Genomic DNA, 56,833 nt, shown 5'->3' with positions numbered 1-56,833 from the left:
ACGCCAGAACTCTGCTTTTGATAGCCGACTGCTCCTCAGCGCCTTCGGTAATACATTCGGCCTCCGAGAATCCCGTAACCGTTTACGAAACTCCCGCTCCAGAATTCAGGGTAACCCGATATAACTGCCGGGAAGAATATACGGTGCACATAGCCCCCGGGACTCTACCGGTTATGATATTTATTCTGGAAGGGAAAGGCCTTATCAGATGGGGGCCCGGAAATTCTGAAAAGCTTACAACCGGGGAAGTTGCCTTCATTCCGGCAGCCCTTCAGTCATGCCAGCTCGGCTTCTATCCCGGCACCATAGCATTTTCCGTACACGTTCCCTGATCCCTTATCATCCCTGTTTTTCCGCCCGCTCATCCTTCATGGGCAGTATGAAATAGAAGGAATTACCGTACTTTTCCGGTTCACAGCCGACAACACCCCCGTGGATTTCTACAACGTTCTTTACGAAGCTGAGGCCGTGCCCGGTGCCGGAGGCGACCTCACCGTGCCGTTCCGCCCTATACCCTTCTTCAAAGACTTTCCTGGCTTCTTCTTCGCTAAGAGGTTCTCCGGTCGTGAAAACCGATATCTTCAGGCCGTGGATATTCTCGCCGAAGTAATCCTTCAGAACCTGCCAGTCGTAAGACACCAGCTTAACCTTATTCCCGGCAGCATCTTCGATATCTCCCGCATACTTCAATGCGTTGGAAAAGAGGTTATCGAAAACCTGCGAAATCAAACCCTTATCAACCAGCAGGACGACCTCTTTATCGGGAATGTTGTCCAGGGTCCTGTTTACGGTGATACCCTTTTTTGCGAAGAGAGGCTCGTACCGTTCCAGAAGGGGATCGATGATCTCCGATTTGAAGTTGCAGGGCTGTTTGCGCAAGACATAGGTGCCCTGCACGAAATGATCTCTTCTCAACAAGCTTTCCAGAAAAAGGCTGGTATGATTGTAATGTTTTTCCAGAGCCCTGTTTTCCTCCTCGAGTTTGTCGTTAAGAGTTGATAACTCATGATAGATTTCACAGAGCTGCTTCGTCAGGGCCAGTTTTTGAAGTTGTTCCTGAGAAAATATGATCAAATCGCGGATATCCTTCTGCAGCCCTCTGTATGAATTTATCAGCTTCTTCATACGCCTGAGATAGAGCCTGTAGTACATATTGGGAGAGATCACGTTATGCTCGATGTCCGCTACCAGTTGATTTATAAACTTAAGATGTTGCAGATTCTGCTGTATAAGGAGCTTTTGATGAAGGTTGTAACCTATCCGGTTGGCAAATTTCTGGAGGAAAAAAGTATCCGACTCGCCGCATTCCGCGCATTCCACTTCCAGCATCCCCAGGATTCCGTCTTTACCTGAAAAGGGAAACCACTTGGAAAGAGCCTGATTTCCCCTTATGGGAAAGGCCCATCCCCTATCGGTTCTGTACATGGAATCTCTTATATCGATAATCTCATTTCGCTCCGACCCTTCAAGAATGCCCTTCTCACTCGTGCACACCTTTTCCAACCGACCATTCTGATGCTGGACCACGTACAGGGAGCTCTCAAAACCGAAGAAAACCTTCGGAACCGTTACCGAAATCAGGTAAAGATGATTGAGATCTGTGGATTCCTGAGCAAGGTCAAAAAAGGTTGCAAAAGCCTCTTCCTGAAGTTTTTTGAAACCGTATCTTTGATAATCCTGTTTCTTTTGTTCAACCCGCCGCATCACTTCGTCCAGCGTTATGTATCCCATAACTCTCCTTTTACCTGTTCGTTGAGATATCGGGCCAGAAACGCTGCAACTCGTATTCCCATTCATGCTTCAGGGTTCTGGAAAGAAGAGCCTTAACGGCTTCTCGAGGATCCTCTCCTTCATACAGCACGGAATAGACCCTTTCGCAGATGGGCATGTCCACTTTCAAGCGTTTAGCCAGATTATAAACGGACCTGGCGGTTTTTACTCCCTCTGCAACCATCTTCATTCCCGAAAGAACCTCATCCAGCGACTTCCCGCGCCCCATCTCATAACCCACGGTTCTGTTTCTGCTGAGCTCACTCGTACAGGTCAGAAGAAGATCGCCGACCCCGGGCAGGCCCAAAAACGTAAGGGGGTGAGCCCCCATGGCAACACCAAGACGGGTCATTTCGGCCAATCCTCTGGTTATAAGAGCCGCTCTGGTGTTATGGCCGTAACCGAACCCGTCGCTTGCACCGGCTGCCAGGGCAAGCACATTTTTGACCGCACCCGCCACCTCCAGCCCTATAATGTCCGTACTGGTATAAACCCTGAAATACTCGGTTGCCATCACCTGCTGGATAAATCGGGCCGTATCAAGATCTTCCGCCGCAACGGTAACCGCCGTCGGAATTTTTCTTATCACCTCTCTGGCAAAGGATGGCCCTGCCAGACAGGCATATCTGATCTTTCGTCCTTCCGGTAATATATCCCGCCATACGCCGGACATGGTAAGCAGAGTCTCGTTTTCAATCCCCTTGGTAGCACTCACAACAACGGACCCATCCCTGAGATGGGGGATCATGTCAGTTGCAACCGATCTGTAAACGTGAGAGGGAACCACCATAACTATAAAGGAGCGATCCCCTAAGGCAGACTCAATATCGTTATGAGCCGTTATGAGCTCACTCAACCGAAATCCGGGAAGATAGATCGGATTTTCACGGGATCTGTTTATCGCATCACACACTTCCTGTTCGTAAACCCAGAGGTGAACCCGATACCCCTTTTCCGCCAGAAGATTTGCCAGTGTCGTTCCCCAGCTTCCGGCACCTATAACCGAAACTTCCGATACATTCATGAAATCTTCCTCCACAATTATCTTTCCAAATTCCCGGGAAATTACACGATCACCCCGGTTTTAATGCCACCAAAAGCATCCACGAAAATCGCCCCACACCCCCACGATCTCTTTTACCCGCGTCACCTCAGGAAATTGTTGCTTCACGGTTTCCGATGCTTCAGGATTCGTTGTCGTCATCCTTTTCCACTTCACCTACCACCGCCAGATCGACGATCTTCTCATCTTCTTCGAGTTCCATGAGCTTTACGCCCTGAGTTGCCCGTCCCTGAAGGCTTATGTCAGAGGCCTTGAGCCTTATAAGCTTGCCCAAATTGGTAATGAGCAGAATTTCGTCTTCGGGATCCACCAGACAAAAGCCGGTTGCGTAACCGTTTCGCTCCGTTACTTTTATACCCATAACCCCCATTCCGCCGCGCCCCTGCACGCGAAATTCGGAACACAGAGTCCGCTTTCCGTAGCCTCTGTCCGAAACCACCAGAATCGCTTCCTGCCCCTGATAAACCTCCATACCGATGACATAGCTATCCGACACATCCATTCCCTTGACGCCCTGAGCGGCCCTGCCAAGAGGCCGCAGGACGGACTCGTCGATGACTATCACCTTACCGTGACGGGACATAAGAAAAAGCTTATCACTTCCGGTGGTAAGCCTCGCCCGGATTAATTCGTCTCCATCCCTGAGAATGACGGCTCTGACGCCTGTGGACAGCGGTCTGGAAAAGTTATCCAGGCTCATCTTCTTTATAATGCCTTTCTTCGTGCACAGCACCACATAAGCATCTGGCCTGAATTCCTTAACGGGAAGAACCGTGGCAACCTTTTCGCCATCCTGCAAATTAAGAAGGTTCACAATTGCCCTGCCCTGAGACGAAGGCGACGCTTCCGGGACATCTCTTACATTCAGCCAGTAAACCCGGCCCAGGTTCGTAAAAACCAGAAGAACGTCGTGGGTCGAAGCCGTCAGGATAGCGTGAACGAAATCTTCTTCCCTGGTCGTAACCCCACGACGACCTCGGCCTCCCCGCCTTTGACTCCTGTAAACGTGGACAGGAGTCCTCTTTATATAACCCTCTCTACTCAGGACCACCACCACTTCCTGATCCGGTATCAGATCGTCCCAGTCGATCTCATCGGCCTGAGGCACGATGGTCGTTCTCCTTTCATCGGCGTACTGATTTACGAGCTCCTCCAGCTCCTCGTGAATGATCCTGTTAACCAGGGCAGGCGAACTCAGGACCTGCCGATAGTACTCTATATTTTTGAGCACTTCTCGATACTCATCCACTATTTTTTCTCTCTCCAGCCCCGTAAGCCTCTGGAGCCTCATATCCAGTATGGCCTGGGCCTGAGCGTCGGAAAAATCGAATCTTTCAATCAGAGCCCCTTTGGCCTCAGAAGGAGACCCGGAAGCCCGGATAATGGCAATGACTTCGTCAATAAAATCCAGTGCCTTCTTAAGCCCTTCCAGAATGTGGGCTCTTTGCTCGGCCTTTCTGAGATCGTACTCGGTGCGCCTGACTATTACGGTCCTTCGAAAGTCGAGAAAATGGGCAAAGACTTCTTTAAGAGAAAGCACTTCAGGGCGGTTATTAACAACGGCAAGCAAGATGACTCCAAAGGTTGTTTCAAGGGGGGTGAATTTATAAAGCCGATTTTCCACAACCTTGGGGCTTGCATCGGGCCTCAGGGTAATAACCACTCTCATGCCTTCCCTATCCGACTCGTCACGGATTTCCGTTATGCCGTCTATTTTCTTTTCTCTGACGAGTTCGGCGATTCTTTCGAGAATCTTGGCCTTGCTGACCATATAAGGAATTTCCGTTATGATGAGAGCCTTCTTTTTTCCCCTGAGCTCTTCAACGTGAACGCGACCTCTAATCCTTATGGTTCCGCGGCCCGTCTCATAAGCCTGCTTTATGCCTTCCAACCCGTAGATAATCCCTCCGGTCGGAAAATCCGGTCCCGGCATCAGCCGGTATAATTCCTCGTAAGGTACATCGGGGTTTTCAAGATAAAGCTGAATAGCCCGGCACAGCTCGGCAAGGTTATGGGGTGGAATGTTCGTGGCCATTCCCACGGCTATGCCCGAAGCTCCGTTCAGCAGAAGGTTAGGAACCCTGGTCGGCAGCACCAGAGGCTCCATCAGTGAATTGTCATAGTTGGGCTGAAACGGAACGGTTTCCTTATCTATGTCCTGCATGAACTCATGGGCAAGCCTTGCCATTCGGACTTCGGTGTACCGCATCGCCGCCGGCGGGTCCCCGTCCACGGATCCGAAGTTACCCTGCCCGTCCACAAGAGGATAGCGCATGGAAAAGTCCTGAGCCATCCTCACGAGGGCATCGTAAACGGCAGCATCACCATGAGGATGGTACTTACCTATAACGTCACCGACGATTCGGGCCGATTTCTTGTAAGGCCTGTTATAGGCATTGTTGAGCTCATGCATTGCAAAAAGAATTCGCCGATGTACCGGCTTAAGGCCGTCTCTTACATCGGGAATGGCCCGCCCGATTATGACGCTCATTGCATAGTCGAGGTAAGACAGACGAATCTCATCCTCTATGTTTATTATTCTGGTTTTCATCGCTTATTATCGTCCCCCGTCAGATATCCAATTCTCTGAATTCAAGAGCGTTCTGCCTTATGAATTCACGCCTCGGATCGACCTGATCGCCCATAAGTATTGTGAAGAGTTCTTCGGCGTGATACTGATCCTCAATCCTGACCTGAAGAAGGGTTCTTTTTTCGGGGTTCATCGTGGTTTCCCAGAGCTGCTCCGGGTTCATCTCACCCAGACCCTTGTACCTCTGTATGGTAAGCCCCTTGCGTGCGCTCTCAAGAAGGTAATCGTAAAGACCGTCCAGACCACTGCACTGACGGCTATTTTCTTTCCCCTGAGAAATCAGGAAACAGCTCTGAAGATAGGGTCTGATGAAGTGAGCGATCTCCGCAAGCTTCCTCAGTTCCACGGACTTCAGGAAATCGTATTTCAGCTTTAATCTCCTGGAGCCACCGTTTTCCGGGTCCTGCGACAGTACCACCACAAGGTCATATCCCCGACCTTCCTCTTCTCTCTCCAGCGAAACCACCTCATAGCCCATTTTTTCGAGAAGACCTTTAAGCTCCAGCACGACTTCTTCGTCAAGATCGACAAAAGGACCTTCCCTAGAGGCTATGACCTCTCCCAGCGAACAGGCCAGGTCTTTCACAAACCTGCGTGGAAATCCCTTCATGGCCAGTTTGTCAGCCCACTGTTTGAAATTCCTGTACAGTGAGAAAAGTTTCAAAAGCTCCTCGGCGGGAATCGGTTTATCTTGTCCTTCGGGAGTAACCGAGGTACCCTCAACGGCCCGTCTGACCAAAAACTCCATCATCTGTTCATCGTCAAGGAGATAGTACTCTTTCTTACCTTCCAGAACCCTGTAAAGCGGAGGCTGGGCAATGTAGAGATGGCCGTTTTCGATTAACTCGGGCATCATTCTGAAGAAAAAAGTTAAAAGCAGCGTTCTTATGTGGGCTCCGTCAACGTCTGCGTCGGTCATCAGGATAACTTTGTCGTAACGGAGTCTGGATATATCAAAGTCATCGGGGCCTATCCCCGTCCCGAGAGCGGTAATCAGAGTACGAATCTCCTGGTTTTGAAGCATTTTATCGAAGCGAGCCTTCTCCACGTTTAAAATCTTGCCACGAAGCGGAAGGATTGCCTGAAAACGCCGATCCCTACCCTGCTTGGCCGAACCCCCTGCCGAATCCCCTTCCACGATGAACAGTTCGGCTTTCCTGGGGTCTCGCTCCTGGCAGTCGGCAAGCTTCCCGGGAAGACCGTGATCGCTGAGAAGCCCTTTGCGCCGGGTTAACTCTCTGGCCCTTCGGGCTGCCTCCCTCGCTCTGGATGCCTCAAGAACCTTGTCAATAATGGCACGAAACACCCTGGGATGTTCTTCAAAGTAGGTACTCAACCTATCGCCGACGAGCTGTTCCACCAGGCCTCTAACTTCCTGATTCCCGAGCCTGGTTTTAGTCTGTCCTTCAAACTGAGGATTGGGTACCTTCACGCTTATAACGGCTACAAGACCTTCCCTTACATCGTCGCCCGTAAGCTTCTCAACCTCGTTCCTGGGTATCTTTTGCTCGAGAGCCGTGTGTTTTATGACCCTTGTCAGAGCCGTTTTAAAACCCACGAGATGGGTTCCACCTTCTCTGGTATTTATGTTGTTGGCAAAAGAAAAAATCTTCTCTTTGTAAGAAGAATTGTACTGGAAAGCCACTTCAATAATCACGTCGTCCTTTTCACCGGAAATATAAATTACCTCAGGATGCAGAACCTCTTTGTTTGCATTCAAATGTTCCACGAAGGCCACAATCCCGCCTTCGTAATGATACTTTTTTTCTTTTCCCGTCCTTTCGTCAATAAGCTCAATGGTTAGACCCGGGTTAAGGTAAGCAAGCTCTCTCAGTCTTTGCGAGAGAATATCAAAATGTATGCTGGTTTCGGGAAAGATCTGAGGGTCAGGTCGGAAGGTTACCTTTGTGCCACGACGTTTTGTTTCTCCTATGATCCGGAGTTCCGTAACCGGCTCACCACGTTCATACCTCTGATGGTAAACTTTCCCATCTCTCCTGATTTCAACTTCAAGATACTCACTTAAGGCATTTACCACCGATACCCCTACACCGTGAAGCCCGCCGGCCACCTTATAGATGCTGCTGTCAAACTTACCCCCGGCATGAAGCCTGGTCATAACAACCTGAACCGCCGGAATCCCCTCTTTTTCGTGAACATCGACGGGAATACCTCTCCCGTCGTCCTCCACGGTAATGCTCTCGTCAACGTGGACCGTTACCTTTATGTTCCTGCAGAAACCGGCAAGAGCCTCGTCAACACTGTTGTCCACCACTTCAAAGACCAGATGGTGAAGCCCTTCTGTGGACACGTTCCCTATGTACATGGAAGGACGCTTGCGCACCGCCGAAAGCCCTTCCAGAACCGTTATCTGGCGGGCCGTATATTCGTTACCGCCGTACTCCATGACAGTTTGATCCATCGGCCGCACTCTCCTTTCGATTTCCGAAAACTCGTCGCAAAAAGCCGAAAATACGCCGTAACTATACCACAGCCTCCGACTTTTTCCAAATTCGGTCGCCACCGCTCCGAAAAAATCGCCGAAATTACCCTCAACGGGATATAGGGTAATCAAATCGAAAAATTATCTTGACTATTTTCAAATTTATTCCCAATAATGAAACGTAACTCAAAGGAGGGGCGGTTCTTTTATTCCTGATTAATTACAGGAACTCAGAAGGGAGGGGATAGCCCGGAAAGACTTGGCTTATCTAACACCGGTTTTCCAGAACATCGGGACTTTGGGGCAAAAAACAGATTGCGAGGGAGGAAAGAGCAATGCTACGCAGGTTATTGGGATTGTCCTTTGCGTTCCTTCTTTTGGTATCAGGAGTTTCGTTAGCTCAGCAGGAAGAACCCAAAGATATTACAGAAGAAGTGATAGTCGGACCCGGTACCGTGAGCATAGCCACGAAGAAAGACATTATGATGAGCTTCGGCGCACTGATAAGGTTTATTCCCACGGCAGAATCTAATTGGGACTTCGGTATGAGCGACAACGTTCCCGGATATCTTATAAATCCCGTAACCATGCAGCCGACTCTGGATGCCAAGTTCTTTGAAGCTCACTTCAACGAGTCCGGTACTGTGCGAGACGGATACATCAGAAACGAAGATAAGCTCTATTTTAACGCCATGCCCAAAGACCGCAAGTGGTCCTTTTATGCGGCACTTGAATACGACCGTCCGATTGACACCGACACCGTGGATAACAGAGGCGGTAGAGGAGACAACAGCAACTTCGGGCTGGAACGACTCAACGTAAGCGTTGCGCTACCCTTCAACACCCGGCTGCATGCCGGCTGGGATGTATGGGGGTTTGATCACGGCGAAGCAGCTTCCATGGTTTACGGAGACGATAACCCGGGATTCTGGCTGGAAGGCACCGTCGGAAGGCTCTCTTACAACATAGGTTACTTCAAGCTTGAAGAAAATGACTTCCAGACCAGTCTTTCAACGGCGGTAGCAACCAGAGAATACTTCGATTCCGATGCAGACAGAGACCTTTTTGCCGGCTGGGCAGAGTACAAACTCAACGACAGTCATAAAATCAGGGCTTTTTACGGTTATGACCGGATCCGGAGCGTTCAGATAGGAGACATGCTGGGACTTCTAAGTGGTGGTCAGGCCGGCATTGTGGGCAACTACGATGCCGAGATCGACTCTCACCATCTCGGTGCCTATTATGTCGGTAACTTCGGCGGCCTGAAGCTCATGCTTGAAGGAGTATATCAGTTCGGAAGCGCGGACAACACGGGCCTCAGCCGATACGGAAAGCCCGACGATTACGACATATCGGCTTATGCTCTGGCCGCAGACATCTCCTACGACCTGAAGGACCTCGTCGGATTCTCTCTCAAGCCCCATGTAGGCGTAATGTACACCTCCGGCGACGATGATCCCAACGACGACGAATTGAACGGCTACGAAGGAATTGAAAATGCCCAAAGGTTTTCGGAAATCTGGGGCGGTGAAAATACCATCATAGGCGATACCAACTTCGTTCTGGGTACAATCCTTTACGGATACATACCGGAGCTTTACGGAAACGGCACCCCGGTATTTACCGGAGGGCTCCAGAATGCGGCCGGATCCATGGGCGGTGGTCGAGGAGACAATCCCGGCCTGACAATGCTCAGCGTCGGACTTACTGCAGCTCCCAGGATTTTCCTGATTTACCGGACCAACTTCAACTTCTTCTGGTGGAACGAAGACTTCGTCGTGACCAACTGGGTAAATCCCACAATCAGCACCCCTGTTGAATCGGGCTACGCCGGTTTTGAGTGGGACAACGAACTCACGCTTGCACTCAACAAAAACACCTTCATCAAAGGCCAGATGGCCTTCTTCTTCCCCGGCGACGTCATTAAAGACGTAACCCGTGCTATAAGCGGTACCGAAAGCGACGACGTGGCTTCCCGAATCGCTGCCGAACTCATCTGGAAATTCTGATATTAACACCTGAGGCTAACTCGTGTAATAAGGGGTCGGGTACTTTCCCGACCCCTTTTGCTTTTTACGGAGTAATCATCATGCCCAGGATTGCCGTCACGTACCACGAAAGCTTCAGCCGAAGAAGCTATCTGACACGGGGAACCCGGCTTTCGGATTTTCCCGAAGTACTGAAAGATCTGGTCTCCGAAGGCAGGGTCGAGATTGTAAATGTCGGCGCCGTACCCGACGAGATCATACGGCTGGTTCACACGGACGATCACATATACCGGGTAAAACAGGATCCTCTGTGCAGTACTGCATGGCACTCTGTGGGAAGTGTTCTCACAGCAACGGAACTCGTCGTAACAGGACGTTTCAGACGAGCCTTTGCCCTCATCGGCGCAGGCGGTCATCATGCCGGCAGAAACTACTTCTGGGGCTATTGCTGCTTCAACGATGTCGTGATCACCATAGAATACATCCGAAACAGGTACGGCCTTAAAAGATTTGCCATCATAGACACCGATGCTCATCACGGAGACGGAACACGAGAACTGGTGCAGAACGATCCCGACGTTTTACATTGTTGCGTATGCAGCATGAATTATCGTTCAGGGGATAATTCCAAGATAGACATTTCCGCTTTTGATGTACTTGCATCCTGTAGGAGCTTTCAGGAACGGGACGAAGCCTATGCCGAAGCGATCAGGAGCCGTTTTATCCCGGCCGTTGAGAGCTTTGCTCCCGAAGTGCTTTTCTGGTATTTTGGTTTTGACACACACAGAGGAGATTACGGCGATCTGGGGCTGACTTCCGAAGCCTACGTAAAGATTGCAGAAAGCGTAACGGTCACAGCCGAAAGACTCTGTGACGGAAAGCTCGTTGTGGTTCTCGGAGGAGGCTCCAGAAGAGATCTGGCATCTCACGTAATCCCTCGGGTAATTAGAACCATAGCGGAGTTAGAACCCGCATGAAAGAATACAACCGCTTGGCAAAGATAATCTGGCACATAGCTTACCACAATCCCGGCAGCTATGGACTTTTCTGGGACGATGACGGAACCATGCCGCTTAAAGAATTCCTCTGGGCCTGTAATGTCGAACCGGAACTGCGGGTTATTAACAGAGACTATCTTAACAGGCTCACACTTCTGGGGGTCGATCTGCCCTTTACCGTGGACGGTCCCAGGCTCAGGCTGATCCGGCCGAAACCCCTCTATGCCGAAGTCGATCCACCCGGAGCGCTTTATTACGGAGCATCGCTGCCTTCTGTGCCTCTGATTTCAAAAAAAGGTCTTATTCCGCCTTCGCACAGGTCCTACCTGGGGATGTGGGACAGTTCAGAAAACTCCCTCCTTTACGGAAAACCTCTTGAAAAGAAGGTCCCCGTCAGGATTAATACCGTCAAAGCGAAAGAGCTCGGCGTGACTTTCCTGAAAACCGACAACGAAGGCTTCTTCCTGACCTCTCAACCCATTCCCCCTGAGGCAATTGACATTCCTCTACTTGACGAAAGAACTCAAAGGAAGCTTGAAGAAAGAAGGAAAAGAAAAGAAGAAAAAGAACGTCGTAAAAGTGAAGAGGCCGGGAAAAGAGTTCCCGGCGTTCCTGTTCCGGACATTGCCTATCTTAAGTCTCTATACGGAGAGGACAGGGCGTCCGAAGAAGCAGAAACGAAAGGCCGGGAGAAAAAGGACAGGAAACGCCGGAAAGGACCGGACTGGAAAAGAGAAGCCAGGAAGATCCGTAAAACCAAGCGGAGCTTATAGCCGGAGCTGTGGTAAAGGTGAAAGGAGGGTCAATCTCATGAGGTCTCTGAGCCGGGCGGTCGCAGGATTTTTTTTACTCCTACTGTTTTCGAACACGGCCCACGGTAAAACCGTTTACGTAAACGATTACATCGAAATAACCCTCAGAAGTGGACCGGGCACCGACTACAAGGTAATCGGCATGCTCCCTTCGGGAACCGCCCTCGAACTCAGGGACAGCAATGAAGGGTGGAGCTTTGTGGTACCCCTCGAAGGGCCTTTCAAGGGCAAGGAGGGCTGGGTGCTTACCAGATACGTTACGACGTCAAAGCCGAGGTCTCTGCAAATTGACGAACTGGTAAAGGAAAACGAAGAGCTGAAAACTCAGATCGCAAATTACACAAGGCAGATTGACGACCTCACCCGAGAACTGTCGTCGGTCAGAGGAGAGCTGGAAACGACGAAGGTCGCCCTTAGAAAAATGGAAAACGATTACCACAGCCTGAGGGTTGAATCGGCAGATTTCCTGAAGCTGAAAAGCGAATACCGGCAACTCAAAGAAAGATTTTCTGCCATGAACGAAAACTACGAAAAAATCATCCGGGAAAATGAAAAACTCCGGCGCTCTCAAAACATTAAGTGGTTTCTCGCCGGATCCGGCGTTTTCTTTCTCGGCTGGCTTATCGGAGCCGTAACGGGAAGGAAGCGAACCCGCAGATCCTCTATCTATCTGAAGTAACGAATACCACCTTATCACGATGATTGTTGAGCAGGAAGGGCACTCGAATCACAGAGCCTGAAGAAGCTTCTGCCGCAGGCGCAGATCTTTCCCCCAAATCCTGCAAATGTATCCCCCGGAATTGAATTATTCCTCTTTGCCTTACCCCCGATTCCCTTCAGGTCCTGCTAAAGGATAACCGATCACAGACCCTTAAGCCCTCCCTTTTAACAAACCTCTGAGCCGGGAACTCCGTTTCTCCCTTCGTGAACCCGTCCCGGACAGAAATCTATTTCCACTCTGCCCCCGGCGAAAAATCTCCGCTTACAACTCAAAGTCGCCTACCGGCACGGCAGAAAGAATCACAGATTTCCCGAGGTTGACAGAAAGAGAAAAAGAAGCTTTCTTTTCGGTAAAGCAGAACAGCTTAAATCAAGAACAGGAGGTCTGAAGATGATCCTTTCAACGACGCCTAATATCGAGGGAAGACAGATTCGAAAGTATCACGGGATTGTGACCGGTGAATCTATTATGGGGGCAAACATTTTCAGAGATCTTTTTGCAGGGCTCAGGGACATAGTAGGGGGCAGATCGGCGGCTTATGAAAAGGAGCTGGCAAAAGCGAGAAAAATTGCAATGGAAGAAATGATAGAGGAAGCAAAGAATCTGGGCGCCAATGCAATTGTGGGTATTGACATAGATTACGAGATCCTGGGGGCTCAAAACAGTATGCTTATGGTATGTGTAAGCGGCACGGCCGTAACTGTCGATTAAAGAAGAAAACCCTCCAGAGGTGTTCTGGAGCCGTATTTGAGTGCCCTTAAGTCACCCCGAAGTGCTCCCTCAGGCGTCCGGAAAGCTCTTTAACCACCCCGAAAGCCTTTTCCACCGTGGCCGCTCCGTCGGGGTTCACAAGGCAGCAGGTTGCGGGCGAAAGGAGACTTCTCGAAATGAGCATCTCCCGGTCTATTCCCGGGCCCATGCTAACCATTACCCTGTCAAAAAGCTCCAGAAAACGCTCAAACAGAGAATTAAGGCTCTCCTTCTCGAAAGGCTCGAAGTTCGTCGGCACCATGCCCCATGAAAGAACGCCTCCACGCTCGAGAAACCTTCTTATAGACTTCCCGTAAGCAGAAAAGATCTCACCGTTGGTGTAAACGTCCAGAGATAGAATATCCAGATCGAGCCCCAGGAGAAACTCCCAATCCGGATTCCCGCAAAGGTGAATTCCTCTCGGTCTTTCTATAAGAGAAAAAAAATACTCCAGATCGAATCTGGCACGGACTGAATCATAGCCGCTCATACCACTGAAGACGAACTGCAATCCGGGCTCATCAATAAACATAAAAGCATTTTTGTTTTTCTCTTTAAGGCGCCTTAGCTGAACGTTAACCCTCCGGGCCATAAACTCCAGGAGAAAGCTTCTGACTTCATCGTTAAACAGTATCGGCCGCCCCTTTTCATCCTGAACGTTGAAACCAAAACTTATGGGCCCTTCAATCTGCCCTCTTATGGCGGGGCGATCGGCAAGATCCATCGCCAGGAACTTGTGATAGACCACGGAATATTCAGGACTTACATTAAAAAGCTCGGGATCCTCAAACCGATCCAGTATCCCGGGCAATTCGTCCATAAATTTTGACGTTGAAAAGCTCAGTTTACGATGCTCCAGGTCCAGAATTATGCCGGGAAAATGTTCCGATGCCTGAACGTACATATCTTCATAATAGCTGAACAGGGGAAGTTGAGGCCAGAAGGGTATATCGAGAGAAAGCGCCAGTTCCAGCGCTTTATCGGGATCCCTATGAGGCATAACCGCCATTGCGGTTGTTAAAAAATTACCCGGAATGGTCATATCCCCCAATCCCTTTCCAAAGGTTAGCCCTACGGTTTCGTCAAATATCACAATTTGCACGGATCATTCAAAATCAAAAAATCTGTCGGCAAAAACCGGATTTTAATGATATATTTTTCAGCACTTAAAGGATAAATAGTAAAGGCCTTTAACCTACAGGAGGTGGTCATGAAGAGGCTGATTACAGCGATTTTTGCAATCTTAGCGTTATTTTCTTTACCCTGCATGGCAGGACAGCCTGAGTATGAGGAGATTTGTAAATACCTGGTAGATCTTGACGGATGGAAGGGCAATCAGTGTGAAGGAATTAAGATGTCCGGATCTCCTATGGGAAGTATGGTGACCGCCCATAAAACCTATGTTCAGGGGGATAAGGAGTTGGAGGCCCATGTTTTTTACGGCGCAATGGCGGCAGATTACTGGTCCAACTACGACAGGAGAATCGAGATCGACAGCAGTGAAGGGCTCGTCAAAACTCTCGAAGTCAACGGATTTCATGTGGGCATAAGCTATGACAAAAAGGATCACGGCGGCGCCGTCGTGGTCTCTCTGGCAAACTCTCAGGATGCTCCCGCCGTATTCATGATAAGCTTTAAAAACATGTCCTGGGAAGACGCCCTGGAAATTGCCAGGCAATTTGATTGGCAGGCATTGAGGTCTCTAAACGAATAGCTTCAGCCACGTCTCGACATTCTTGTCGTTCCACCCTGCCCTTTTGTCGAAGCAGATCCCCTTTTTCCTTAAAGTAAAGCCCGGGAAAAAGGGGGTTTTTCTTTCCTGAGCTGATAACATATTAATATCACAGGCATTTATAATCCATGGCACGCCATATGCTTCAGGTCTTCGGTGCGTGGCGCCACGAAAAGTAAAGGCAAAAAAATCAGGAGGTAAAAAATGGAAAGAATCAAGGGTAGGTTAAAAAGGACTGCGTTAGGGTTTGCGGTGCTGAGCCTGTTGCTTGGAGTGTGGGTCTCTTTTTCCGAAGCCGGGAGATACGGCTCGATGAGCAGATCGCGGTCATATCAGGACTGCCCCTATTATAACGGGTCAACGGGAAGGCACATGAGATTCCAGTACGATGGAAATTATAAAAGAGATGTTACAGGAAACAGGCAAAACTTCCAGAGCGAATCCGGTAAGACTTCACAAGATTCCGATAATTACTAAACTTACAGAGGAGGTTAAATCATGAAAAAGAGGGTGTTGATCGGGTTGTTGCTTCTGTTGGCGCTGGTTCCGATGAGCGGAGCGATAACTTATGCGGAGCAGGAAGAAGGTCCTCCGCCTCCTCCCTGGCATGGATTTATGAGCAACGCCAGGGAAGTTACCTTCGAGGGTTCCATAGTGGCCCTTACGTTTCCGGTTGCAACCGTAAAAACCGATGAGGGTGAATATTACATCGTCAGGCTGGGGCCCTGGCATTACTGGCAGGAAAAGGGTTTTACCCTGAAGAAAGGGGAAAGGGTCAAAATCAGGGGTTTTCAGAACGACGACCTGGTCTTTCCCAAAACCATCGAGACCCAATCGGGAACAATTACCCTCAGAGATGACAAAGGATACCCCCTGTGGGGAGCAATGAGAGGCCCCGGATACCGGCACGGCCGCCATCACGGAGGCGGAAGATATTATTGTCCTCCCTGCTGGGAGCCCGATGATAGATAGTTGAAGCAGAGGTTTGGCCGAAATGCTGAAGATGTACCGCTACGCATTGATTGCAGGCGTAGCGGTACTCTTTTTTCTGGCCCTTATACAATTCATAATTTTAAAAAACGTATTCAATACTCACAGGGTTTCCGACCTCACCAGCATGGTCAATTGCATCGAGTCACGAATAACCGGCCACATGGAGCTACTGCGCCAGTTGCCCCATGCTCCTCATCACATGCGTTCCCTGACCTGGCTTCTTGACGAACTTCAGGGTTACCCATTCCTGAAAGGAATACTGTTAAGCGAAAGAGGACGAATACTGATTAACACAATGCCTTACGTCTCGCCTGATGAAGCAAAAAAAATTTTAAAGCACTGCCTTACAGGTTATCGAGCGGGGGACACATACTATTTTTGTACAGAATTTTATCCCCTGCCAGGGCGAAAACTTTTTATGATCCTCGCTTTAGACCGGACTCTTGAAGTGAGAACCCTGCGGAAAAGCCTTTGGTTTACGGGGATAAGCGTCCTTGCCGCGGTGATCCTTTTCGTTCTTTCCTGGTATCTCGTTGCCAGGATGGCATCACGACAACAGGAGCTGGAGCAAAGGCTTGAAGCCTCCGAACGGGTTGCCATGATGGGCAAGCTTGCGGCTATGGTCGCCCACGAAATCAGAAACCCTCTAAATACCCTGTCCATGGGGCTTCAGTACATGAAGGAACTGGGTGAGCTAAAACCCGAAATCATGGAAACTCTTATGCAGGAAATAGCCAGGATGTCTGAGTTGTCCCTGGACCTGTTGTCTCCCGACAGAGGGATCGAAATATCCACGGAGCCCCTTTCAGTCCAGGATATACTTTCTGAACTGGAGCACAAATTCGTTCCCAGGGCGAAGGCTTCGGGAATCTCTTTTATCGCTGACTATCCCCACGAGACGATTAAGTTTACGGCCGACAGAAAATGGCTTCTCAGGGCTCTGGAAAACCTGATCCGTAATGCTTTAGAAGCCACTCCTGAAGGTGGTTCGGTTTCGATCTCGGCCTCAGCAGGCCCGGATTACGTGGCCTTCAGAATAGAGGACAGCGGAACGGGCATACCTGTGGAAATCCGGTCAAAAATCTTTGAGCCCTTTATAACCACGAAAAAAGAAGGTTTCGGATTGGGCCTTTATCTGGTAAAAAAGGTCGTTGAAGCTCATGGGGGAACAGTAAAACTCGAACAATCATCGTTGGGCGGAACGGGAGCCGTCGTGATCATTCCAGGGGTAAGCCAAAAGTGAAATCATGGCAGATCCTGATCGTTGAAGACGACCCCAATCAGCTGAGGATTTTGAGCGAATTTTTAAAGCACAAAGGCTACAGGATTGAAACTTCTCTTTCGGGCCGTGAGGCACTGCAAAAGCTATCTGCGCCGGATCTAATACCCGTAGATGTGATCATTCTGGACTGGAAGCTTCCGGATGTCGATGGCCTGAGTCTCCTTAAGAAGATAAAAGAAGAGCATCCCCTGATTCAGGTAATAATGCTAACCGCCTTTGGATCCGTGGAACGCGCCGTCGAAGCAATGAGAAGAGGCGCCTATCACTACCTCACCAAGCCCGTAAACCTGCAAGAACTTCTCATCATAATAGAAAAGGCCATTCGGGAACTGAAACTCCAGAAGGAAGTGGAGGTTTTACGAAAAAAACTGGAGAGCCTTACCCCGCGGGATATACCCGACTTTATTGCCGAAAGCCCGAAAATGAAGGAGCTTCTGACCCTTGTTTCTAGAGTTGCAGAAACCGACGCCACCGTTCTGATACTGGGAGAGTCGGGTACGGGAAAAGAGGTAGTGGCCAGGCTGATTCACAGCCTGAGTTCTCGCAGGGATAGGGCTCTCATGACCGTAAATTGCGCCGCAATACCGGAAGGATTGCTGGAAAGTGAGCTTTTCGGTCATGAGAAAGGAGCCTTCACGGGGGCTCACCAGGCCAAGCCCGGCCTTTTTGAACTTGCCCACAGAGGAAGCCTTTTTCTGGACGAGATTGGAGACATGTCCGTAGGGCTACAGGCTAAGCTTCTTAGAGTGCTACAGAACGGGACATTCCACCGTGTGGGCGGTACCAGGGAGATGGCCGTTGACGTGAGAATAATTGCGGCCACAAACAGAGATCTGGAGTCAATGGTAAAGGAAGGCACTTTCCGGGAAGATTTATTCTGGCGGCTTAACGTTTTTTCTATCTATGTCCCACCGCTTCGGGCCCGCAAAGAGGACATTCCTCCCCTGGTGAACCATTTTTTGAGGCTTTTTTCCGGGAAACACGGGAAAGAGATCAAATCCGTAAGCCGTGAAGTAATGGAGCGACTGCTTCACCATGATTTTCCCGGTAATGTCAGGGAGCTGGAAAACATCGTGGAACGTGCCGTCATCATGGCGGAAGATGAAATAATTCGCCTGGAGGACCTACCGCCCTACTTACAGAGCACTCCCCCCGAAATCAGCGTTAACACTTACGACGACCTTCCTTTACCCGAAGCGGTTGCTCTCCTTGAGAGAACCCGCATCAGGAAGGCTTTAGAAAAGTCAGGCGGGGTCAAAACGAGGGCAGCAGAAATGCTGGGAATATCGGAGCGTGTTCTGAGATACAAGCTGGAAAAATACGGAATAGACTTTTAATCTTGCTAATTTCTATCCAGCCAGCGGATCCTTCCCGCATCTATGCTGATACAAACTTCCTGACCCGGAACCACTACGGTGTCTTCGGGATTTATCAGACTCAAGAATCTTTCTTCTCCCACCCACACGGTGGCGACTAGATGATTCTTTTTACCGTAAGCGGCAAGGTTCGCAACCCTGCCCTGAAGTTCTATTACCCGCGTACCGGAATTTGCATCGCCCTTTTTTCCGTTTTCAATCAATCCTATTCTGATGCCCTCCGGTTCAATCCATCCGATTGCGTTTTCGCCCGGAACGTTGGGGCATATGATAGCCTGGCCGTTGCTCAAAGTTCTTTTCCACAGATTATCCCCGATCTTCTTCCAGGGTCCAAAAATGAGATTCCCCACTCCAGAACCGAGGGCTTGACCTTCGAAGAGGTGTACAACTCTGTCGCACAGATTTAACAACCACCACCAATCATGACTGCTAACCACAATCGTCGTTCCCCATCTCTCCTGCGCCTTAATGGCTGCTTCCTGGATTCGGCGCGCGCTCTCCGCATCTACATTAGCCGTGGGTTCGTCGAGCAGAAGAACTCTGGGCCTGAGAACAAGCCTTGCCGCCAGAGCCACACGCTGAGCTTCACCACCCGAAAGCTCATACCATTTTCTTCGAATGAAAGCTGCGGGATCGAGACCGACCCATTCGAGGGCTTCTTCGACACGCCGTTGCAGGTTTGCCCGCTCTCCACGAACCCTCAAGCCGTAACCCACATTGCCGAAGACATCTCTCTTGAGAAGATAAGGCTCCTGGGTCAACAAGGTCACTTCAAAATGAGGCTTCCTGCCTTCGGAAAAGTAAAGCAACCTTCCCGCAGAAGGGTTCTCAATGAAGGCGAGAAGTCGAAGCAACGTGCTCTTACCGCTGCCGTTGGGACCCACCAGCCCGATGATCTCACCTTTATGTATTTCCAGGACGTCAATCCTGAGAACCGTTCTATTTCCGTAACGATGCCGGATGCCTTCCAGTCGATAAATCGGCTTTTCCATAGTTCACTGGGTTCTTTTCTTGAGGAATGAAAGAGCCACGTTAACCGCAAAGGCAATGAACATGAGAACCAGTCCCAGTGCAATACCCTGCGAGAAGTTTCCTTTTCCCGTTTCAAGAGCGATAGCCGTGGTTATCGTGCGTGTGTGCCATTTGATGTTGCCTCCTACCATCATTGAGATTCCAACTTCCGTAAGGACTCTGCCGTAGGCGGTCAGAGCCGCTGCAAGTATGGCATGCCTGGCTTCCCAGATAGTCGTTAACAGAACCTGTTTGCCTCTAGCCCCAAGAGTGAGGACAGTTATGCGAAGCTGTCTATCAAGGCTTTCTACGGCAGTAGCGGTAAGAGCCATAATTATCGGCAATGCCAGAATGGCCTGACCTATGGCAATTGCCTTCAGGGTAAAAAGAAGTCCCAGTTCCCCCAGAGGGCCTCGCCTTGATATGAGGGCATAAACAACCAGGCCTATGAGAACCGTCGGCAGGGCGAGGCACGTGTCAACGATTGTCCGCACCAACCGCTTTCCCCTGAATTCAAAATACCCCAGGACAAACCCCAGCGGAACTCCTATAAGCAGGCTCGCCGCCATGGAATAACTCGTCACAACCACAGTGGCGTAAATCGCCGAAAAGGTTTCGGCATCCCTGGACATAAGAAGAGCAACCGCCCCTACCAGCCCGCTAAAGATGTACTCCATCTCCCGCTTGCGACACCTCCGTTACCCCGTGAAATCGATCTGAGCGGTTTTTTACTTATCTGCAAATTTTTAATCCAACAACACTTTTGCTAATTTCTACCGGCATTGGGAACGAAAAGAGGCTTCCCGAGCATTCTGTAATCACCTATAGCCTTCTGAATTTCGGGAGATACTATCCATTCAATAAATCTCCGGGCTTTTTCGTAGTGAACCTTTGGGCAGTGATCGGGGTTCACGGCTATCACGCTGTACTGATTAAAGAGCCGTTTGTCCCCTTCAACGAGTATCACAAGTGAAGCCTTATCACCCAGGTTATGCTGATAGGTTATGTAGGTTCCTCGATCCGCCAGGGTATAACCCCCTCTTTCTGCCGCAACGTTGATCGTGGCAATCATCCCCTGCCCCGTCTGGACATACCAGGAGGCCCTATCAATTCCTTCAATACCGGCCTCCTTCCAGAGGCTCATTTCCTTTTTATGAGTACCCGAGTTATCGCCTCTGCTCACGAAAATCGCCTTCTTCGCCGCAATTCTTTTCAGCGCCTCCACCGGATTCATCCCGGCAATGCCCGCCGGATCGTCGGAAGGGCCTATGATGACGAAGTCATTGTACATCACCTCCCTGCGATCCACTCCGTAGCCTTCTGAGACGAACTTTTTCTCCGCCTCAGGGGCATGAACGAGAAGGACGTCCACATCGCAGTTCTTTCCGAGCTCCAGCGCTTTTCCCGTCCCTACGGCAACCCACTGAAGCTCAATACCGGTAGCTTCTTTGAACCTGGGCGCAAGATAGTCAAGAAGGCCGGTATTGTCCGTGCTGGTAGTCGTTGCCATTCTCAAAATCCCCTCTTCTGCCATGACGATATCGGTCGTAACGGCAACGAACAGAAAGACAATTCCCATCACAAAGGACTTTAGACCCAATCTCGACATACCGATACCCTCCCTTTAAGGTTTTTCAAACCTTCTGGCGTATTCCGCATCCCTATACAAAGGCTCTCCAAAAGTATTACCGCCGTATTCTCGTATTATCTTTTGCCCCGGTTCAGAGGAAATAAACTGCACGAACTCTGCGGCAATGTCGGCCTGAGGCGTGGTTCCGGCCGGAACAAAGAGAGCGTGATAGAGGTTGATCAAAAGCGGATCCCCTCTGTATAGCAGTTCGAGATTAACGAGGTTCTTGCGGGCCATAATCCACGTACTGCTGTCGGTCATGAAGTACCCCTTCCGCCTGTCCGCTTCTTTCAAGGTAGCCATCATGAAATCACGGGTTACGATGTACCAGGGTTGCCCTGAAGGGTTTAAACCCGTAAGCCTCCAGATGGTCATTTCTCTTTTGTGAGTCCCGGAGTTATCTCCTCTTGATAGGAACAGAGCGCCCTTTTGTGCGATTCTGCGATAGGCATCTACAACACCGGAAGAGTTCCTTACTCCCGCTGGGTCGTCTCGAGGGCCGACCAGATAAAATTCGTTAGCACCGATAAGGGTTCGTCCGGTAGCCCATCCTTCCTGCAGGGCTTTCTTTTCGGCTTCAGGGGCGTGAACGAGAGCCAGGTCAACCCTGCGTTCTTTCAACAATTGCAGGGATTTTCCGGAACCGGCCTTTATCCAGCATATCTTTACGTCCTCATGTGTCCGACAGAACTCTTCGGCCAGTTCTCTGAGAAGTCCCAATTCTCCGGGGCTTCCGGTAGCAATTTTCAAAAGTCTTTTTCCTTCACAGTAATATTCGCTGCACTCAGAGGCATAGAGCTCACACCCGAAGGAAGCCAGCGTTAACAGAACAAAGAGCAACAGGTAGCGCCTTCTTTGCATGGTCAAATCCTCCTTCCGCGCTTTAAGGTTGCAGATTGGGGGGGATTATAGGAAAAAGGCCGATATTATGTCAAGCATGACATAACAGAACGGCCGCAAAGACCGAACCGGAGAATAAGCAAATCCGTAAAGTCTAACTATTCAAAGGGTTTAATATCCCAGGGAAAAAGCTCACGGGCCTTTTCCAGAGAAACCTTTTCCACGTACCTGAACCACTCCGTATAGCTTTCCAGAAGCCTCCTGCCAAAGGCCGTAAGGCTGTATCCATCCTTCCGCGTGCCCGACTGCTCGAGCAGGGGCTTCCCGATAAGCTCTTCGGTTTTCTTTATCTTGCCCCAGGCTGCCCTGTACGACATTCCCAGTTCTTCAGCGGCTTTCCTGAGCGATCCGCACTCCTGAACCTTTGCAAGCAGTTGAGCCCTCCCCGGGCCGAAGACCACCCCACCATCGCCTTCAAGCCACAGATGAAGGCGCATTGTAAACCTGTCCTTGCCCATTACGCCCTCCGCTTTCATCCTGCCCTGAACAGGCCGGTCAGATATTGCCGGCTTTTTTCACCACAGAGAATCAGGATTACCTCTTCGGCTTCCGCATTTTCTTGACACCTTCCAACCAACTCTCTACGATGCCATAGGTTTCTCAAAACACAAGCAGGGAATTCCGGCAAATGTCGATGTTTGAAGGCGTCAGATGGAAATTTTTAATAATACGATTGTTGCTCAGCGCCCTGTTTTCTTTTTTCCTTCTGATCTTTTTCATGCCCCGGGCGGGCTTATGGGGCTGGATCGTTATGACGGGACTCCTTCTTTTCTTTGCCTACGTTTTTGAAGCTGCTCATCAGAAAAAAGAGACATCTCAGAAAGGAAAGAGAGGGTAGTTTATGGTCTGGGATCCACATCAACCGGACAGACGAAGCGGTCAGGTAACTCTACAGGAATTGTTAAGGCAACTGAGGGAGCAATTTCGAGGACGTGCACCAAAAGGACCCTTCTGGCTTCTTCCGGTTATAGCGATTGCCGTACTGGTAGCCATGAATTCTTATTTTACCGTAAACCCACAGGAAACCGCAGTAGTGCTTCGATTTGGGAAATTCTCAAGAACGGCCGACGCAGGCCTCCACTTCAAACTGCCCTTTGGAATTGAGCGTGTCTATAAGGTACCCACGGGCCGCGTGCTTCAGAGGGAGTACGGGTATCGCACAATTGAAGCCGGAATAAGAAGCAAGTTTGCGGAAAGGGGCTATGAGCAGGAAGCCAGGATGCTCAGCGGAGACCTGAACGTGGTCGACGTGCAGTGGACCGTTCAATACAAAATCGCCGATCCCGTTAAATATCTTTTCAGGCTTGTGGATGTTGAAAGCACCCTTGACGACATTTCCGAGTCCGTAATGCGTCGCATGGTGGGAAATCGCTATGCCGACGAAGTACTCACGGTGGGAAGAGCCGAAATTGCAGAAATGGTTAGAAAGGAAATCCAGGCGATTATGGACCACTACGAAACGGGGCTACGGATCATTACGGTAAAACTTCAAAACGTTAACCCCCCCGATCCCGTCAAGGCTGCATTCAACGAAGTCAACGAAGCCCGCCAGGAAAAAGAACGCATGATTAACGAAGCTCAGCAAATTTACAACGAGCAGATACCCAGGGCTCGCGGACAGGCTCAGCAGATGATCACCGAAGCAGAAGGTTACGCTCTGGAAAGGGTCAACAGGGCAAGAGGGGAAACAGAAAGGTTCCTCGAGATTCTGGCGGAGTACCAGAAGGCACCGGAGGTAACCAGAAAACGCATGTATCTTGAAGCTTTTGAAGGCTTCATAAACAAAGTGAAAGGAGTCGTGGTTTTCGACGAAAATCAGAAGAATACATTGAATCTTCTCGACATTGGACGAACACTTATGGGACTGCCGGAGTCAATCGAACCGTCTGAAAACAAGGCACAGTGAGAGGGTTGGCCAATGGAACGACTGAAATGGATAATACCGGCGATTGTAGCTCTTTTGATACTGGGGGCAGACGCTTTCTTCGTAGTAGATGAAACGAAACAGGTGGTAATAACCCAGTTCGGTAAACCCGTAGGGGAACCCATAAGAGAAGCAGGACTTTACTTCAAAGTCCCTCTTATTCAAAAAGCAAACTTCTTTGAAAAACGAATACTTAAGTGGGATGGAAATCCAACCCAGATCCCCACGAAAGACAAGAAGTACATCTGGGTCGATGCTACGGCCCGATGGCGCATTAAAGACCCTCTTCTTTTCCTGAAGAGGGTCGGGAATATCACAACGGCGATGAGCCGTCTTGACGGTATAATTGACTCCGTTGTCAGAGATCACGTTGCCAACAGCCTTCTGGTTGAGCTCGTGAGAAGTGAGGGCTGGGAGAATGCAGGAAAATCCCTGCTGGAAAGCGGTCTCGAAGATTACAGAATTCTGGAATTGATCAACACCCGTGCTTCCGACGAACCCACGATCATAAAGAAAGGTCGGGAAAAGATCACCCGGGAGATGCTTGCCGATGCGGCAAAGCTGGTTCCTGAAATGGGAATAGAGCTTCTGGACATACGCATTAAAAGGATAAACTACGTTGAGAGCGTGCAGAAGAAGGTTTTCGAGAGGATGATCTCCGAGCGAAAACGAATAGCAGCTCAGTACAGATCCGAGGGAGAGGGTGAAAAGGCGATAATATTGGGCAGAATGGAAAAGGAACTGGCCAGGATTCGATCCGAGGCTTTTCGTAAGTCTCAGAAAATAAGAGGCGAGGCCGATGCCGAGGCAACCAGGATTTATGCCGAGGCCTATTCAAGAGACCCCGAGTTTTATGATTTTTACAGATCCCTGCAGGTTTACAGCAACTTTGAAAACCCCAATGGTATATTTGTGTTCTCGACGGAAACGGAGGCTTTTCGTTATTTGCAGGGCGGGAATCTAACTCCTTAAATTTGTGTGAGGGCTGCTATGGCTTACATTGAAGAGAACCCGCGGGGAGTTGACAAAGCCGAAATTGTAGTTGCAATACCCACCTTTAACGAGGCTTCAAACATCAGAAACCTCGTTGTTGCCGTAGACCGCGGTCTAAAGCAGTTTTACGGCGATCGGGAGTCGGTTATAATTAACTGCGACAATCATTCTCTGGACGGTACCCGGGAAACCTTCCTGGGCACGGAAACGGAAACTCCCAAAATCTACATATCCACAGCCCCGGGCGAAAAAGGTAAAGGACGCAACATAAGAAATCTCTTTGATAAGGCCCGGCTGCTCGATCCTCAGGTGATAGTAATTCTGGAGGCCGATATAAGAAACATTGCACCACGATGGATCTATTGCTTTGTGGAACCGGTTCTCAGAGGCGCAGGATTCGTCACCCCTCTGTACGCCAGCCATAAGTACGAAGACACGATGGAAGCACTCCTTCTTTATCCCCTTTTGAGGTCTCTATACGGACGTCGTCTGCGCCGCCCTATTGCCGGAGAATGCGCTTTCGGTAAGAACCTTCTCGACGTTTTTACGACATCTACGGATCAATGGACGGAACCCATGCTTGAGGACGGAATTGACATATGGATGGCCGTTACGGCAACGGCTACAAGAGTCCCCGTCTGCCAGACCGTCATGGGGAGCCGGAAGATACACCGCTTCAAGGACCCCTATTCTCAGATCAACCGGGCCTTCACAAACACCGTAGGCGTTTTTTTTGACCTGATGACCACTTTTCAGGATCGATGGACGAAGATAAAATGGAGTAAACCGACGATTCTTTTCAATGCAGATGCTCTGGAAATGGAGGGGCCGGTGCCTGTGGAGATAAATACTCCCAGGCTCTTTGAACTATTTGCCAGGGGGGTGGAAAGGTATCATCCTTTGCTGGAAGGCATCCTGAACAAACCGGAACTACACAAAATTGAAGAAATCAAAAGCATGGGTTTTGAAAACTTTTCGTTCCCGTCACATACATGGGCAAATACCCTGTTTGATGTGGCCGTTGCGTACAGAGATGCCGAAAAGGAGCAAAAACAGGACATTTTGAATGCCCTGCTTCTCCTGTATTACGGAAAGGTCGTGTCTTTCGTCAAAAAAACCGAGCGCATGTCGACGCAGCAGGCCGAAGAAATCATCGACCGGGAGTGTATGACCTTCGAGGAAAACAAACGTTATCTGGTCACGAAGTGGAAAAGTGTCTAAGCATGGAGGTACATCATGGCCAAGATTTTGGTGGTGGACGATGAAGAACACATCAGGATGCTCTATGCCGAAGAGCTTCAGGACGCAGGCTACGAGGTCATTACGGCCGAAGGCGGTCACGGGCTTATAGAATTGATCGAATCGGAAAAGCCGGATCTGATCATCCTCGACATTAAACTGGTCGACTACAACGGTCTGGACCTTCTGCAGGACATCCGTCAGAAGTTCTTCGATCTGCCGGTAATACTTTCAACCGCTTACGATACGTTCAAAGAAGACACGAAAAGCCTCGCGGCCGACTACTACGTGGTGAAAAGTTTCGATCTTACGGAGCTGAAAAAGAAGATCGCTATGGCCCTTGAAGCCCATCAGGAAGGTGAAGAATAGAGTAAATCATCAGACAATTGAACGGCTCCAGTGAAGGCTCAGGAAAAGCATCAGGATAAAGGGGCAAGGAATACCCAGATAAACGGGCAAAAGGTTGGCCGAAGTCATAGCCAGTCCGGCTTGATAAAGCCCAAAAAACCCGCCATAAGCTGAAAACCCACCGGCAAGGATCTTCACGGCGTGAGGTGCCAGTCGCCGGTGGTTACCTATTATTACTCCGAGAAAACAGGCCGTGAAAACCCATAGTGCATCGGCCAGCCTTGTAAAGAGCTCGACTTCGTAGGGTTCTGTTCCCAGACCTTCCGATCTCATAAGCCTTACGACCTTATACAATTTCCAGAAGGGTAAAACGTCAGGCAAAAAACGGAAGTTCATGAAATCGTCCGGTTCTTCTTTAAATCCGGCATCATAACCGGGCTTGCCCTGGATAAATACCCCGTCACTTCTAAATTCAAATATCGTAGCGTTTCTCAACACCCATTTCCCCCCGCTCCATCTCATAGACTCGGCATCCATACGGGTCTTAAGGGTAAAGCCCTCGCCCAGAGAAAAAACAGAAACCCGGTAAAAGGTTCGTGTAGAGGGATCGTAAAAGGCTGCCCGGATTATCATATCACCCGTTGCGTACCATACATTTTGACCAAAGCTACCGGAGGCTCCCGACTTATGCCGGTGTATACCCTTTGTCCAGACTTCCTGGCTTTTGACGAAAAGCGGTTTTTCCACTACTTCTCTAAAAGCAAAAAATGAGAGAGCGCTCAACAGGGCAAACCAGAAGACGGGAACGAAGTAAGCTCTCGAGCCGATACCAGCGGCCCTTATGGCAACAGTTTCTTTACGATGGTGAAAGACCACCATCGCTACAATCGTGCCTGTAAATACGGAGGGTGCCCATACATGGCTTACCATGAAAGGAAGACGATAAAGGAAGTATTGCGCCGAGATGACGGCATCGGCCTTCAGTTCAATTAAATCATCAACTTTTTCGAAAAAGTCCGCCGTAAGAAAAATCACGGCGCATACTATCAGCGCCAGAAAGGAATAATCCCAGGCACTTTTAAAGACATATCGGTATAATATCCTCACGGATCAGAACCTCTCGCATTGCACCAGAGCATTGCAAAAAATTGCGAACGGGATCATTCTGATACGGGTTCGCGGGTTTCATAGTAGCACATCCGGAAGGATTGCTGGAGGTTGAAAAATGGCCGTGATGATCAAAAACATCCACGCTGAACCCCACGAAGATGACGGAAAGCGCTTTCTCATTGAAACAGGTATTCCCCCGGGCTTAACCAGAGAACAATTGGTGATCTACGGGTGGTTCAAAGAGCTTGCACCACCGGAAGGAATGAAGGCGCTCCTGGACGGCAGAGAAGAAACATGGCGCACTTTCAGGCGGGAATATTACCAATTCCTGCTGGAGCCTGCGAGGGAACCTCTACTGCGGGAACTGACAGAAAAGGCCAGGTTTGAACAGATAACCCTTGTGTACGATGCCGTAGATGATTACCGTAACCATGCCACAGTTCTCAAAACCCTGATCGAATTACGCATGAGGATGGACGACGAGTACTGAACAACGATGGAACAGATAATACTCAACGCTATTATTCCCGTATTTTCGGTAATAAGTCTTGGCTACGCTCTCCGCAGGTTCGGCATCGTAACGGAGCAATGGATAGAGCCGGCGAACACGGTAACATATTACGTGGCAATTCCTGCGGTTATGTTTAGAGCACTGGCAAAACAGGATCTTTCCGGCAGGTTTGCGTTAAACACGGTTCTGGTCATCCTTGGATCGCTTTTGACCGCCCTTTTAATCGGGCTGCTCTTTGCGAAGCTTTTCAGGCTTGACAGGGGGCTTAAGGCAACCTACCTGCACGCCTCGGTGCACGGCAACATTGGTTATATGGCCTATGCGGTGGCTTACTATGCCCTTGGTAGAGAAGCCTTCCAGGATGCCGTTTTTTACAGCTCAATCCTGATTCTTGCTCAAAACATTCTGGCAGTGCTCATTTTTACGCTGAACCGGAAAGAGTCTATTCAGAAGCATCAGGTTGTGAGCACTCTCCTTCACGGTATCTGTCTGAATCCCATCATCTGGGGAGTATGCGTGGGCACAGGCTGGTCCCTGCTCCGACTACCGGTGCCTTCACCTATGGGACGCTTCATCGACATACTGGCATCCATGGGACTACCAATGGCCCTTCTTCTGATCGGAGCCGGGCTGACCTTTTCTCGCACGGCCGGTTACATACCCCTGCTGGCAACGATCGGCATAACGAAACTCATTCTTATGCCCCTTGTCGGAATGACCATAGGGCACTGGGTACAATTCCCCTCCAGCGCTATGAAACCAATGGTTGTTCTTCTGGGAGCTCCCACCGCAACGGTAACCTACGTTATGGCCAGAGAGTTCAAGGGTGACGCATCTTTTGCCTCGGTGGCAATATCTGCTCATACCGTCCTTTGTGCTTTGACCTATTCTCTGTGGTTTGCCATAGTACCCTGAAAAAGCCTTTCAGGAGCTGGCGAAAGAATGACCTACGTGGAAAGAGAAATCAGGCACCTCTTCGGAAAAGCCGTCCACAGCTACGGTCTTATAGACGATGGAGATCGAATTGCCGTCGCCGTATCGGGCGGAAAAGACAGCGTGGCCCTGCTGTATCTTTTAAAAGAGCGATTAAAGTATATCCCCATAAGCTACGAACTCAGGGCAATTTACATTGATCTGGGCTTCGACCCGCTGATGCCTGAAAAAATAAAAGACCTGCTGGAAAGGCTGGAAGTTCCCCACGACATTATCCTGACCGACTACGGGATAAGAGCCCACAGTCCCGAAAACCGCGAACATCCCTGTTTCCTCTGCGCAAGGCTTCGCCGGATGACGCTTTTTAAAAGGGCATGGGAAACGGGCTTTCCCAAAATAGCTTTCGGTCACAACCAGGACGATTTTATCGAAACTTTTTTTATGAACATATGCTACTCCGGTCAGACCTCGGCAATAGTTCCAAAGCAGGAATTCTTCAAAGGCAAAATTACTGTCATAAGACCCATGGCTCTTATACCTTCGAAAAGGATTTCACGGTTCGTGGAAACCTTAGGTTTACCCCACCTGGAAAACCCCTGCCCTTCGGCAGGAAAAAGCAGTAGAATTCACATACGCCGGCTACTTCAAGAGCTTTACAAGGTCAACGATAAAATAAGGGGAAACGTGTACAGGGCAATGAGTCACGTTAACCTTGAATACCTGCCTCCGCCCCTGGAAGACGGAAAAGGAGATCGGAAGAAATGAACAAAGGCAAGACGATCTACCTGATTGACGGGAGCTCCTATCTTTACCGTGCCTTCTTCGCCATCCCAACAAGGCTAACCAGTCCGAACGGTATGCCCACGACGGCAATCTACGGCTTTGCCCAGATGCTTCAGAAGGTCTTGAACGAAAAAAATCCAGAATTCCTTTGTATTTTATTCGATGCACCGGGCCCCAAGTTCCGACACTCCATCTACGAGGATTACAAAAAAACCCGTGAGGCCATGCCGGAAGATCTGGCCCTTCAGGTAGGTGCCATAAAGGAAATGATAGACGCTTACGGGATTCCCAGGTTGGAGAAGGAAGGATATGAAGCCGACGATCTAATAGCAAGCATCTGCAGATGGGCAAAAGACAGAGGCTTCAGAGTGGTTATCGTGTCCGGGGATAAGGACCTCCATCAATTGATAGAAAAGGACCAGGTTCTGCAATGGGATCCCCAGAGGAACATCTGGTACGATGAGAAAAAAGTAGAGGAAAAGTTCGGCGTACCCCCTTCGAAAATGAGAGATTTTCTTGCTCTGGTGGGAGATACTTCGGACAACATTCCCGGCGTTCCCGGTATAGGACCCAAAAGAGCAGCGGAGTTACTCACAATAGCGGATTCCGTTGAGGATCTTCTGAAGCGCCCTGAATTGATCCCGCCGAAATTAAAAGAAAAAATTCTGGAAAACCTCGATAATCTCAAACTATCGCAACAGCTCGTTACACTGAAGTACGATGCCATCGAGCAACCGACCCTTGAAATGCTGAAACCCGGAAATCCGGACTTTCAAAAACTTTATGAGCTTTTCAAAACCTGGGGCTTTCAGAGCCTTCTTCCCGAATTGGAGAAAAAACTCGAAATTTCGGGCAAAACCCGCACTTCTCCTGCAAAGGAGCAAATGTCTGTAAGGGAAATTCCGGACCGAAGAGTTACCGTAATTAAAACCGAAGCAGAGCTCAGATCCGTTATCGAAAGGATACACTCCTTCGGTCACGTATCTATTGATCTTGAAACCACCTCCGAAGATCCCATGCGGGCCGAAATAGTCGGAGTGGCACTGGCCGTAGAACCTCTTAAAGCCTGGTATCTTCCGATTACGCACCGATCTTCCGGGGTATCTCTGGAAGAGTTCCTGTCAATTTTCGGCCCTGTTGTCGAAAGCCAGAAGATTGAAAAATGGGGACAAAACCTGAAATATGAATACGTTGTTTTCAAGCGACATGGGCTTGAGCTCCGGGGCATTTCCTTTGACTCAATGATAGCCAGTTACCTTCTCGAGCCCGGCCAGCATTCTCACAGGCTCGAATGGATAGTTGAACGTTACCTCGGCGAAAAGATGACTTCCTTCAGGGAAGTCACATCGGCCAATCGGAAAGGAAAATCTGCTTCCTTTGCGAACGTACCACTTGATGCCGCAGCGGAGTACGCCGGTGCCGATGCCGAAGTGGTGATAAGGCTGGAGCCCCTGCTCAGGGAAAGGCTCACGAAGGAAGATCTTATGGATCTTTTTACTTCGATAGAGCTACCGCTCATAGAAATCCTGGGCACAATGGAACACCACGGAGTATTGATCGACGAGAACCGACTTCATGACCTTTCCAAAGAACTGGAGGTCAAACTCCAGCGGTGTGAAGAAGAAATTTACAGACTGGCCGGCCAGGAGTTCAATATCCAGTCTCCAAAACAGCTTGCAGAGATTCTCTTTAACAGGCTTGGTTTACCGGTTATCAAGAAAACCAAAACGGGGCCGTCGACGGACATGAGCGTCCTCGAAGAGCTTGCATTGCATCACCCGATTGCTCAGGAAATCCTCGCCTACAGGAGCCTTGCAAAACTCAAGAACACCTACGTGGATTCCCTACCTCAGATGATCAATCCCGAAACAGGGCGCATTCATACGTCTTATAATCAGACCGTCACGGCGACGGGACGCCTTAGCAGTTCAAACCCAAACCTGCAAAACATCCCCATACGCACGGACGAAGGAAGGCGTATCCGTGAAGCCTTCATCGCTCCGGAAGGATGCACCCTTGTTGCGGCAGACTATTCTCAGATAGAGCTCAGGGTTCTGGCTCACTACAGTGGAGATCCCAAATTGCTGGAAGCCTTTGCCCGAGGAGACGACATACACGCGAGCACCGCCGCCGAAGTTTTCCAGGTAAAAAGAGAAGAGGTAACCCCGGAAATGCGCCGCCAGGCCAAGGCCATAAACTTCGGTATTATCTACGGCATGGGACCTTTCGGCCTATCAAAAGCTCTGGGAATATCAAAAACCGAAGCCAAAAGAATAATTGAAGAATACTTCGAAAGGTATTCCGGCGTTAAACGATTTATCGATGAAACGGTTCAGAAAGCCACGGAAAGGGGCTTCGTGAGAACGCTAATGGGCAGAAAACGATCAATCCCCGAACTTCAAAGTAAATCCAAAACGGTGCGCCAGCAGGGCGAACGGCTTGCCGTAAACACCACGATTCAAGGAACGGCGGCAGATCTTATAAAGAAAGCCATGATAGACATATATTCGGCTTTAAAATCGGAGGGTTTTCAGGCCGTACCGATCCTTCAGGTACACGACGAACTCGTATTTGAGGCTCCGAAGGGCGAAGAGAACAAGCTGTGTAGTCTAATCAGGGAAAAGATGGCCGGCGTCTATAATCTGAAAGTCCCTCTGGTTGTGGACATTGGGCAGGGCTCTAACTGGGCAGAGGCCCACTAAAAAACTCCCTGCCCACAGGATTTTTCGGGCAGGGAGCTAAAAAGCCGTTGCGGAATATTACTGTTCCTCTGAGGAAGATTTCTTTTCCAGTTCTGCTTTTAATTTTTCAACTTCTGCTTTGTACTTTTCAAGCTCTTCTTTGTACTTGCTCACATCCTCATCAGAGGCTTCCTGTGCAGGTTGCTCTCCTTTTTTCAGAAAAGGCAACTTGACCTGATCTTTAACTTCATCATATCCAAGATATGCGGCCATTGCACCACCGACCAGAAGCATCAGGGGAACAGCACCCGCAAGCAGGTGGAGAAAATCACCGAAAAAGGTGAAAATACCGATAATCCCCAGAAATACGGCAACAAGCCCACCAACGAACACCTTCATACTTTTTCCTCCTCTCTCCTACCGTCGGTCATGAGGCACGAACCCACCAAGAAAAGCACCTTCCATCTAACACGGGAGAACTTATATTGCAAGACCAAATGTGATAATAAGCACATTAGCTCTTATGACCCATTTCCCCGGCAAGACCGCATGCCCCTGGCTTTAGCCATAGAGAGGTATTCTGCACTCGTGATGACTTACATCCAACTGTTTTTACGGTGAGGGGAACACCTTAAGCACAGAGCGTAAAGAGGCTTTCGGGATAAGCTTTGGCCTCTCTTCTCAATCCCGCGGATTTATTTTTCAAAATCGGCTCGTTCTGGTAAATCCCAAAGGTAGTATTACGAGGTCTCGCTAACAGGACAACTTCGAAAGACCTTTATAATAATTCCAACGATGGTGCCGAAGCGGGGACTCGAACCCCGACGGGCCTGCGCCCACTAGATCCTGAATCTAGCGCGTCTACCAATTCCGCCACTTCGGCATTCATAAACAGATCGATTTTTTGATTTTTACTACTCTATAACGGCAAAGCTGTCAAGAACCTTTACCTGCAGAACTTCTCGAGGTTTGTGCTCGCCATTAAATAGGCAATTTCCGCCGGACCTGCACTCTTACCGGAAAATAAATTGACGGACGATGGGCTTTATCCTAAAGATCGAGTTCGTAGAAAAATTTACTGCACCTGGGGGACTGGCTATGAACGAAAAGATTCGGATCCTTCTGGTAGAAGACTCTGCAATAACAAGAAAGATGGAAACCAAGGTCCTCAAAGAGCTCGGTTTCGATAACGTAATCGAGGCCGAGGACGGTCAGCAGGCCGTAGAAATTCTGCAGAAAGACCCTACCATCTCTCTGATTATAAGCGATTGGAATATGCCCAACATGGGGGGAATTGAACTTTTAAGATGGGTAAGGTCCCGGGAGCAATTTAAAGATCTTCCCTTTATCCTTGCAACCGGAAGGGCTCAGAAAAAGGAAGCCGCCGAGGCCGCCGAAGCCGGAGCCAGTAACATTATCACGAAGCCTTTTGCACCCGTAGAACTTAAGAAGGTCATTCAGGATACGCTGGCGGGACTGACCCTGCAGGCCAAATCCAGAGAGGAGCTGAAAAGGCGGGTTCCCCAAAGAGACGATTCAGGGAGAGTCGTTCTTTCTATTGCTCACATCCAGATCACCGACCATCTGACTCTGGGGGTTGCCAAGAATTTCATAGAAACCGGCAAGGTGACCCCAAAAAACTTTACGCTCCAGACCAGATGTATGACCAGTTGGAACCCCGTGCAGGAAGCCCTGGAACGTGCGGAAGTCGATGGCGCTTTTATCCTCGCCCCTATCGCAATGGACCTGTTCGCCTTCGGAGTTCCGCTTAAGATGATCTCCCTTGCCCACAAGAACGGCAGCATATGTGTCAGAAAAAAGACCTCCGTCACGGACCTGGGAAGCTTCTTCAGGGGAAAAACTTTTGTCATCCCCCACGAACTGTCGATCCACCACATGCTTTCTCACATGTTCATAACCGCCATGGGTCTGAAGCCCGGAATAGCCGGTGTCAGGGAAGGAGACTTTTACTACGAAGTCGTCCCTCCGATTCGCATGCCCGATTTTCTTAAAACCAACCCCATGGCAAGTGGTTTCATGGTGGCGGAACCTATAGGAACCAAGGCCATTGCTGAAGGTATAGCAGAACAACTTTTTCTTTCCGCAGAGCTCTGGCAAAACCACCCATGTTGCATAGTGGTCATGAGAGAAGAAGTAATCGAAGAACACGGGGAAGCCGTCGAAGAGTTCGTAAAGCTCCTGGTTCAGGCCGGCGAATTTATTTCGAAAAAGCCGGAGACGGCCGCAGAAATAGGGGTTGCCTTTCTGGACCCCAATCGGAACCTTGGTCTCAGGGTTCCCATTCTGAAAAACGTTTTAACAGAACCGCAGGGCATAAAAACCGACGACCTCATGCCCGATCATCAGTCACTCACCACAATGCAAAGATACATGCACGATAACATGGGCATCGGAACCCCGGTGGACCTGAATGCCTTCGTCATGGAAGAATTTATCGAAAGGGCCTGCAGAGAGCACACCGGGTATGTGCCCCGCTACCCTCAACTGCTCGATCCCCTCTCACTGATAGAAAAAATCAATCGCTCAATCCGTGAAGGAAGGGAATCCTCTAAAAGCAAGCTGGGACACGAAGGGAAATATCTCATATTCCTGATGAACGGGCAGTACTACGGCGTGGATGTCATGAATGTGAAAGAAATCGTCGGCATAATGCCTATAAGGAGTCTCATTCAGGCTCCTGATTACGTAAAAGGCATAATAAACCTCAGAGGAGCAATCATCCCTGTTGTGGACCTCAGAAGAAAACTCGGCCTGCCCGAAACCGAATATACGGAACGGACATGTATTATCATTCTTGAGGTTCCTCATGAAGGAAAAATACTGAAAGTCGGCGTCATCGTGGACACCGTTTCCCACGTGGAATCGATCAAGGCTCAGGACATCGAAGAAACCCCCGGAATAGGACTTTACGGCAACACAGGCTATCTCAGCGCCGTTGCAAAAACGGGAGAAAGCCTCAAACTTCTCCTAAGTGTCTCCGATCTTTTCGGAGAAGGAGAAATAGAAACTCTTTCCCGTGCTGCATAGACAAATGGGTTTTCTGCTGTTATTAATTCCAGGGCCCTTTACAGAAAAAGCCGGTACTTCATAGAATGAATCGGGAGCCATTTGCTTATGGAAATTGTGGAGGGTTTTGTCAGGGCCAGAAGGAAATTCAGAAATCCTGCCGTAACGATAGGAAACTTCGATGGAGTTCATAAAGGACACCAGGCTCTTATAGAACACGCCAGAAATTACGCCCGGGAAAAGGAAGGCGAAACCGTCGTAATCACCTTCAACCCTCATCCGGTAAAGGTTCTATGCCCCGACTGTAACCTGAAGTTTATCACTCCTCATCGCACAAAACTGGAGCTCCTTGAGCAATACGGCGTGGATGTAGTCTGGATTATCCCCTTCACCCGTGAATTCGCATCCCTTTCCGCCAGAGAGTTCGTCGAGCAGTGTTTGGTCGACTTCGTCGGCGTAAAGCATCTTGTAGTGGGTTACGATTATCACTTTGGTAAAGGCCGTGAAGGTAACATAATTCTTCTGGAAGAAATGGGGAAAACTCACGGTTTCACCGTTGAGGTTGTGCCGGAAGTTATAGTTTCGGGAATAGTTGTCAGTAGCACATCGATACGTAAGCTTATCCAGGAAGGACAGATGAAAACCGTTACAACCCTACTGGGGAGGCCTTATGAGATAAGAGGGCCCGTTGTCCACGGACGTGGACGGGGAGCACGTATGCTGGGTTTTCCCACCGCAAACGTTCGTATCGGAGACTACGTTCCTCCCAGAACGGGAGTTTACGCAACCCGTGTGACCGTGGACGGAATAAAGTACATGGGCGCCACGAACCTTGGCTACAATCCCACCTTTGGAGATACCGATTTATCCCTGGAAGTTCACATTCTGGATTTCGATCGGCATATCTACAACAAGGTAATAAAAGTCGAATTTATCGAATACATTCGAGGAGAAAAAAAGTTTTCGGGCATTGACGAACTGGCCGACCAGATCAGCAGAGACGTTGAATGCGTCAGGCAGTTGCTAAGCTGAAATCCGATTTTCACCGAAACAAACCATTTCAACTCTTTCTTCAAGAGCCGTTATTAAACGAGAAAGAGTTGACCTATCGATTGCAGAAATCAGTATCCCACCGTACCGATCCGCCACCGTTTTACCGAATTCCGGGGAAACCAGGTCCATCTTGTTGAAAACCAGCAATTCCGGTTTGGTGTGAAGATTGAGCTTCTTTAAAATGGCCCTGACCGCTTCAATGTGCTCCTCAAACCGGGGATTGCTGATATCAACTACATGTAGAAGCACATCGGCATCGTGAAGCTCTTCCAGAGTAGCTGCAAAGGCGTCCAGCAATTCTCGCGGCAGATCATGAATGAAACCCACGGTGTCCGTAACTATGACTTCAAAATCCCTGGGAAACCTGAGTCTTCTGCTGGTAGGGTCCAGGGTTGCAAAATACTGATCCGCTACGGGAACGTCACTTTTGGTGAGGGCATTCAAAAGAGTTGACTTGCCGGCATTCGTATAACCTACAATGGACACGACGGGTATCTCGTTCTTATTGCGCCTTCTGCGCCTTTCCTGTCTGTTCTTTCTTATGGCCTTGAGTTCGCGCTCAAGTTGAGCAAGCCGATCCTTAATACGCCTCCTGTCTATCTCCAGCTTTGTCTCACCGGGCCCCCTGGCTCCTATTCCTCCTGTAAGGCGGCTCAGGGCATCATCCCTCACGTTAAGTCTCGGCATAAGATATCTGAGTTGAGCCATTTCCACCTGAATCTTACCTTCACGGCTCTTGGCCCTCTGAGCAAATATATCCAGTATCAATTGCGTCCGATCGATTACCCTGAGTTCCGTCGTGTCCGTCAGAGCCCTGACCTGAGACGGGTTTAATTCTCTGTCGAAGATAAGAAGATCCACACCGTGCCTCAAGGCCTGGATCATTATTTCACCGAGTTTTCCCTTACCGATAAGATACTTGGGATTTATTTCTCTTACCCTCTGGACAACCCTGCCAACGACGTCAATACCCGCCGCTCTCGCCAGTTCTGCCATTTCATCAAGGGAAGCCTCTGCGCGCTCACGAGACCCATCGGTAACGCCGATCAGAAGAGCCCTGTCTCTACCGTCGCTGGTCGAAAAGAGCTGCCGATTCCTTTCAAGCTCTTCGTCAAGAGACCTTACGAGTTCTTCAAAGTCTACACTCTGCTGGGAACAGAGCATAGGGGGCAAAATCTCCCAGGCTCTATCCGTCTTTTCTCCTGCACCGGGCACCAGATGGGCCACATGAAGCCACGTGGCACCACCCTGGCGGTCCACCTGAACGGCCGCCACACAATCGAGCCTGAGAAAGACCAGATCCATAAGATCATCCTGCGTAAGAGGCTCCCCGTGGAGATGGGTGTGAACCAGCCGAAGCCCCCGTAATCGCCAGCGCGCTTCCCTTCCTTTGGGTAGCTCCGGAATATAAAGGGACCTTGCATCTCCCACCAGGACCATTTCAACGGTGCCGTCCCGGCCCAGAAGGCATCCCACCTGTCTTCCCGTCTCATGGGACCAACGTGCAAGATCCCTCGCAAGCTCAGGAGATACTATCTCCTTTGGAGAAACACGCCGCCGGTATAAATTTTCAATTCTCTTCCGCTGGGTACTTTTAAGTGCCGTTATGTTCCCGAATATTTTCTGTATAGCCTTCCACCTCCCGTTTTTTTCCAGATCCCAATCCTATTTAATTATTTCATGCAACGATCCAAGATCAACACAAAAGCCACACTACAAAACGGAAGAAAAAACGTGACGGCATATTTCACCGAATTCACCCAGATTTTTAACCACAGTGATCCCCGCGGCTTCCATGGCCTTAATCTTGGCCTGGGCCGTCCCACTTGACCCGCTTATAATGGCTCCGGCATGCCCCATTCGCCTTCCCGGCGGAGCCGTAAGTCCCGCAACAAAACCGACTACCGGTTTCGTCACGTGACTCTTTATGAATTCAGCAGCCTCTTCTTCGGCGGTACCCCCTATTTCACCCACCATCACAATGCCCCGCGTTTCAGGGTCGTCCTGAAAGGCCTTAAGGCAATCGATAAAACTGGTCCCGTTTACGGGGTCGCCTCCAATTCCCACGCACGTGCTCTGACCGATGCCCTGCTGGGTGAGCTGGTAAACCACTTCATAGGTAAGCGTTCCCGATCTGGAAACGACCCCTATGGAACCGGGCATATGAATGGGGCCGGGCATTATTCCGACCTTACATTGCCCGGGAGTAATTATACCCGGACAATTCGGCCCTATAAGCCTTGAACGAGAAGAACCGAGCACACTTTTCACCTTCATCATGTCAAGCACCGGAATTCCTTCGGTAATGGCAACGATGAGCGGAATCCCGGCGTCCACGGCTTCCAGTATTGCATCGGCCGCAAAAGCGGGAGGTACGAAAATCATCGAACAGTTAGCCCCCGTCTCCTTTACCGCTTCTTTGACGGTATTAAAAACGGGGATACCGTCCATCTCCTGTCCGCCTTTTCCTGGAGTTACACCGGCCACCACACGAGTCCCGTAGGCCACACACTGGCGCGTATGAAACTGCCCTTCTCGACCCGTTATTCCCTGAACCAGAAGCCGGGTATTCTTATCAACCCATATGCTCATGAAGCTTCCTCCTCTGATTTTACGGCTACTGACGTGCTATCTCGGCGACTTTGCCAACAGCATCCTTCAGATCCTTCGCAACCAGGAACTTGAGCCCTGATTTTTCCAGAATTTCTCTGCCTTTCTCAACATTGGTCCCTTCCATCCTGATGACCACCGGAACCCTGATATCCACCTTCTTTGCCGCCTCCACAATACCCTGAGCCAGAACATCACAGCGCAATATTCCACCGAATATATTAACGAAAACCCCCTTAACGCTGGGATCGCTCAGGATTATCCTGAAACCGTTCTCCACCATTTCGGCACTGGCCCCGCCGCCCACGTCCAGGAAATTAGCAGGCTCAGCTCCGGCAAGCTTTATGAGGTCCATTGTGGCCATGGCAAGGCCGGCGCCGTTTACCATGTTCCCAATGGTACCGTTCATTTTTATGTAGTTAAGATTGTACTTCGATGCTTCCAGTTCCAGAGGATCCTCTTCGTCAGGATCCCTGTAGCCCAGTATGTCCCTGTGGCGGAACAAGCCGTTATCGTCGAAATTCACCTTTGCATCCAAGGCAACAAGCCTGCCACCTTCCGTAACAACCAGAGGGTTAACTTCCACCAGAGAACAATCGTAATCCACGAAGAGCCTGTATAAATTTGTAACAAGAGAAACGAAGTCTCTGGCGAGATCCCCCGAGAGTCCCAGACCGTACGCGAGCTGCCGTGCGTGAAAAGGCTGCAATCCAAGGAGAGGATCCAGGTAAACAGAAACTATCTTTTCGGGATGCTTAGCCGCGACCTCTTCTATATCCATACCTCCCGCCGAACTTGCCATAACCACGAGCTTCCCGCTTTTCCTGTCGGGAAGCATCCCCAGATAAAGCTCTTTTTCAATGGGCAGGGCTTCTTCAACCAGAATTTTCTTGACAACCCGCCCTTCAGGACCGGTTTGATGGGTCACCAGGGTCATACCGATCATTTCACCGGCAAGCTTCCCGACCTCTTCCCGGGAATGAGCAAGCTTAACCCCGCCTCCTTTACCACGACCGCCCGCATGAATCTGAGCCTTTAAAACGACCGGGTAGGATCCCAACTGGACTGCCGCCTCCACGGCTTCCTCAACCGAAAAAGCCACGCGCCCTCTCGGCACGGGCACACCGTAACGTGCAAAAAGCTCCTTCGCCTGATATTCATGAATTTTCATGAGAAACTCCTCTGCCGGGTTAAACATTGACCGGAACGGAACAGGTGCCACAATTTTGCCTGCTCCGTTCAGTGTTGTCAAACAAAGAAGAGGCATTTTCAGTAAAACCAAACCATTAAGGCGAAAACTACATGGAAGCGGGCGGAAGTCCTCCGAGTCCTCTGACGAAAGCCCTCACGTTTTTACCCAGCACCTGATGGTTGTATCCCCCCTCAAGTATCCCGAAGCATCCGCAGCCCACTTCTCTGCTCCGCTCGAAAACCAGTTTTCCCATTGTGTAGTAGTCTTCCGTCGTAAGAAGTCCACCCCAGTCATCCACGTGGTTGTCGAAACCTGCGGAAACTCCGATGATGTCGGGTAAGGCGTTACTCAGAGCCTCTTCAACAGAAGCAATATATTTTCTGCGGTCCGTTGCTTCCGGGTTAAATATCGTGATGTTTTCACGGTTTCCCAGAATGTTAACGGTCCCATCGCCGTAATGAAGGTCAAAGTCCAGGATAAAGGCCGAGGAAATCTTTCGAGAAGATCTCAGGTATTCTATCGCCACGGCCATATTATTGAAGAAGCAAAAGCCCCAGGCACTGTCGGAAGAGGCGTGATGCCCCGGGGGACGGATGACTGCAAAACAGGGTTCTTTCAAGCCCGTTTCCGCGGCAATCATAGCACCCCCTGCAGCAAGGGCCGCTATGTTGTAAAGACCGTGATGGACAACGGACTGGATGTGCCTTTCCGTATGGACCCGCAGAAGATCGTCCCACCCGGCAGGATATGCCTCTATGATCTCAAAGTCTTCTTTCGAAAGCTCTTCAAGTATGGGTTCCAGGCGCCCCGGCGCCGCTGCCGGATCACGCGTATAAACCTGCAGAAAATCGGGATGATAAACAATCTTCATGATCCCTCCTTTCGTACCCGCTCCAGAATGCGCAAAATGTTTTCTCTGCAAATCATAAGTTTAACCCCATCATCTACCTTAAGCCCTGTAACCTTTCTGAGCTCTCCTACGGGGTCTCCAAAAGGGAAATCCGATCCGAATAATAGCTTTTCCGGCCCGTAGCGTGAAATAAAATCCTCTATAATCCATGAAGGCGCAAGGGCCGTATCGGCATAAACATTTTCAAGCTCCCAGAGCCCTTCGGCCTTGATTCTTTCATAACCTCCGTTAAGCATACCGCAATGAGGAATGATAACCGTAACGCCCGGGGCAAGATCTTTCACAAATCTGACGGTGTTGTGAAATTCCTCTTCCAGAACAACGGGCATCCTTCTGAGTCGAACCTCCTGAATAAACCTCAGGCACCGGGGATCATCGTAATTGTACCGGGGCTCTCCAGAGTGCCTATGCCACTTTACACCGTAGAATCCCTCGGAAAGGCGTTCATAGGCATAATCGTTCCACACAAAAAGGTAGGGGAAAACCTTGAAATCAAGGTTACCGGTAAGGCTCAAAAGGTAATCATGGGCGGCGTTGCGTCTACCCTGCCATTCCGAAGAATCGGTAAAATAAGGATCATAACGATTGTAGACCTCGATGACGGGAGGGAAAAAAACGGCACCGTCAATGCCACATCCCTTAACCAATCCGTAATAGGCTTCAAAGCTCTGATCGGGCTCTCCAATTCCCGAGCTCCCAACCAGACCGCAATGTACATGGGAATCTATGGCTTTCATTTCGGCTCTCCCGGGTTCCCCAAATTCAACCAGGCTTTAAGCCGTCGGACCAGTTGATTACGAAATAATACCCCGGTTTTTGATTCAAATCGACCTGAGTTCTTCAGTCAACGACCTTCTAAAAGTTCTCAAAGCAGAATACGGAAAAACCCGGCACACTAAAGGGGATCTTAAGTATCAAGGCGGGTAAGTTTAGCCGTTGACGGGAAAGCAAAATGGGGAGCCCCAAAGGCTCCCCATGCTGTTTCTAGCCGTCGATTATGGTCAAGGCTTCTTCTCTGTAAGCATCCATGACATAAGGAATGCCCGTTACTCTTGCGGCTTCTTCCGTCAGAGCTGCCAGGTCGCTTCTGGAAATAAGGTCTACACGCCACTTTCTTGCACCGGCCATCAGTTGCTGAAGTCCCACCCTGATTTTTTCCGTAACGCTGTATATGCCGATGGCACCCAGAGGCATCTTATCCACTTCGTTTCCGTATTTCGCCCTGAGTTCCTCGTAGCAGACGAAAATCTCCTCTTTGGTGCTTCCGTATTTGGCAACGGTGCTGGGAAGCTTGCCTTCGTCAAGCCATTTCTGGATGTTCTTACCCACCATGCCGGGTATCATGAGAGCCCTGCCCATGCAGACGGCTTTGCAGTAAGGAGCCCCCAGGGCGATGGCCTTGAAGACGTGATCTTCCGTGGAAAACCCACCGGCGAAGGCCAGGTCGGGCACGTAAGCGCCCTTTGCCGCAAGCCGACGGCAGAGTTCGTAGGCCATGGAGTGCAGGTAAATTGACGGGATTCCCCACTCACACATCATGCGCCAGGGGCTCATACCGGTTCCCCCGGGAGCGCCGTCTATGGTGAGGAGGTCAATCCTGGCATCGGATGCCCACCTGATGGCCATGGCCAGCTCTCTCATGGGATAAGCTCCCGTTTTGAGCGTGACTCTTTTCGCACCGAGCTTTCTCAACCGCTCCACTTCCTTCATAAAGCTTTCCTGATCCACAAACCCAAGCCTGGAATGACGCTCAAATTGTTTTACGGCCCCATCCCTGAAGGCGGCCTCAACAGCAGGGTTGTCCGGATCCGGAGTCACGATATAGCCCCTTTTCTTAAGTTCTCTGGCCCGTTCGATAGAATCGACCTTAATCTCACCGCCTATGGATTTTGCACCCTGCCCCCATTTCAGCTCGATGGTCTCAACACCCAACTTTTCGATAGCGTATTCGGCCACACCGAAGCGGGTGTCCTCTACGTTAAGCTGAACGAAAATATCACCGTATCCTTCATGATAACGCCGGTAGGTTTCCACCCTTCGGCGCATTTCGGGAGATTCTTTAACCCTGCCGCTGGAATCAAGCTCCAGTCCGGGATCAATGCCGCAGACGTTTTCTCCACACACTATGGTAATACCGCTTATGGCGGCACCAACGGCAAAATGTTCCCAGTTTTTCCTGGCTATGTCGGTACTTCCCAGGGCACCGGTGAAAATCGGAACCTTCATTTTAACCCTGTTTTTAAATCCAAAGGACGTTTCGGTATCAACTGCAGGAAAGGTGGCAACGTTAGGGTCGGGATCCACTCCGAAAGCTCCAACGGCATAACCCATGATGTTAAGGTGAGAATAATCCACGGGGTAGTCTTTGTCGGCTCCTGCGGTAATCTCCCCGAAGGGTTGCGGGTAAAGGAGTTCTCTACCTCTGAAGGTTGCGTTAAAAAGATCGCAGTTTCCAGCGCAGCCATCGATACACCGACTGCAGATGCCCGACTGGGGGGCAACATTACGGGAACGATTTTTTGTTCCAAGGGCTTCGTTGGCGTTTGGCCTGTGCAGGTTCATAAGGGACCTCCTTAGCATGTCGGCATTGTTCTTCCGGAATTAAATTGCCATAGGCATCAAAATGCCAATACCCGAATTTCACGAAAAGATCAAGCCGACACAAAGAAAATCTTCACCGTGGGGACCTCCATTTTTCCGGCATTTACGCCCGGGATATTGGCATAATTTCCGCAAAGGTTTACACAGGCTCAAGATAGTGGTATGTAGATGTTGAATTTTCCGTGATGTGTCGGCAGTGGTACCGTATTGATCACCATAAGCCGGCAATATTGCCGTTTACGGTCAGGAGGACACCATGAAAGAGGACATAAAGGTAAACTGCCTTCGAATTTTAAGAATCCTGTCTCAGGCTGATGAGCCTCTGTCCAGCCGGGAAATTGCAGAACGGCTGAGTACCAGGGGATATCCCATGAGCGAACGAACAGTACGATTGTATCTTGCAAGGCTCGATAAAGAGGGCTTCACGAAAAACCTCGGAAAGAAAGGCAGGTTAATCACTGAGCTCGGCAAAAAAGAAGTTGAAGAAAATTCCATTTTTGAGAAAGTAAGTCTGCTGTCGTCCAAAATCGACCGGCTAACCTACTTAATGACTTTCGATGTCCACTTTAAAACCGGAACCGTGGTCATAAACGTGAGCGTAATGCATCACGAAGTATTGAAACAGAACCTGGAGTACATCGAAGCGGTTTTTGAACGGGGCTACGGGATGGGACAACTGGTAACGGTCTTCAAAGCCGGTGAAACCATCGGGGGAATCACCGTGCCAAAAGATCATATTGCCGTTGGAACTGTGTGCTCGGTGACTCTTAACGGTGTTTTGCTACATCACGGGATACCGGTAACATCTCTATTCGGAGGATTGCTGGAGCTGAAAAGTCACAAACCCTACCGTTTCGCCGAGGTCATATACTACCAGGGAACGAGCATTGATCCCCTCGAAGTATTCATCCGCAGCAGGATGACCGACTACAGCGAAGCCATCTCATCGGGCAACGGAAAAATCGGAGCAGGTTTCAGAGAAATGCCGGCCGAAAGCAGAAGCCAGGTTATAGAGATAGCCCAGCGCCTTGAAAAGGTGGGACTTGGGGGCTTTATGCTTATAGGATGGCCCGACGAACCTCTGCTCGATATTCCCGTGCCGGCAGGACAGATCGGCTCCGTGGTAATAGGAGGTCTGAACCCCATAGCCATTGTGGAAGAAAAAGGCCATAGCGTTCATTCAAGGGCTCTCGCCGCCCTACTGGACTACGAGAGATTATTTCCGTACTACAAATTGAAAAAGTACATTTGACAGACTCTGACAGAGGGTTAGCTTGAATTACTTCACCGGGACAATTCGCACTTTTTTCCGGAGTTGTGGTACCCTTATCGGCGAATTCAGGGGAAGTCACGGCTTCGGCCTCAGTGCAGAACTGGCTTTCTGGTTTTTTTACTCCATCTTCCCCTTTCTCATCTTTTTGTTTTCTCTTGCCGGCTTTCTGCCGCCTTTTTCAGACCGGGCGAGAATTCTGCAACTTCTTCAGACCACATTACCTCCGCCTGCCTACGAACTTATCGGAAATACCGTTGTTAACATCCTCGTAAAACCCAAGGGTCTCATGGCCTTTGGTACGCTGCTCCTTGCCCTCTGGTCGGCCTCAAATGCAGTCCACAGCATGATGGGAACTTTGAACAGGATCTACGGGATAAAGGAAACGAGGCCCTACTGGAAGGTTAAACTCGTTGCCTTAACCCTTACGGTAACGCTGTGTAGCGTTCTTACCTTGACCTTTCTTCTTCTCGTAATCGGTCCGCTGATAACGGAAAAAATTATGGAAGCACTTAGATGGGGGAAATTCGTGGGGACCACCATAGCTACCGTAAGGTTCATCGTTTCCATCGTGGGTATGTACGTTGCTCTGCTTTTGATCTACCGGTTCGGCCCCGACATTCCCAGAAATACTGCCTATAATCTGCCCGGGACCGGGCTGGCTGTATTCGGCGGACTCCTAACCTCCCAGCTCTTCGGAATCTATTTAAAAAAGATAGCACCTTACAATAAGTTTTACGGAGCCCTGGGAACGGTTATTGCCTTCATGACCTGGTTATACCTGATAGGGGTTTTCATACTTCTGGGCGGTCAGTTAAACAGCCTCCTTTTCAGGAAATCCCCCGAATTCAGGGCCAGGCTTACAGAATGCAGACCCTACGACAATACTACCTGACACCTTTCTGACCAATCTCTTCTTCATACCATTTGACAAAGGCGAAAATAACCCTGGCCTTTGCTTCGCCTCTAATAAGCCCGTTTGCAAGGTCGAAGAGCTCTCTGTGATACGTCCTGGCAAGCTCCCCGATCTTGCTGGTTTCGTAAAATTTCACAAGCAAGCCGACAGCCTGCCTGGCAGGATCTGATACAAGCCTTTCCCGGGGATCCTTGGGCTCAACAAAGGGATCCCAGTTCTCATAGCCCATTTTCAGGATTCTCTGCTGTCCACGCTTCGACATGGACTCAAAAATTGCCCGCTTTCTTCTCTCGTACTCTTCCCTATCCACATCTTTAAGATCCACCATGGCCCCGTCCTCCCGGCTACACTTCGTAATCCCAGAACAGTTTCAATCTAATCTTTTTGAATTCTTTTTCGCTGAACAAAACATCATAGTCAAAGAGACCGACACTTTTTGAGAGCCTTTCCGCAAGCCTCCGACACTCCTCTTCCGTACGACCGTGAATCATGGCGTAGATATTATAAGGCCATTCCGGGGGATGTGCAGGCCTGTGGTAGCAATGGCTGACTTCCGGAAAGGTTGCCAGAATTCGCCCAACCCTGTCTATTTCGCCCTCCGGGCAGGACCATACAACCATGCCGTTGGCTTCAAAGCCGGCCCTTCGATGATTCAGGACGGCGGCATATCTCCTGATCCAGCTCTTTTCCAGCCATTCTCTGAGGATGGCGAGCAACTCCTGTTCTGTCATATCCAGCCTTTCTGCAGTCTCCATAAAGGGTCGCTTTACCTCCGGGAGATCCTCTTGCACTGCCCGCACTATACGAATGTTTTGATCGGTTCGGGGAAAGGAGCATTTCCGGTGCCCTGGCTGAAAGGACCTGCCGACCGTATCGGAAACGGGAGCATCACCTTCCTCGAGAACGTCCAGAATCACGGCAAGCTTATACTTCTTCAGGGCGGGCAGAATCAGATAGGGCCATCCACCGGCTTTTTCGGCTATTTCTGAAACCACCGAGGGAAGATCCTCACCGGGTGGAACGGCTATGGTAAACCAGATATTATACAGCCCGGGTCTAAGGTAGTTATGGCTTACGCCCGGATAGGCGTTTATTTCTCTCACCGCCGCCTCTATATACTTTTCTGGAACGGCCATTGCGACGAGAGAAGTAGAATAGCCCAGGGCCGTTGTATGAAAGATGGCGCTGATCTGTCGAACGATCCCGCAGCGTTTCAAGCTGCCGAGCCGACGCAGAACCTCATCCTCGTCTATACCGATCTCATCGCCAAGAATCTCATAAGGCCGGCTCTCAACGGGAAAGGCCTTTTGAATCCTGTCAAGTATAAGCCTGTCTATGCGATCCAGTGTCTCGACCGGGCTGGCAGGTTTGTCTTTCAACTTTTTTCTCCTTAACTTGGACCTGGCTTTATTTAAATACTGGTATTTTTATCACACCCAAGTATAAGAAAAACATCGAGAAATCCAAGCACCTGCGACAGTTGGTTTTTCTATTCCACTTTGCGGATTTAATCCAGGCTTTTGACAGGAAATCAGGATGGGGTCATGCTCCACAGGGCCAGAATCAGCGCACTCGACGGGGGTCTAAAATCGCCCTGCTTAAGGATTTTCCGATCTTCATTATTGCTGTACCGCCGGAGGAACTGTAAAAAACCCGAGGCGAATTTTATAGGCATTGTATTGTGCGGAGATCGGGTATGCATACGCCTGCATGGAAGATCTGTACCGTCGTTCTAACGGGTATTCTGGCCGTATCTTCGGCGTCTCTTTTCATAAGAATGGCCTCGGCACCTGCCTTAACGGTAGCGGTCTATCGAGTGGTTATTGCAACCACCCTGTTGTTAATCTCTCACTTCCTGCGCAAAGATCGGAAAAGGGAGACGAAAAAGGCACCCTTTCCGGTCATTGTCGGATCGGGTTTTTGTCTTGCGGCACACTTTGCTTTCTGGATAGCTTCTCTTGATCACACCTCCGTCGCCGTATCCGTGAGTCTGGCAAACACGAGCCCAATTTTTGTGGTGCTCATGTCAGTTTTCTTTCTTAAAGAAAAGCCGGGCCTAACCTTCTGGGTCGGTTTGCCGGCGGCCATTATAGGGAGTATCTGTCTCGTGCAATCCGGTACTTCCTACGAAAACGGCAATATTCTCGGTGCCGGCCTTGCTATTGCCGGGGCAATCACCCTCGCCGGGTACCTGTTAATGGGGCGCTATGCTTTGAAACGGATGCCTTTCCACAGCTATATACTTTACGTTTACGGTACGGCATCAATAGTGCTTTTGATACTTTGCGTTCTGCTAAGCACGCCTTTAAAAGGTTTTTCAGCGCAGACGTACTTATACCTCATCCTGATAGGGCTTATACCTCAGCTCATCGGTCATTCGGCTTTTAACTGGGCCCTGCAGCACCTACCCGCCTTCGTCGTTTCCGTATTGATTCTGGGCGAACCCATGGGTGCAACCATTCTTGCGCACCTATTCCTTGATGAAAAAATATCCTTCAGTCAGGCGGCAGGACTGGCAATTCTGGGTGCAGGGCTGGTAACATGCAGTCTATCGGCACCCACCCATTCCGTTGACAGGGAAATTCAAACCCAGTAGGTTGATCTCACAAAAGTTGTGAAACCTTCTAAAGAAACCGGAGGAGAAGCACTCATGTTTATCATGGGAAGGTTACTGGAAGCGCTTGCTACGGTTGTGTATCTTGTGCTCAACCTTTACATGTGGGTTGTGATCATCAGGGCTCTTATATCCTGGGTCAATCCAGATCCTTACAACCCCATCGTAAGATTTTTATATGCCGTAACGGATCCCATTTTAAATGCAATCAGGAGAAGGCTCCCCGTCGTATTTTCCGGCATAGACTTTTCTCCGCTACTGCTTATCCTGGCCATCTACTTTCTGCAGATTTTTCTGGTTCAGAGCATGAGAGATCTGGCTTACCAGTTAATCCGTTAGCAAGGGAGGTGTCTATGACCATAAAAGCGGAACTTCTTGAAATACTGGCCTGTCCCAGGTGTAAAGGAGATGTCAGGTTGAATGAAGACGGAACGGGTCTGATTTGTGACGGTTGCCGTCTGCTCTACGAAATTAGGGACGGAATCCCGATAATGCTCGTTGAAGAGGCTAAACCCCTCGATTGAAACCCCGGAGAAGACCCAAAATGTTCGTTCCTGACCTGAATCGTCTCCACGGAGCCTTGAGTCGTTTCCAGGATGTGCGAATCTGTGTTATCGGCGATCTTATGCTGGATGTGTTTCTCTGGGGACGAGTAAGGCGTATTTCTCCGGAAGCTCCGGTGCCGGTGGTGGAAATTGAAGGCGATAGCCGCGTGCCCGGAGGCTCGGCAAACGTGGCGCACAATGCTTCGGCGCTGGGAGCCCGGGTATTTATCGCAGGAAGGGTTGGAAACGATCCGGACGGTGAAGAATTAATGAAGATGCTGAAGGAGGCCGGGATCGATACGGCGGCCGTGGTCGTTTCGGAGGAATGTCCTACAACGGTAAAAACCCGGGTGATAGCCCACAGCCAGCATGTCGTGCGTTTCGACAGGGAGGTAAAAAGGCCCCTTTCGGGCAGGGAACTGAAGCACATACTTTCCTTTCTGGGAGACCTTAAGTCTTTTGACGCCATCGTCGTTTCGGACTATGCCAAGGGCGTTGTAATACCGGAGCTTATGAAAGAGATTAAACAACGAGCCACTCTTTCAGAGGTGCCCATCATTGTTGACCCCAAGGTTTTAAATGCCCCGCTTTTTGAAGGGGTTACGGTCATTACGCCCAATTTCGCCGAAGCACTGCTTATGGCCGGAAATCACAGCGAAGAAGACGTCATTTCCGTCGGGAAAGAGCTTCTCAGGAGATATAGATGTCAATACGTCCTGATAACCCGGGGTTCTGAAGGCATGAGCCTTTTTTCCGAAGACGGTCAGATTCTGTACCTTCCAGCCGTGGCCAGAAAGGTTTACGATGTCACAGGGGCCGGCGATACCGTGGTGGCAACTCTTGCGGTGGGTATGTGCGCCGGCCTGAGCATGGCCGAAGCCGCCTACATTGCCAACGTCGCAGCGGGATACGTCGTGGGAGAGCCGGGCACGGCCGTAATATCTCTCGAAACACTCCGAAGTGTTCTTTCCGGAGGCAGGATCACATGAGTATCCCCCGTGAGCCGTCGTCTGCTTTTCTTTTCCTGGGCATTCTTTATTCCGATGCAGGTGCCTATAAGAGCGCTCTGGTAGAACTGGAAAAGGTCTTTGGCCCGTTGAGTTTTCTTACCGGACCGAGAGTTTTTACCGAAACCGGCTATTACAACGCCGAAATGGGAACACCCATCTACAGGGTTTACGGAGTTTTCGAAAGACCCGTGAACCAGGATAAACTGGCCGATATAAAGCTGAAGACCAATGAAATAGAGGCCGGGCTGGCTCAGAACGGCCGTCGAAGAGTAAACCTCGATCCGGGACTGTTAAGCGAAGAACGGCTTGTTCTGGCTACGGGTAAGAACTATACCCATCGGGTGTATCTATCCAGAGGCATTTATGCAGATCTGACGCTTATTTTCCGTCGAGGTCAGTACGAACCGCTTCAGTGGACCTATCCGGATTACAGAGATCCTGTATTGAGGCATTTCCTAGGTGTTCTCCGCCAGAAGCTCCATTACCTGAAGACGGGCAGGTTACCGGTAAATCCTTATAGACTTCCTTCAGAGGAGCAGAAAAAAGAGGATTGAACCGATGATCTACAGCATGACCGGCTACGGAAAGGCCAGCATTACGAGAGAGGGTTTCACGGTAACGGTGGAGATGCGATCGCTGAACGGAAAAGGCCTTGATGTTACCGTACGACTTCCCAGAGGGCTCGGAGAGTTCGAACCGGAAATCAGGCAAATTGTCCGGAAGGCTGTACGACGCGGAAGAGTTGAGGTATTCGTAAGCGTTGAGGCGACGCTTCCGGAACTAAAAGCCCCGCCAATAAACCCAGACCTGTTCCGGCTTTACTGGTACCGTCTTCAGGAAATATCTTCTTCCCTTCCCTCCATAGCCTCCCCACGGTTCGAGGACGTTCTCCGCATTCCTTACATTTTCGAACAGGTTGAACTGAAAGATTATCTCGATCTTTTTTCCGGAAGCGTGAGGGAGGTAACCAGGGGTGCTCTGGAAATGCTGGTTTCGATGAGGGCTGCGGAAGGTGAAGAGCTGAGAAAGGCCTGCTGTAAATACCTGGAAAAAATTGAACAGGCCATTTCTGCCATAGAGAAAATCCGGGAGGCAAGCCTTCTTACATTGAGAGATAGACTCAGAGACCGCATAATGGAACTTTTGAGAGACCTTCCGGTTGCTCTTGACGAAAATCGACTGACTCAAGAAATAGTATTTCTGACCGAAAGATCGGATATTGCGGAGGAAATAGTTCGTCTCAAAAGCCACATAGGACAGTTCCGGTCTTTGCTGAACGATCCGGAACCGGCGGAGGGTCGTCAACTCGATTTTTTAGTCCAGGAAATGCAGAGAGAAGCAACGACCATCGGGGCTAAAGCATCGGATCTGGATATTTCTCAGGCCGTTGTGGTGCTGAGGACGGAGATAGCAAAACTAAAAGAACAGGTCCAGAACATAGAATAGGAATGTGGGGTTCACAACGGTTAACTCACAGCGCACGATAGAATCATAGCCGACATGGAAGAGTTTTCGTTAACTGCACTAAAAGAAATCGGGAGCGGACGTGAGGTGCGAAAAGGGACCGGAAAAGATGCTCCTGAGGTGCTGTTTCCCTATTCCGTGGGGCTCGAGCCCAAAGATGGGCATATTTATCCCTCTGTCAGAGACTTCTCAACGCCGAGGCGGTTAGAGGTCTCAGGAACAGAGATGAAGGAGGCAACATTGCCGGCCTCTGCACCTTATGTGGAGGCTACGGACGGCCTGAAAATACCGCCAGCCGGGGCTTCGGGCCGTTCTGAAAGGCGGATAACAAATACCCCGGCCTCGAATTGCACCGATTTGCAGTTCGGGTGATCAGGAAAGTCCGAATGCAAATAAAGGTAGTAAACATAGGATTCGGGAACTCGGTCGTTGCCAACAGAATTGTGGCCATTGTTTCTCCTTCTTCTGCACCCATGAAGCGATTGAAGGAAGATGCCCGAAAGGCAAATCGACTCATCGATGCCACGATGGGAAGGAAGACGCGTTCCATCATCATTACCGACAGCAACCACGTAATACTTTCAGGCGTGCAGGCGGAGACACTGGCTCAGAGGCTCGCCTCAATAGACCAGAGTTCTCGAGAGTCTTCTTCAACGGTGCTTTTTGCCGATAACCCGGAGCAGGAGTCATGAGAAAGGCGAGCCTATTCGTAATCTCTGCTCCGTCGGGATGTGGCAAGACGACACTCATGGAGATAGTGTGTGCCAGGATACCCCGGCTTAAATTCTCCGTATCTTCAACCACCAGACCTCCAAGGCCGGGCGAGATTCACGGGGTACATTATTTCTTTCTTACCGAAGAGGAATTCTTTCGTAAGGTAGAAAAGGGCGAATTTCTGGAATGGGCAAGGGTTCACGACCACTACTACGGGACTGACGGCACCATAGTAAAGAAGTGGCTCGATGAAGGTTACGACGTGATGCTTGACATTGACGTGCAGGGAGCACGTCAGGTGAAGTGCCTGGTGCCTGATGCGGTTACGATTTTCATCCTCCCTCCTTCCTGGGAAGAGCTGGAACGGAGGCTTACCGAAAGGCGAACCGAGCCGCCGGACGCAATCGCCCGGCGACTTACGACCGCCCGCTCAGAAGTAGCCGAAGCTTTCTGGTTTGATTACCTGGTTGTAAACGATGACGTAAACAGGGCTGCTTCTACCATTATGGCCGTTATAGAATCTGCTCGATCCCGGACGATTAAAAGTTACGGTCTGATTTACAATCTCATGGGGCGCAACCCATGAAGTACCTGTGGATCTCGGGCATTCATCCCGTTGAGGAAGCTTTAAAACTAAACCCCGAGGCCGTAGTCGAAGTCTTAGTTGCCCGGGAAGGTTCCGTCATAGAAGCTATTGTTGAAGATTCACGGCGGCTGAACATTCCCGTAAAGAAGGTATCTCCACAATCACTTCACAAAATCACAGGTTATAAGAATCATCAGGGAGTGGCAGCACGTCTTGAGTCTTTCCACTATACCGATCTGGACGACTTCCTGGAAAGGGTTCCTGAAAAACCCGGATTGCTTATCCTGGACTGCATACAGGATCCTCAGAACTTCGGATCCATACTGCGAAGCGCCGCTTTTTTCGGCATAAACGGAATCGTCCTGCCCGAATACCGATCCGTTTCCGTCACCCCTGCCGTTGCAAAAGTCGCCGCAGGGGCTCTGGGCAGAGTCCCCGTTATTCGCGTAAAAAACCTTTCCAGAGCCGTTACTGCTCTGAAAGAAAAAGAAATCCTGGTAATAGGACTGGATGCCCATACCGAATGTTCAATATACGATCTTGACCTCACGGTGGGTGTGGCCTTCGTTATCGGAAACGAACACTCAGGGCTCAGACGAAAAACCAGAGAAAGCTGTGACACTCTTGCGACCATACCCCGGGGTGGTCCCATGGAGTCTTTAAACGCCGCCGTTTCGGCGGCCGTGGCCTGTGCAGAGCTTCGAAGACAAAGGCTCATCTCCGGCAGGACGGGCGTTCTCCAAAAATAGCGGTACCCACACGGATCATGGTAGCCCCTTCTTCAATGGCCACTTCGAAGTCGTGGCTCATGCCCATGGAAAGCTCGGTAAGTAGCTCGGGCCTATCGGATCTGTCTTTGAGCCTTTTAAGAAGATCCGCAAGCTGCCTGAAGTACGGACGAACATCTTCCGGGTTTTCAAAATAAGGAGGAATGGTCATAAGCCCTCGTATCTGAAGACCCTCCATCTGAGACACCTCATCGTAGAGCCGAAACAGCTCGTCGGGGGCTATCCCGCTTTTGGTATCTTCCTGCCCGACCTTTACCTGAAGAAGCACCGGCAGAGGCTTATCCTTTTGTTGCGAAACAAGCCGGTTTAACTTTTCCGCCAGGCTCAATCTGTCCAGGGTATGAATCCAGTCGAAGATCTGCACCGCCTGTTTGGCCTTGTTGGACTGAAGATGCCCTATCATGTGCCACGTAACGGGAATATTCCCAAGGATTTCTTTTTTCGACCTTGCCTCCTGAACGTAATTTTCGCCGATGTGGGTTATTCCCGCTTCGACTGCCTCTTTTACGACAGATGCATCAAAGGTTTTGGTTACGCCGATAATGACGATTTCATCGGGAGATCGATTCGATCGCTCGCAGGCCCTTGCCACTCTTTCCCTCACCAGCCGGAGATTTTCCTTGATACCGCCCATCACGGACATCACTCCCTTACATTCGACCTTTCGAAGTTTATCAGAGCCTCCTTCAGGTTGCTGCCACCCGGAGCCGAGTAATTTCCTATGGATCCGTCATGGCGAACCACACGGTGGCAGGGAACAACTATAACAAAAGGATTGCGGGCACAGGCGGTACCCACTGCACGTGCTGCCCCGGGTCGTCCCACAGAGCGTGCCACATCGCCGTAGGTACAGGTAGTTCCATAGGGAATTCTCATAAGGGCCTGCCATACATCTCGTAAAAAAGGCGAGGCCCAATGGAAGTTGCAAGGAAGGCTGAAAACCCTGCGGCTTCCCGACCAGTACTCCTCGAATTGGGACCTTATCCCGTTAAACAGCCCCTCAAAACGGTCAGGAAGTTCGAATCGGGTCTCCTGGGGTTTTTCGGTCCACTGAATGCTGAAAATCTCACTTTCGCTTACCACCACCTTTAAAAATCCCATGGGGCTTTTCAGATAAAGGGTGCACAGTTCGGAATTGCTCATGACGGCTACTCTTCGGCCAGAATAAAATCGGTTATGTAGGGATTGGTTTCCATTTCCCTTGCCACCGTCGAACTGGGACTGTCGCCGTAGTCGTGGCCGGGCCAGATTATCGTCTCAGGCGGAAGCGTGAGTATCTTTTCCTTGATGGATTGCAGGAGTGTTTCGAAAGATCCCCCGGGAATATCCGTACGCCCTACGGCGCCTACGAAAAGCGTGTCCCCCGTAAAAAGATTCCCTTCAATCAGAATACAACAGGCCCCGGGAGTGTGCCCCGGAGTGTGAATAAATTTGACCGGTACTTCACCGATATAGAGTTCCTCTCCGTCTTCGACTCGAATATCAGCAGGAGCAGGTGGATCAAAACCGAGTTTGCGGTTCCAGGCAACGTTTTCGGGATCTCTGCAGAAATCGTCGTCAAGGGCGTGCATCACAATGGGTGCTCCCGTTTTCGACCTGATGACTTCGTTTGCAACGGTATGATCGGAGTGGGCATGAGTGTTTATAATATACTTCAAAGTGATTCCCTTTGATTTAACCAGTTCCAGAAGTTTATCTGCATCACCGGCAGGGTCGATAATCACCCCTTCCAGAGTTGCCGGATCCCAAACAAGGTAACAGAAAACCTCCATCTCACCTGCAGGAATTTGAAGGATTTCTACGGCCATTGTAAACCTCCTTTTGCACCATAGGTAGAATATCAATTTTTTAATGTAGCTCAACAAAAATTCCTTGACCATTTGCCGCCGGGGAGTATGTTTAATCGGGTTTTCTTTTCAGGGGTTCCCGGCAGAACTCCTGAGTGTAACGGTAAGGGCTTTGTTAGAGATCGGAGTATGGAGAGAATGAACGACTCTGACAGTAGCAGTTTGTGTGATGTAATCCCGGATACGCAACTAAGAGGCGTATCCCTCGTAGCGAATGGAGAATGTAACGGGTCCGTATATGGAACCCGTTTCGTCAGAACGGAAGAGCTATATGGCACCGCCCGGGATGCGAGATGCGGCGGGCGCCGTGAACCCCCTCTGATATAGCCTCCACAAGGGTTCACCTCCGGCCGCATCTCGTACGAGAGCGGCTGCGGAAAGGAGGTGAACTCCCATGAAGACACCGCTCGTTGCACCAGAATTAAGAGAGCTCATTCAGAGACACGATATCTCCACGCTTCAGGACTTCTGCAAGTTCATGCATCCCATGGCCGTTGCGGATTATCTTTCAACCCTGCCGCCTCATGACATATGGGAAGTCCTGAGAGTGCTGGAGCCGAACCTCCGGGCCGAAATTTTCAGCAATCTCGACGAAGACGTTCAGCTGGAGGTGGCCGAATCTCTTACGAGAGACGAACTTGCCCAGCTAATCTCTGATATGCCCCCCGATGATCGAGTGGACCTTTTCAAAAAGATCCCGCCGGAAAAACAGGACTTAATTCTTCCGGCACTTGCAAAGGCCGAGCGTGAAGACATTCGCAAGCTGGCTTCTTACCCGGAAGGAACGGCCGGCTCCGTAATGACCTCCGACTATGTTGCTCTGCCTCCCGACATCACCGTACGAGAGGCCATTGAACGCATCCGTCTGGAGGCTCCCGACAGGGAAACCGTTTATTATGCCTATGTGGTCGATGAGAAACGGCGTCTTATCGGGCTCGTTTCGCTTAAGGATTTAATCCTCGCCCCACCGCACAAGCTCGTTAAAGACATAATGTACCGGGACGTAATTTACGCCCGCGTAACGGACGACCAGGAAGACGTGGCCAGGATGATCCAGCGCTACGACCTGATAGCCCTGCCAATAGTAAACGGCGATAACGTTCTG

At 50.0% G+C, this 56,833-nt stretch carries 58 protein-coding genes and 1 tRNA gene (2 of these 59 running past the window's edge); 35 read left to right on the top strand and 24 right to left on the bottom strand.

The window, feature by feature from the left end; translation table 11 throughout:
- Window positions 1-332: the 3' end of a mannose-6-phosphate isomerase, class I gene (manA, locus tag BM091_RS04640; protein WP_093393846.1), read on the top strand. 862 nt of this gene lie to the left of the window's left edge; 332 of the gene's 1,194 nt are visible here — the last part of the coding sequence; its start codon lies off the left edge, out of view; the stop codon is at window positions 330-332.
- 7 nt (window positions 333-339) lie between these two features.
- On the opposite strand, the gene BM091_RS04635 is transcribed toward manA, so the two are convergent.
- The 4 genes from BM091_RS04635 to gyrB all read right to left on the bottom strand — a co-directional run bounded on the left by BM091_RS04635 (window position 340) and on the right by gyrB (window position 7,845).
- Window positions 340-1,731, bottom strand: coding sequence for a sensor histidine kinase (locus BM091_RS04635; protein ID WP_177193523.1), 1,392 nt, complete (start codon window positions 1,729-1,731; stop codon window positions 340-342).
- Window positions 1,732-1,741: 10 nt separating this feature from the next.
- The gene (locus tag BM091_RS04630) at window positions 1,742-2,794 is read right to left on the bottom strand and encodes an NAD(P)H-dependent glycerol-3-phosphate dehydrogenase (RefSeq protein WP_093393844.1); all 1,053 of its coding nucleotides are present in this window, start codon (window positions 2,792-2,794) and stop codon (window positions 1,742-1,744) included.
- Between the two features lie 160 nt (window positions 2,795-2,954).
- A complete protein-coding gene (gene gyrA, locus BM091_RS04625; RefSeq protein ID WP_093393842.1) occupies window positions 2,955-5,384 on the bottom strand; it encodes a DNA gyrase subunit A in 2,430 nt (809 codons plus the stop codon).
- 19 nt (window positions 5,385-5,403) lie between these two features.
- Window positions 5,404-7,845, bottom strand: a complete 2,442-nt coding sequence (gene gyrB / locus BM091_RS04620) for a DNA topoisomerase (ATP-hydrolyzing) subunit B (RefSeq protein ID WP_281243974.1) — start codon at window positions 7,843-7,845, stop codon at window positions 5,404-5,406.
- A gap of 356 nt (window positions 7,846-8,201) precedes the next feature.
- Here gyrB and BM091_RS04615 point away from each other — a divergent pair, with 356 nt between their 5' ends.
- The 5 genes from BM091_RS04615 (at window position 8,202) to BM091_RS04595 (ending at window position 13,096) form a co-directional block, all read left to right on the top strand.
- Window positions 8,202-9,875, top strand: coding sequence for an alginate export family protein (locus BM091_RS04615; protein ID WP_093393841.1), 1,674 nt, complete (start codon window positions 8,202-8,204; stop codon window positions 9,873-9,875).
- Window positions 9,876-9,955: 80 nt separating this feature from the next.
- Window positions 9,956-10,831, top strand: a complete 876-nt coding sequence (locus tag BM091_RS04610) for an arginase family protein (protein ID WP_093393839.1) — start codon at window positions 9,956-9,958, stop codon at window positions 10,829-10,831.
- The gene (locus BM091_RS04605) at window positions 10,828-11,625 is read left to right on the top strand and encodes an RNA 2'-phosphotransferase family protein (protein ID WP_093393838.1); all 798 of its coding nucleotides are present in this window, start codon (window positions 10,828-10,830) and stop codon (window positions 11,623-11,625) included. The genes BM091_RS04610 and BM091_RS04605 overlap by 4 nt, the downstream gene beginning before the upstream one ends.
- A gap of 37 nt (window positions 11,626-11,662) precedes the next feature.
- Entirely contained in the window at window positions 11,663-12,343 is a 681-nt protein-coding gene (locus BM091_RS04600; protein ID WP_093393836.1) for a TIGR04211 family SH3 domain-containing protein, read from the top strand.
- 432 nt (window positions 12,344-12,775) lie between these two features.
- Entirely contained in the window at window positions 12,776-13,096 is a 321-nt protein-coding gene (locus BM091_RS04595; protein WP_093393835.1) for a heavy metal-binding domain-containing protein, read from the top strand.
- Window positions 13,097-13,142: 46 nt separating this feature from the next.
- On the opposite strand, the gene BM091_RS04590 is transcribed toward BM091_RS04595, so the two are convergent.
- Entirely contained in the window at window positions 13,143-14,177 is a 1,035-nt protein-coding gene (locus BM091_RS04590) for a uroporphyrinogen decarboxylase/cobalamine-independent methonine synthase family protein (protein WP_093393833.1), read from the bottom strand.
- A 168-nt stretch (window positions 14,178-14,345) separates the two neighbouring features.
- On the opposite strand from BM091_RS04590, the gene BM091_RS04585 reads away from it, so the two are divergent.
- The 5 genes from BM091_RS04585 (at window position 14,346) to BM091_RS04565 (ending at window position 18,479) form a co-directional block, all read left to right on the top strand.
- Entirely contained in the window at window positions 14,346-14,849 is a 504-nt protein-coding gene (locus tag BM091_RS04585; RefSeq protein ID WP_093393832.1) for a hypothetical protein, read from the top strand.
- 222 nt (window positions 14,850-15,071) lie between these two features.
- Window positions 15,072-15,344 carry a hypothetical protein gene (locus BM091_RS04580; RefSeq protein ID WP_093393831.1) on the top strand — a complete coding sequence of 91 codons (273 nt, stop codon included), beginning with the start codon at window positions 15,072-15,074 and terminating at the stop codon, window positions 15,342-15,344.
- 21 nt (window positions 15,345-15,365) lie between these two features.
- Complete coding sequence (locus BM091_RS04575) at window positions 15,366-15,839, top strand: hypothetical protein (RefSeq protein ID WP_093393830.1); 474 nt, start codon at window positions 15,366-15,368, stop codon at window positions 15,837-15,839.
- A gap of 22 nt (window positions 15,840-15,861) precedes the next feature.
- The gene (locus BM091_RS04570; protein WP_093393829.1) at window positions 15,862-17,103 is read left to right on the top strand and encodes a sensor histidine kinase; all 1,242 of its coding nucleotides are present in this window, start codon (window positions 15,862-15,864) and stop codon (window positions 17,101-17,103) included.
- Window positions 17,100-18,479, top strand: coding sequence for a sigma-54-dependent transcriptional regulator (locus BM091_RS04565; RefSeq protein WP_093393828.1), 1,380 nt, complete (start codon window positions 17,100-17,102; stop codon window positions 18,477-18,479). The genes BM091_RS04570 and BM091_RS04565 overlap by 4 nt, the downstream gene beginning before the upstream one ends.
- A 5-nt stretch (window positions 18,480-18,484) precedes the next feature.
- Here the strand turns inward: BM091_RS04565 and BM091_RS04560 are convergent, their stop codons facing one another.
- The 5 genes from BM091_RS04560 to BM091_RS04540 all read right to left on the bottom strand — a co-directional run bounded on the left by BM091_RS04560 (window position 18,485) and on the right by BM091_RS04540 (window position 22,517).
- Window positions 18,485-19,510 (bottom strand): ATP-binding cassette domain-containing protein, encoded by a 1,026-nt coding sequence (locus BM091_RS04560; protein ID WP_093393826.1) that lies wholly within the window; start codon window positions 19,508-19,510, stop codon window positions 18,485-18,487.
- Window positions 19,511-19,513: 3 nt separating this feature from the next.
- On the bottom strand, window positions 19,514-20,206 hold the full coding sequence (locus BM091_RS04555; protein WP_093393825.1) for an ABC transporter permease: 693 nt from the start codon (window positions 20,204-20,206) through the stop codon (window positions 19,514-19,516).
- 89 nt (window positions 20,207-20,295) lie between these two features.
- On the bottom strand, window positions 20,296-21,138 hold the full coding sequence (locus BM091_RS04550; protein WP_093393823.1) for an ABC transporter substrate-binding protein: 843 nt from the start codon (window positions 21,136-21,138) through the stop codon (window positions 20,296-20,298).
- Between the two features lie 15 nt (window positions 21,139-21,153).
- Entirely contained in the window at window positions 21,154-22,020 is an 867-nt protein-coding gene (locus BM091_RS04545; RefSeq protein ID WP_093393821.1) for an ABC transporter substrate-binding protein, read from the bottom strand.
- 137 nt (window positions 22,021-22,157) lie between these two features.
- Window positions 22,158-22,517: a winged helix-turn-helix domain-containing protein gene (locus BM091_RS04540; protein ID WP_218148809.1), complete on the bottom strand. Its 360-nt coding sequence runs from the start codon at window positions 22,515-22,517 to the stop codon at window positions 22,158-22,160.
- A 170-nt stretch (window positions 22,518-22,687) separates the two neighbouring features.
- Here BM091_RS04540 and BM091_RS04535 point away from each other — a divergent pair, with 170 nt between their 5' ends.
- Genes BM091_RS04535 through BM091_RS04515 form a run of 5 tightly spaced genes read left to right on the top strand, consistent with a single transcriptional unit; the run spans window position 22,688 to window position 26,584 of the window.
- Window positions 22,688-22,897 (top strand): hypothetical protein, encoded by a 210-nt coding sequence (locus BM091_RS04535; RefSeq protein WP_093393818.1) that lies wholly within the window; start codon window positions 22,688-22,690, stop codon window positions 22,895-22,897.
- Between the two features lie 3 nt (window positions 22,898-22,900).
- The gene (gene hflK, locus BM091_RS04530) at window positions 22,901-23,965 is read left to right on the top strand and encodes an FtsH protease activity modulator HflK (protein ID WP_093393817.1); all 1,065 of its coding nucleotides are present in this window, start codon (window positions 22,901-22,903) and stop codon (window positions 23,963-23,965) included.
- A gap of 12 nt (window positions 23,966-23,977) precedes the next feature.
- Window positions 23,978-24,955 (top strand): protease modulator HflC, encoded by a 978-nt coding sequence (hflC, locus tag BM091_RS04525; protein ID WP_093393815.1) that lies wholly within the window; start codon window positions 23,978-23,980, stop codon window positions 24,953-24,955.
- An 18-nt stretch (window positions 24,956-24,973) separates the two neighbouring features.
- The gene (locus BM091_RS04520; protein ID WP_093393814.1) at window positions 24,974-26,197 is read left to right on the top strand and encodes a glycosyltransferase family 2 protein; all 1,224 of its coding nucleotides are present in this window, start codon (window positions 24,974-24,976) and stop codon (window positions 26,195-26,197) included.
- Between the two features lie 15 nt (window positions 26,198-26,212).
- Window positions 26,213-26,584 carry a response regulator gene (locus BM091_RS04515; RefSeq protein ID WP_093393812.1) on the top strand — a complete coding sequence of 124 codons (372 nt, stop codon included), beginning with the start codon at window positions 26,213-26,215 and terminating at the stop codon, window positions 26,582-26,584.
- A 9-nt stretch (window positions 26,585-26,593) separates the two neighbouring features.
- Here BM091_RS04515 and BM091_RS04510 read toward each other — a convergent pair whose 3' ends face one another.
- Entirely contained in the window at window positions 26,594-27,670 is a 1,077-nt protein-coding gene (locus tag BM091_RS04510; RefSeq protein WP_093393811.1) for an LptF/LptG family permease, read from the bottom strand.
- Window positions 27,671-27,788: 118 nt separating this feature from the next.
- On the opposite strand from BM091_RS04510, the gene BM091_RS04505 reads away from it, so the two are divergent.
- Genes BM091_RS04505 through polA form a run of 4 tightly spaced genes read left to right on the top strand, consistent with a single transcriptional unit; the run spans window position 27,789 to window position 32,602 of the window.
- Window positions 27,789-28,163 carry a DUF488 domain-containing protein gene (locus BM091_RS04505; protein WP_093393809.1) on the top strand — a complete coding sequence of 125 codons (375 nt, stop codon included), beginning with the start codon at window positions 27,789-27,791 and terminating at the stop codon, window positions 28,161-28,163.
- A 6-nt stretch (window positions 28,164-28,169) separates the two neighbouring features.
- Entirely contained in the window at window positions 28,170-29,099 is a 930-nt protein-coding gene (locus tag BM091_RS04500; RefSeq protein ID WP_093393808.1) for an AEC family transporter, read from the top strand.
- A 27-nt stretch (window positions 29,100-29,126) separates the two neighbouring features.
- The gene (locus BM091_RS04495) at window positions 29,127-29,882 is read left to right on the top strand and encodes a tRNA lysidine(34) synthetase (RefSeq protein WP_093393806.1); all 756 of its coding nucleotides are present in this window, start codon (window positions 29,127-29,129) and stop codon (window positions 29,880-29,882) included.
- A complete protein-coding gene (polA, locus tag BM091_RS04490) occupies window positions 29,879-32,602 on the top strand; it encodes a DNA polymerase I (protein WP_093393805.1) in 2,724 nt (907 codons plus the stop codon). Before BM091_RS04495 ends, polA begins: the two co-directional genes overlap by 4 nt.
- 57 nt (window positions 32,603-32,659) lie before the next feature.
- On the opposite strand, the gene BM091_RS04485 is transcribed toward polA, so the two are convergent.
- Together BM091_RS04485 and BM091_RS04480 are read right to left on the bottom strand one after the other, a co-directional pair.
- Complete coding sequence (locus BM091_RS04485) at window positions 32,660-32,980, bottom strand: hypothetical protein (protein WP_093393804.1); 321 nt, start codon at window positions 32,978-32,980, stop codon at window positions 32,660-32,662.
- A gap of 397 nt (window positions 32,981-33,377) precedes the next feature.
- Window positions 33,378-33,464, bottom strand: a tRNA-Leu gene (locus BM091_RS04480).
- Window positions 33,465-33,679: 215 nt separating this feature from the next.
- Between BM091_RS04480 and BM091_RS04475 the strand changes: the two genes are divergently transcribed.
- The gene (locus BM091_RS04475) at window positions 33,680-35,629 is read left to right on the top strand and encodes a chemotaxis protein CheW (protein WP_093393802.1); all 1,950 of its coding nucleotides are present in this window, start codon (window positions 33,680-33,682) and stop codon (window positions 35,627-35,629) included.
- 87 nt (window positions 35,630-35,716) lie between these two features.
- A complete protein-coding gene (locus BM091_RS04470) occupies window positions 35,717-36,640 on the top strand; it encodes a bifunctional riboflavin kinase/FAD synthetase (RefSeq protein ID WP_093393801.1) in 924 nt (307 codons plus the stop codon).
- Here BM091_RS04470 and hflX read toward each other — a convergent pair.
- From hflX to BM091_RS04440, 6 genes are all read right to left on the bottom strand, one after another.
- The gene (hflX, locus tag BM091_RS04465) at window positions 36,632-38,137 is read right to left on the bottom strand and encodes a GTPase HflX (protein WP_245735260.1); all 1,506 of its coding nucleotides are present in this window, start codon (window positions 38,135-38,137) and stop codon (window positions 36,632-36,634) included. The genes BM091_RS04470 and hflX overlap by 9 nt on opposite strands.
- Window positions 38,138-38,374: 237 nt before the next feature.
- Window positions 38,375-39,253 (bottom strand): succinate--CoA ligase subunit alpha, encoded by an 879-nt coding sequence (sucD, locus tag BM091_RS04460; RefSeq protein ID WP_093393797.1) that lies wholly within the window; start codon window positions 39,251-39,253, stop codon window positions 38,375-38,377.
- Window positions 39,254-39,278: 25 nt separating this feature from the next.
- Window positions 39,279-40,442, bottom strand: a complete 1,164-nt coding sequence (gene sucC / locus BM091_RS04455; RefSeq protein WP_093393796.1) for an ADP-forming succinate--CoA ligase subunit beta — start codon at window positions 40,440-40,442, stop codon at window positions 39,279-39,281.
- Window positions 40,443-40,569: 127 nt separating this feature from the next.
- On the bottom strand, window positions 40,570-41,334 hold the full coding sequence (locus BM091_RS04450) for a histone deacetylase family protein (RefSeq protein ID WP_093393794.1): 765 nt from the start codon (window positions 41,332-41,334) through the stop codon (window positions 40,570-40,572).
- On the bottom strand, window positions 41,331-42,110 hold the full coding sequence (locus BM091_RS04445; protein WP_093393793.1) for an amidohydrolase family protein: 780 nt from the start codon (window positions 42,108-42,110) through the stop codon (window positions 41,331-41,333). Before BM091_RS04445 ends, BM091_RS04450 begins: the two co-directional genes overlap by 4 nt.
- A 247-nt stretch (window positions 42,111-42,357) precedes the next feature.
- Window positions 42,358-43,935: an FMN-binding glutamate synthase family protein gene (locus tag BM091_RS04440; protein ID WP_093393792.1), complete on the bottom strand. Its 1,578-nt coding sequence runs from the start codon at window positions 43,933-43,935 to the stop codon at window positions 42,358-42,360.
- Between the two features lie 295 nt (window positions 43,936-44,230).
- Between BM091_RS04440 and BM091_RS04435 the strand changes: the two genes are divergently transcribed.
- On the top strand, window positions 44,231-45,226 hold the full coding sequence (locus BM091_RS04435) for a DUF128 domain-containing protein (protein ID WP_093393790.1): 996 nt from the start codon (window positions 44,231-44,233) through the stop codon (window positions 45,224-45,226).
- A 22-nt stretch (window positions 45,227-45,248) separates the two neighbouring features.
- Entirely contained in the window at window positions 45,249-46,139 is an 891-nt protein-coding gene (locus tag BM091_RS04430; RefSeq protein ID WP_093393789.1) for a YihY/virulence factor BrkB family protein, read from the top strand.
- On the opposite strand, the gene BM091_RS04425 is transcribed toward BM091_RS04430, so the two are convergent.
- Entirely contained in the window at window positions 46,132-46,488 is a 357-nt protein-coding gene (locus tag BM091_RS04425) for a hypothetical protein (RefSeq protein WP_093393787.1), read from the bottom strand. The genes BM091_RS04430 and BM091_RS04425 overlap by 8 nt on opposite strands.
- 16 nt (window positions 46,489-46,504) lie before the next feature.
- On the bottom strand, window positions 46,505-47,539 hold the full coding sequence (gene ahbB, locus BM091_RS04420) for a siroheme decarboxylase subunit beta (RefSeq protein ID WP_093393786.1): 1,035 nt from the start codon (window positions 47,537-47,539) through the stop codon (window positions 46,505-46,507).
- A 317-nt stretch (window positions 47,540-47,856) separates the two neighbouring features.
- Between ahbB and BM091_RS04415 the strand changes: the two genes are divergently transcribed.
- The 9 genes from BM091_RS04415 to rlmB all read left to right on the top strand — a co-directional run bounded on the left by BM091_RS04415 (window position 47,857) and on the right by rlmB (window position 53,842).
- Window positions 47,857-48,756: a DMT family transporter gene (locus BM091_RS04415; RefSeq protein WP_093393784.1), complete on the top strand. Its 900-nt coding sequence runs from the start codon at window positions 47,857-47,859 to the stop codon at window positions 48,754-48,756.
- A gap of 54 nt (window positions 48,757-48,810) precedes the next feature.
- Window positions 48,811-49,113 carry a YggT family protein gene (locus BM091_RS04410; RefSeq protein ID WP_093393783.1) on the top strand — a complete coding sequence of 101 codons (303 nt, stop codon included), beginning with the start codon at window positions 48,811-48,813 and terminating at the stop codon, window positions 49,111-49,113.
- 14 nt (window positions 49,114-49,127) lie between these two features.
- Window positions 49,128-49,298 carry a Trm112 family protein gene (locus tag BM091_RS04405; RefSeq protein ID WP_093393781.1) on the top strand — a complete coding sequence of 57 codons (171 nt, stop codon included), beginning with the start codon at window positions 49,128-49,130 and terminating at the stop codon, window positions 49,296-49,298.
- A 20-nt stretch (window positions 49,299-49,318) separates the two neighbouring features.
- The gene (rfaE1, locus tag BM091_RS04400; protein WP_093393780.1) at window positions 49,319-50,308 is read left to right on the top strand and encodes a D-glycero-beta-D-manno-heptose-7-phosphate kinase; all 990 of its coding nucleotides are present in this window, start codon (window positions 49,319-49,321) and stop codon (window positions 50,306-50,308) included.
- Window positions 50,305-50,883 (top strand): DUF4416 family protein, encoded by a 579-nt coding sequence (locus BM091_RS04395; RefSeq protein ID WP_093393778.1) that lies wholly within the window; start codon window positions 50,305-50,307, stop codon window positions 50,881-50,883. The genes rfaE1 and BM091_RS04395 overlap by 4 nt, the downstream gene beginning before the upstream one ends.
- A gap of 4 nt (window positions 50,884-50,887) precedes the next feature.
- Window positions 50,888-51,775, top strand: a complete 888-nt coding sequence (locus BM091_RS04390) for a YicC/YloC family endoribonuclease (protein ID WP_093393777.1) — start codon at window positions 50,888-50,890, stop codon at window positions 51,773-51,775.
- Between the two features lie 404 nt (window positions 51,776-52,179).
- On the top strand, window positions 52,180-52,485 hold the full coding sequence (locus tag BM091_RS04380; protein ID WP_093393774.1) for a DUF370 domain-containing protein: 306 nt from the start codon (window positions 52,180-52,182) through the stop codon (window positions 52,483-52,485).
- Complete coding sequence (gene gmk, locus BM091_RS04375) at window positions 52,482-53,093, top strand: guanylate kinase (protein WP_093393772.1); 612 nt, start codon at window positions 52,482-52,484, stop codon at window positions 53,091-53,093. Before BM091_RS04380 ends, gmk begins: the two co-directional genes overlap by 4 nt.
- Window positions 53,090-53,842 (top strand): 23S rRNA (guanosine(2251)-2'-O)-methyltransferase RlmB, encoded by a 753-nt coding sequence (rlmB, locus tag BM091_RS04370; RefSeq protein WP_093393771.1) that lies wholly within the window; start codon window positions 53,090-53,092, stop codon window positions 53,840-53,842. Before gmk ends, rlmB begins: the two co-directional genes overlap by 4 nt.
- Here the strand turns inward: rlmB and BM091_RS04365 are convergent.
- Genes BM091_RS04365 through BM091_RS04355 form a run of 3 tightly spaced genes read right to left on the bottom strand, consistent with a single transcriptional unit; the run spans window position 53,808 to window position 55,689 of the window.
- Window positions 53,808-54,515, bottom strand: coding sequence for a YggS family pyridoxal phosphate-dependent enzyme (locus BM091_RS04365; RefSeq protein WP_093394265.1), 708 nt, complete (start codon window positions 54,513-54,515; stop codon window positions 53,808-53,810). The two genes, rlmB and BM091_RS04365, sit on opposite strands and share 35 nt — an antisense overlap.
- 8 nt (window positions 54,516-54,523) lie before the next feature.
- Window positions 54,524-55,024 (bottom strand): methylated-DNA--[protein]-cysteine S-methyltransferase, encoded by a 501-nt coding sequence (locus BM091_RS04360; protein WP_093393769.1) that lies wholly within the window; start codon window positions 55,022-55,024, stop codon window positions 54,524-54,526.
- 5 nt (window positions 55,025-55,029) lie between these two features.
- Window positions 55,030-55,689 carry an MBL fold metallo-hydrolase gene (locus BM091_RS04355; RefSeq protein ID WP_093393768.1) on the bottom strand — a complete coding sequence of 220 codons (660 nt, stop codon included), beginning with the start codon at window positions 55,687-55,689 and terminating at the stop codon, window positions 55,030-55,032.
- A gap of 177 nt (window positions 55,690-55,866) precedes the next feature.
- Between BM091_RS04355 and BM091_RS13710 the strand changes: the two genes are divergently transcribed.
- Complete coding sequence (locus BM091_RS13710) at window positions 55,867-56,055, top strand: hypothetical protein (protein WP_143083096.1); 189 nt, start codon at window positions 55,867-55,869, stop codon at window positions 56,053-56,055.
- A 67-nt stretch (window positions 56,056-56,122) separates the two neighbouring features.
- Window positions 56,123-56,833: the 5' portion of a magnesium transporter gene (mgtE, locus tag BM091_RS04350; RefSeq protein ID WP_093393766.1), read on the top strand. Its footprint extends 669 nt past the window's final position; 711 of the gene's 1,380 nt are visible here — the first part of the coding sequence; the start codon lies at window positions 56,123-56,125; its stop codon lies off the right edge, out of view.

The sequence above is a fragment of the Thermodesulforhabdus norvegica genome (genome assembly GCF_900114975.1).
Lineage (GTDB): Bacteria > Desulfobacterota > Syntrophobacteria > Syntrophobacterales > Thermodesulforhabdaceae > Thermodesulforhabdus > Thermodesulforhabdus norvegica.
This window is presented reverse-complemented; position numbering and strand designations above follow the sequence as displayed.

Coding starts and splice junctions, on each gene's coding strand:
- BM091_RS04585 (WP_093393832.1), top strand. CDS start 14,346: ATGAAGAGGCTGATTACAGCGATTTTTGCAATCTTAGCGTTATTTTCT.
- BM091_RS04560 (WP_093393826.1), bottom strand. CDS start 19,510: ATGGAAAAGCCGATTTATCGACTGGAAGGCATCCGGCATCGTTACGGA.
- rlmB (WP_093393771.1), top strand. CDS start 53,090: ATGAAGTACCTGTGGATCTCGGGCATTCATCCCGTTGAGGAAGCTTTA.
- BM091_RS04580 (WP_093393831.1), top strand. CDS start 15,072: ATGGAAAGAATCAAGGGTAGGTTAAAAAGGACTGCGTTAGGGTTTGCG.
- BM091_RS04555 (WP_093393825.1), bottom strand. CDS start 20,206: ATGGAGTACATCTTTAGCGGGCTGGTAGGGGCGGTTGCTCTTCTTATG.
- BM091_RS04470 (WP_093393801.1), top strand. CDS start 35,717: ATGGAAATTGTGGAGGGTTTTGTCAGGGCCAGAAGGAAATTCAGAAAT.
- BM091_RS04550 (WP_093393823.1), bottom strand. CDS start 21,138: ATGTCGAGATTGGGTCTAAAGTCCTTTGTGATGGGAATTGTCTTTCTG.
- BM091_RS04570 (WP_093393829.1), top strand. CDS start 15,862: ATGCTGAAGATGTACCGCTACGCATTGATTGCAGGCGTAGCGGTACTC.
- BM091_RS04415 (WP_093393784.1), top strand. CDS start 47,857: ATGCATACGCCTGCATGGAAGATCTGTACCGTCGTTCTAACGGGTATT.
- BM091_RS04405 (WP_093393781.1), top strand. CDS start 49,128: ATGACCATAAAAGCGGAACTTCTTGAAATACTGGCCTGTCCCAGGTGT.
- BM091_RS04590 (WP_093393833.1), bottom strand. CDS start 14,177: ATGACCATTCCGGGTAATTTTTTAACAACCGCAATGGCGGTTATGCCT.
- BM091_RS04605 (WP_093393838.1), top strand. CDS start 10,828: ATGAAAGAATACAACCGCTTGGCAAAGATAATCTGGCACATAGCTTAC.
- BM091_RS04425 (WP_093393787.1), bottom strand. CDS start 46,488: ATGGTGGATCTTAAAGATGTGGATAGGGAAGAGTACGAGAGAAGAAAG.
- BM091_RS04440 (WP_093393792.1), bottom strand. CDS start 43,935: ATGAACCTGCACAGGCCAAACGCCAACGAAGCCCTTGGAACAAAAAAT.
- BM091_RS04575 (WP_093393830.1), top strand. CDS start 15,366: ATGAAAAAGAGGGTGTTGATCGGGTTGTTGCTTCTGTTGGCGCTGGTT.
- gyrB (WP_281243974.1), bottom strand. CDS start 7,845: ATGGATCAAACTGTCATGGAGTACGGCGGTAACGAATATACGGCCCGC.
- BM091_RS04395 (WP_093393778.1), top strand. CDS start 50,305: ATGAGTATCCCCCGTGAGCCGTCGTCTGCTTTTCTTTTCCTGGGCATT.
- BM091_RS04380 (WP_093393774.1), top strand. CDS start 52,180: ATGCAAATAAAGGTAGTAAACATAGGATTCGGGAACTCGGTCGTTGCC.
- BM091_RS04540 (WP_218148809.1), bottom strand. CDS start 22,517: ATGGGCAAGGACAGGTTTACAATGCGCCTTCATCTGTGGCTTGAAGGC.
- BM091_RS04545 (WP_093393821.1), bottom strand. CDS start 22,020: ATGCAAAGAAGGCGCTACCTGTTGCTCTTTGTTCTGTTAACGCTGGCT.
- gyrA (WP_093393842.1), bottom strand. CDS start 5,384: ATGAAAACCAGAATAATAAACATAGAGGATGAGATTCGTCTGTCTTAC.
- BM091_RS04505 (WP_093393809.1), top strand. CDS start 27,789: ATGGCCGTGATGATCAAAAACATCCACGCTGAACCCCACGAAGATGAC.
- sucC (WP_093393796.1), bottom strand. CDS start 40,442: ATGAAAATTCATGAATATCAGGCGAAGGAGCTTTTTGCACGTTACGGT.
- BM091_RS04435 (WP_093393790.1), top strand. CDS start 44,231: ATGAAAGAGGACATAAAGGTAAACTGCCTTCGAATTTTAAGAATCCTG.
- hflK (WP_093393817.1), top strand. CDS start 22,901: ATGGTCTGGGATCCACATCAACCGGACAGACGAAGCGGTCAGGTAACT.
- BM091_RS04600 (WP_093393836.1), top strand. CDS start 11,663: ATGAGGTCTCTGAGCCGGGCGGTCGCAGGATTTTTTTTACTCCTACTG.
- BM091_RS04595 (WP_093393835.1), top strand. CDS start 12,776: ATGATCCTTTCAACGACGCCTAATATCGAGGGAAGACAGATTCGAAAG.
- BM091_RS04515 (WP_093393812.1), top strand. CDS start 26,213: ATGGCCAAGATTTTGGTGGTGGACGATGAAGAACACATCAGGATGCTC.
- BM091_RS04630 (WP_093393844.1), bottom strand. CDS start 2,794: ATGAATGTATCGGAAGTTTCGGTTATAGGTGCCGGAAGCTGGGGAACG.
- BM091_RS04500 (WP_093393808.1), top strand. CDS start 28,170: ATGGAACAGATAATACTCAACGCTATTATTCCCGTATTTTCGGTAATA.
- sucD (WP_093393797.1), bottom strand. CDS start 39,253: ATGAGCATATGGGTTGATAAGAATACCCGGCTTCTGGTTCAGGGAATA.
- BM091_RS04365 (WP_093394265.1), bottom strand. CDS start 54,515: ATGGGCGGTATCAAGGAAAATCTCCGGCTGGTGAGGGAAAGAGTGGCA.
- BM091_RS04475 (WP_093393802.1), top strand. CDS start 33,680: ATGAACGAAAAGATTCGGATCCTTCTGGTAGAAGACTCTGCAATAACA.
- BM091_RS04445 (WP_093393793.1), bottom strand. CDS start 42,110: ATGAAAGCCATAGATTCCCATGTACATTGCGGTCTGGTTGGGAGCTCG.
- BM091_RS04485 (WP_093393804.1), bottom strand. CDS start 32,980: ATGAAGGTGTTCGTTGGTGGGCTTGTTGCCGTATTTCTGGGGATTATC.
- gmk (WP_093393772.1), top strand. CDS start 52,482: ATGAGAAAGGCGAGCCTATTCGTAATCTCTGCTCCGTCGGGATGTGGC.
- BM091_RS04450 (WP_093393794.1), bottom strand. CDS start 41,334: ATGAAGATTGTTTATCATCCCGATTTTCTGCAGGTTTATACGCGTGAT.
- BM091_RS04390 (WP_093393777.1), top strand. CDS start 50,888: ATGATCTACAGCATGACCGGCTACGGAAAGGCCAGCATTACGAGAGAG.
- BM091_RS04520 (WP_093393814.1), top strand. CDS start 24,974: ATGGCTTACATTGAAGAGAACCCGCGGGGAGTTGACAAAGCCGAAATT.
- BM091_RS04535 (WP_093393818.1), top strand. CDS start 22,688: ATGTCGATGTTTGAAGGCGTCAGATGGAAATTTTTAATAATACGATTG.
- hflC (WP_093393815.1), top strand. CDS start 23,978: ATGGAACGACTGAAATGGATAATACCGGCGATTGTAGCTCTTTTGATA.
- rfaE1 (WP_093393780.1), top strand. CDS start 49,319: ATGTTCGTTCCTGACCTGAATCGTCTCCACGGAGCCTTGAGTCGTTTC.
- BM091_RS04495 (WP_093393806.1), top strand. CDS start 29,127: ATGACCTACGTGGAAAGAGAAATCAGGCACCTCTTCGGAAAAGCCGTC.
- BM091_RS04610 (WP_093393839.1), top strand. CDS start 9,956: ATGCCCAGGATTGCCGTCACGTACCACGAAAGCTTCAGCCGAAGAAGC.
- polA (WP_093393805.1), top strand. CDS start 29,879: ATGAACAAAGGCAAGACGATCTACCTGATTGACGGGAGCTCCTATCTT.
- BM091_RS04355 (WP_093393768.1), bottom strand. CDS start 55,689: ATGGCCGTAGAAATCCTTCAAATTCCTGCAGGTGAGATGGAGGTTTTC.
- BM091_RS04635 (WP_177193523.1), bottom strand. CDS start 1,731: ATGGGATACATAACGCTGGACGAAGTGATGCGGCGGGTTGAACAAAAG.
- BM091_RS04615 (WP_093393841.1), top strand. CDS start 8,202: ATGCTACGCAGGTTATTGGGATTGTCCTTTGCGTTCCTTCTTTTGGTA.
- BM091_RS13710 (WP_143083096.1), top strand. CDS start 55,867: ATGAACGACTCTGACAGTAGCAGTTTGTGTGATGTAATCCCGGATACG.
- BM091_RS04410 (WP_093393783.1), top strand. CDS start 48,811: ATGTTTATCATGGGAAGGTTACTGGAAGCGCTTGCTACGGTTGTGTAT.
- BM091_RS04360 (WP_093393769.1), bottom strand. CDS start 55,024: ATGAGCAATTCCGAACTGTGCACCCTTTATCTGAAAAGCCCCATGGGA.